46 protein-coding genes and 1 riboswitch (2 of these 47 only partly in view) are annotated in these 57671 nt (G+C 42.0%); of the genes, 8 read left to right on the top strand and 38 right to left on the bottom strand.

Annotation, left to right across the window (positions count from 1 at the left end; all coding sequences use genetic code 11):
- From anmK to CXM95_RS06465, 3 genes are all read left to right on the top strand, one after another.
- Window positions 1–590: the 3' portion of an anhydro-N-acetylmuramic acid kinase AnmK gene (anmK, locus tag CXM95_RS06475; protein ID WP_086299588.1), read on the top strand. It extends 571 nt beyond the left edge of the window; only the last 590 of its 1161 coding nucleotides appear in the window; the start codon falls outside the window, past its left edge; the stop codon is at window positions 588–590.
- A gap of 21 nt (window positions 591–611) precedes the next feature.
- Entirely contained in the window at window positions 612–1907 is a 1296-nt protein-coding gene (locus CXM95_RS06470; protein ID WP_008379718.1) for a PTS sugar transporter subunit IIC, read from the top strand.
- Between the two features lie 118 nt (window positions 1908–2025).
- Entirely contained in the window at window positions 2026–3117 is a 1092-nt protein-coding gene (locus CXM95_RS06465) for a DUF871 domain-containing protein (protein WP_086299589.1), read from the top strand.
- A gap of 53 nt (window positions 3118–3170) precedes the next feature.
- Here CXM95_RS06465 and CXM95_RS06460 read toward each other — a convergent pair whose 3' ends face one another.
- Window positions 3171–3806 carry a lysophospholipid acyltransferase family protein gene (locus tag CXM95_RS06460; RefSeq protein WP_005229679.1) on the bottom strand — a complete coding sequence of 212 codons (636 nt, stop codon included), beginning with the start codon at window positions 3804–3806 and terminating at the stop codon, window positions 3171–3173.
- Between the two features lie 137 nt (window positions 3807–3943).
- Between CXM95_RS06460 and CXM95_RS06455 the strand changes: the two genes are divergently transcribed.
- Both CXM95_RS06455 and CXM95_RS06450 read left to right on the top strand, forming a co-directional pair.
- Window positions 3944–4678 carry a tRNA1(Val) (adenine(37)-N6)-methyltransferase gene (locus CXM95_RS06455; RefSeq protein ID WP_005236774.1) on the top strand — a complete coding sequence of 245 codons (735 nt, stop codon included), beginning with the start codon at window positions 3944–3946 and terminating at the stop codon, window positions 4676–4678.
- Complete coding sequence (locus tag CXM95_RS06450) at window positions 4668–4946, top strand: GIY-YIG nuclease family protein (protein WP_005236776.1); 279 nt, start codon at window positions 4668–4670, stop codon at window positions 4944–4946. Before CXM95_RS06455 ends, CXM95_RS06450 begins: the two co-directional genes overlap by 11 nt.
- Window positions 4947–5029: 83 nt before the next feature.
- Here CXM95_RS06450 and CXM95_RS06445 read toward each other — a convergent pair whose 3' ends face one another.
- Window positions 5030–5722, bottom strand: coding sequence for a hypothetical protein (locus CXM95_RS06445; protein WP_101698924.1), 693 nt, complete (start codon window positions 5720–5722; stop codon window positions 5030–5032).
- 231 nt (window positions 5723–5953) lie between these two features.
- A riboswitch (Fluoride riboswitch) is annotated at window positions 5954–6026 on the top strand.
- A 94-nt stretch (window positions 6027–6120) separates the two neighbouring features.
- Between CXM95_RS06445 and CXM95_RS06440 the strand changes: the two genes are divergently transcribed.
- Window positions 6121–7332 (top strand): chloride channel protein, encoded by a 1212-nt coding sequence (locus CXM95_RS06440; RefSeq protein ID WP_086299712.1) that lies wholly within the window; start codon window positions 6121–6123, stop codon window positions 7330–7332.
- A gap of 62 nt (window positions 7333–7394) precedes the next feature.
- Here CXM95_RS06440 and efp read toward each other — a convergent pair whose 3' ends face one another.
- From efp to parE, 19 genes are all read right to left on the bottom strand, one after another.
- The gene (efp, locus tag CXM95_RS06435) at window positions 7395–7955 is read right to left on the bottom strand and encodes an elongation factor P (protein ID WP_005229668.1); all 561 of its coding nucleotides are present in this window, start codon (window positions 7953–7955) and stop codon (window positions 7395–7397) included.
- Between the two features lie 74 nt (window positions 7956–8029).
- Entirely contained in the window at window positions 8030–8968 is a 939-nt protein-coding gene (locus CXM95_RS06430; RefSeq protein WP_101699587.1) for a cation diffusion facilitator family transporter, read from the bottom strand.
- A gap of 104 nt (window positions 8969–9072) precedes the next feature.
- Complete coding sequence (locus CXM95_RS06425) at window positions 9073–9642, bottom strand: DUF2179 domain-containing protein (RefSeq protein ID WP_005236782.1); 570 nt, start codon at window positions 9640–9642, stop codon at window positions 9073–9075.
- Between the two features lie 362 nt (window positions 9643–10004).
- Window positions 10005–11204 (bottom strand): WxL domain-containing protein, encoded by a 1200-nt coding sequence (locus CXM95_RS19185; protein ID WP_233499099.1) that lies wholly within the window; start codon window positions 11202–11204, stop codon window positions 10005–10007.
- A complete protein-coding gene (locus tag CXM95_RS19180; protein ID WP_233499098.1) occupies window positions 11158–13011 on the bottom strand; it encodes a pectate lyase-like adhesive domain-containing protein in 1854 nt (617 codons plus the stop codon). The genes CXM95_RS19185 and CXM95_RS19180 overlap by 47 nt, the downstream gene beginning before the upstream one ends.
- A 409-nt stretch (window positions 13012–13420) precedes the next feature.
- Complete coding sequence (locus CXM95_RS06415; protein WP_016613236.1) at window positions 13421–14182, bottom strand: hypothetical protein; 762 nt, start codon at window positions 14180–14182, stop codon at window positions 13421–13423.
- An 81-nt stretch (window positions 14183–14263) separates the two neighbouring features.
- Entirely contained in the window at window positions 14264–16717 is a 2454-nt protein-coding gene (locus CXM95_RS06410; protein ID WP_016613235.1) for a glycogen/starch/alpha-glucan phosphorylase, read from the bottom strand.
- A gap of 117 nt (window positions 16718–16834) precedes the next feature.
- Window positions 16835–18268 (bottom strand): glycogen synthase GlgA, encoded by a 1434-nt coding sequence (gene glgA, locus CXM95_RS06405; RefSeq protein WP_086299592.1) that lies wholly within the window; start codon window positions 18266–18268, stop codon window positions 16835–16837.
- Window positions 18265–19416, bottom strand: a complete 1152-nt coding sequence (gene glgD, locus CXM95_RS06400; protein ID WP_016613233.1) for a glucose-1-phosphate adenylyltransferase subunit GlgD — start codon at window positions 19414–19416, stop codon at window positions 18265–18267. Before glgD ends, glgA begins: the two co-directional genes overlap by 4 nt.
- Window positions 19406–20548, bottom strand: a complete 1143-nt coding sequence (locus tag CXM95_RS06395; RefSeq protein WP_016613232.1) for a glucose-1-phosphate adenylyltransferase — start codon at window positions 20546–20548, stop codon at window positions 19406–19408. The genes glgD and CXM95_RS06395 overlap by 11 nt, the downstream gene beginning before the upstream one ends.
- A gap of 42 nt (window positions 20549–20590) precedes the next feature.
- The gene (gene glgB, locus CXM95_RS06390) at window positions 20591–22525 is read right to left on the bottom strand and encodes a 1,4-alpha-glucan branching protein GlgB (RefSeq protein ID WP_016613231.1); all 1935 of its coding nucleotides are present in this window, start codon (window positions 22523–22525) and stop codon (window positions 20591–20593) included.
- A gap of 174 nt (window positions 22526–22699) precedes the next feature.
- A complete protein-coding gene (locus tag CXM95_RS06385; protein WP_008379690.1) occupies window positions 22700–23107 on the bottom strand; it encodes a hypothetical protein in 408 nt (135 codons plus the stop codon).
- A 94-nt stretch (window positions 23108–23201) separates the two neighbouring features.
- Window positions 23202–23648, bottom strand: a complete 447-nt coding sequence (locus tag CXM95_RS06380) for a hypothetical protein (RefSeq protein WP_005236794.1) — start codon at window positions 23646–23648, stop codon at window positions 23202–23204.
- Between the two features lie 197 nt (window positions 23649–23845).
- The gene (locus CXM95_RS06375; RefSeq protein WP_034872210.1) at window positions 23846–24655 is read right to left on the bottom strand and encodes a DUF1803 domain-containing protein; all 810 of its coding nucleotides are present in this window, start codon (window positions 24653–24655) and stop codon (window positions 23846–23848) included.
- Window positions 24656–24743: 88 nt separating this feature from the next.
- Window positions 24744–25673 carry a manganese-dependent inorganic pyrophosphatase gene (locus CXM95_RS06370; protein WP_008379685.1) on the bottom strand — a complete coding sequence of 310 codons (930 nt, stop codon included), beginning with the start codon at window positions 25671–25673 and terminating at the stop codon, window positions 24744–24746.
- A 94-nt stretch (window positions 25674–25767) separates the two neighbouring features.
- Window positions 25768–26523, bottom strand: coding sequence for a pyruvate formate-lyase-activating protein (gene pflA, locus CXM95_RS06365; RefSeq protein WP_008379682.1), 756 nt, complete (start codon window positions 26521–26523; stop codon window positions 25768–25770).
- Window positions 26524–26627: 104 nt separating this feature from the next.
- Window positions 26628–28856, bottom strand: a complete 2229-nt coding sequence (gene pflB / locus CXM95_RS06360) for a formate C-acetyltransferase (protein WP_008379680.1) — start codon at window positions 28854–28856, stop codon at window positions 26628–26630.
- Window positions 28857–29126: 270 nt separating this feature from the next.
- Window positions 29127–31589 carry a DNA topoisomerase IV subunit A gene (parC, locus tag CXM95_RS06355; RefSeq protein WP_005236805.1) on the bottom strand — a complete coding sequence of 821 codons (2463 nt, stop codon included), beginning with the start codon at window positions 31587–31589 and terminating at the stop codon, window positions 29127–29129.
- 11 nt (window positions 31590–31600) lie between these two features.
- Window positions 31601–33628: a DNA topoisomerase IV subunit B gene (gene parE / locus CXM95_RS06350; RefSeq protein WP_034872209.1), complete on the bottom strand. Its 2028-nt coding sequence runs from the start codon at window positions 33626–33628 to the stop codon at window positions 31601–31603.
- A gap of 284 nt (window positions 33629–33912) precedes the next feature.
- On the opposite strand from parE, the gene plsY reads away from it, so the two are divergent.
- Window positions 33913–34551 carry a glycerol-3-phosphate 1-O-acyltransferase PlsY gene (gene plsY, locus CXM95_RS06345; protein WP_008379676.1) on the top strand — a complete coding sequence of 213 codons (639 nt, stop codon included), beginning with the start codon at window positions 33913–33915 and terminating at the stop codon, window positions 34549–34551.
- 52 nt (window positions 34552–34603) lie between these two features.
- On the opposite strand, the gene CXM95_RS06340 is transcribed toward plsY, so the two are convergent.
- The 15 genes from CXM95_RS06340 to CXM95_RS06265 form a co-directional block, all read right to left on the bottom strand.
- Complete coding sequence (locus CXM95_RS06340; RefSeq protein WP_005236816.1) at window positions 34604–35479, bottom strand: aldose 1-epimerase family protein; 876 nt, start codon at window positions 35477–35479, stop codon at window positions 34604–34606.
- Window positions 35480–35490: 11 nt separating this feature from the next.
- On the bottom strand, window positions 35491–36282 hold the full coding sequence (gene codY / locus CXM95_RS06335) for a GTP-sensing pleiotropic transcriptional regulator CodY (RefSeq protein WP_005236817.1): 792 nt from the start codon (window positions 36280–36282) through the stop codon (window positions 35491–35493).
- A 13-nt stretch (window positions 36283–36295) separates the two neighbouring features.
- Window positions 36296–37693 carry an ATP-dependent protease ATPase subunit HslU gene (gene hslU, locus CXM95_RS06330; RefSeq protein WP_005236820.1) on the bottom strand — a complete coding sequence of 466 codons (1398 nt, stop codon included), beginning with the start codon at window positions 37691–37693 and terminating at the stop codon, window positions 36296–36298.
- 14 nt (window positions 37694–37707) lie between these two features.
- Entirely contained in the window at window positions 37708–38250 is a 543-nt protein-coding gene (gene hslV, locus CXM95_RS06325) for an ATP-dependent protease subunit HslV (protein WP_005229630.1), read from the bottom strand.
- Between the two features lie 22 nt (window positions 38251–38272).
- Window positions 38273–39211 carry a tyrosine recombinase XerC gene (xerC, locus tag CXM95_RS06320; RefSeq protein WP_086299594.1) on the bottom strand — a complete coding sequence of 313 codons (939 nt, stop codon included), beginning with the start codon at window positions 39209–39211 and terminating at the stop codon, window positions 38273–38275.
- A 196-nt stretch (window positions 39212–39407) separates the two neighbouring features.
- The gene (locus tag CXM95_RS06315; protein ID WP_005236824.1) at window positions 39408–40844 is read right to left on the bottom strand and encodes a flotillin family protein; all 1437 of its coding nucleotides are present in this window, start codon (window positions 40842–40844) and stop codon (window positions 39408–39410) included.
- Between the two features lie 13 nt (window positions 40845–40857).
- Window positions 40858–41283 carry a hypothetical protein gene (locus tag CXM95_RS06310; RefSeq protein ID WP_008379668.1) on the bottom strand — a complete coding sequence of 142 codons (426 nt, stop codon included), beginning with the start codon at window positions 41281–41283 and terminating at the stop codon, window positions 40858–40860.
- 119 nt (window positions 41284–41402) lie between these two features.
- Window positions 41403–42704, bottom strand: coding sequence for an FADH(2)-oxidizing methylenetetrahydrofolate--tRNA-(uracil(54)-C(5))-methyltransferase TrmFO (gene trmFO / locus CXM95_RS06305; protein WP_086372726.1), 1302 nt, complete (start codon window positions 42702–42704; stop codon window positions 41403–41405).
- Window positions 42705–42856: 152 nt separating this feature from the next.
- Window positions 42857–44935 carry a type I DNA topoisomerase gene (topA, locus tag CXM95_RS06300; protein WP_101698923.1) on the bottom strand — a complete coding sequence of 693 codons (2079 nt, stop codon included), beginning with the start codon at window positions 44933–44935 and terminating at the stop codon, window positions 42857–42859.
- Between the two features lie 142 nt (window positions 44936–45077).
- On the bottom strand, window positions 45078–45956 hold the full coding sequence (gene dprA, locus CXM95_RS06295) for a DNA-processing protein DprA (protein ID WP_008379662.1): 879 nt from the start codon (window positions 45954–45956) through the stop codon (window positions 45078–45080).
- 68 nt (window positions 45957–46024) lie between these two features.
- Window positions 46025–46789 (bottom strand): ribonuclease HII, encoded by a 765-nt coding sequence (locus CXM95_RS06290; protein WP_016621295.1) that lies wholly within the window; start codon window positions 46787–46789, stop codon window positions 46025–46027.
- Window positions 46773–47639 (bottom strand): ribosome biogenesis GTPase YlqF, encoded by an 867-nt coding sequence (gene ylqF / locus CXM95_RS06285; RefSeq protein ID WP_005229614.1) that lies wholly within the window; start codon window positions 47637–47639, stop codon window positions 46773–46775. The genes CXM95_RS06290 and ylqF overlap by 17 nt, the downstream gene beginning before the upstream one ends.
- A gap of 426 nt (window positions 47640–48065) precedes the next feature.
- Window positions 48066–48971 carry a class C sortase gene (locus CXM95_RS06275; protein WP_086299598.1) on the bottom strand — a complete coding sequence of 302 codons (906 nt, stop codon included), beginning with the start codon at window positions 48969–48971 and terminating at the stop codon, window positions 48066–48068.
- Window positions 48972–48993: 22 nt separating this feature from the next.
- The gene (locus CXM95_RS06270) at window positions 48994–50865 is read right to left on the bottom strand and encodes a SpaH/EbpB family LPXTG-anchored major pilin (protein WP_086299599.1); all 1872 of its coding nucleotides are present in this window, start codon (window positions 50863–50865) and stop codon (window positions 48994–48996) included.
- 54 nt (window positions 50866–50919) lie between these two features.
- The gene (locus CXM95_RS06265; RefSeq protein ID WP_086372725.1) at window positions 50920–54495 is read right to left on the bottom strand and encodes a SpaA isopeptide-forming pilin-related protein; all 3576 of its coding nucleotides are present in this window, start codon (window positions 54493–54495) and stop codon (window positions 50920–50922) included.
- Between the two features lie 343 nt (window positions 54496–54838).
- Between CXM95_RS06265 and CXM95_RS06260 the strand changes: the two genes are divergently transcribed.
- Window positions 54839–56332: a helix-turn-helix domain-containing protein gene (locus CXM95_RS06260; RefSeq protein ID WP_086372724.1), complete on the top strand. Its 1494-nt coding sequence runs from the start codon at window positions 54839–54841 to the stop codon at window positions 56330–56332.
- A gap of 133 nt (window positions 56333–56465) precedes the next feature.
- On the opposite strand, the gene lepB is transcribed toward CXM95_RS06260, so the two are convergent.
- Entirely contained in the window at window positions 56466–57014 is a 549-nt protein-coding gene (gene lepB, locus CXM95_RS06255; RefSeq protein ID WP_086299602.1) for a signal peptidase I, read from the bottom strand.
- A 32-nt stretch (window positions 57015–57046) separates the two neighbouring features.
- A protein-coding gene (locus CXM95_RS06250; protein WP_086299603.1) for a S41 family peptidase crosses the window boundary here: on the bottom strand, window positions 57047–57671 show its 3' portion. Its footprint extends 806 nt past the window's final position; the window shows 625 of its 1431 coding nt (coding positions 807–1431); the start codon falls outside the window, past its right edge; the stop codon is at window positions 57047–57049.

Here is a 57671-nt window from a genome sequence, read left to right as displayed (position 1 = left end):
CTTTTGATACAGGTCCAGGAAACATGGTCATCGATGAACTAATGGTTCAGCTATTCGGTCAGCCTTATGATGCGTTTGGCGAAACAGCCCGAGCGGGAGCAATTATACCCACCTTGCAAAAGGAATTAAGAACTCATTTTTATTTGTCCCAGCAACCGCCGAAAAGCACTGGACGTGAACAATTTGGCAAACATTTTGTGCAGCAGCTAATGACCGAATATCCCCAAGTAGCATCGGAAGACTTGGTGAGGACTTTAACCGATTTCACCGCATTTTCCATTGCTGACAGTTACCAAAGGTTCATTTTCCCTCAGTTGGGAACAAATGATATTGAAGTGATTCTTTCAGGTGGTGGCGCCCATAACCATCTGCTGATTGAGATGATCAAAGGCTATTTACCCGAAACAGTAGCCGTTGTAACACAAGATGACATTGGCGGTTCGAACGATGCCAAAGAAGCGGTGGCTTTCGCCATCTTAGGAAATGAAACCCTTCACAGCCGTGTCAACAATGCCCCTGCAGCAACCGGGGCAGCCCAAGGCGTGATTTTAGGAAAAATCATTTCGAATCCATGGGAAACAAAAATGTAAAACATCTTAGGAGGATAAACCATGTTAGATAAATTCACTCAGTTCATCGAACGCCATCTGGCAGGACCGATGGAAAAACTTGGCAGCCAGCGTCATTTGCGAGCGGTTCGTGACGGGATCGTTTCAACATTGCCATTGATTATCGTCAGTTCGTTCTTTATGATTTTAGCCTTTCCACCGCTGCCTCAAAGTTGGGGCATCTATCAATTCTTGTCTAGCAATGCCACAACCATCTTATTGCCTTATCGAATGACGATGTACATTATGAGCTTGTATGCTGCATTCGGGATCGGATACAGTCTTTCTCGCTCTTATAAGCTTGATGGTCTTTCGGGCGGGATCTTAGCAACGACCGCCTTCTTACTGACCTTCACCCCGGTCAATATCCCAGCAGAAGCGTTGGATGCAGCTGGAACGGTCGGTTTTGTCTTGCCAATGGCCAATTTAGGGAGTGCTGGTATGTTCGTGGCGATCATCACCTCGATTCTTGCCGTTGAAATCTATCGGTTAACGGACAAATCGAAATTTAAAATCACGATGCCAGAACAAGTCCCACCTGCAGTCGCTCGCTCTTTTGAAGCCTTGACTCCCACTTTAGTGATCATTTTAGGAATGGGCGCGATCACTTACTATATCGGTTTTGACTGGCACACGATCGTGGCAAAAGTGGTCGATCCTTTAGTCAGTGCCGCAGATACCTTGCCAAGTGTGCTTTTGATCACCTTCTTGACGACCTTCTTCTGGTCATTCGGGATCCATGGTGCTTCTATCGTTGGTTCACTGGCTCGTCCATTATGGTTACAGTTGTTAGAAGGAAATACAACAGCGCTTGCATCGGGAGATATGATTCCCAATATTGCAGCCGAACCATTTTATCAATGGTTCATCTGGATTGGTGGGGCTGGTTCAACGATTGGTTTGGCTATTTTGTTAGCTTTTCGCACAAAATCGGAATTCGGTTCCAAACTAGGAAAAACAGCCTTAATTCCAGCTATTTTCAACATCAACGAACCACTGATTTTCGGTACACCGATCGTCTTGAATCCAATCTTGATCCCACCATTCATCATTGCGCCTTTAATCAATGGTGTCATTGCATGGGTCGCCACCTCAGCAGGTTTAGTCAATGCCGTCACGGTCAATGCCCCTTGGACATTGCCTGGACCAATTGGTGCTTTCTTAGCGACTGGCGGCGATTGGCGTGCGATCGTGCTGAATGTTCTTTTGATTCTTTTATCGATTCTGATCTATTACCCATTCGTAAAAATCTATGACAAAAACGAATTGGAAAAAGAAAATCAACCAGTCACACAATAATTTGTTGATAAAGGTCGGACGAAGCACCCATCAAGACAATCGGAAGAAGCGCTCCACAGCAGCATTTTTCGATACTAAGAGGTGCTTCGTACGATTTTTTTAGAAAGAGGGAAAACCATTGAAACGAGAAATTGGCCTTTCGATTTACCCCGACCATAGCGATCCTTTACTGGATCAAGACTATTTAAAAAAAGCTGCTGCCCTTGGTTACTCTCGCTTATTTATGAGTATGCTAGAAGTCAGTGAAGGCAAAGAGATCGTCAGAAAAAAATTCTCTTCGATTATCGGGTTTGCCAAGAACCTTGGGTTTGAAACGATTTTAGATATTTCCCCAGCTGTTTTTAGTGATCTGGCGATCTCTTATGACGATCTAAGCTTCTTTGCAGAATTAGGTGCGGACGGTATCCGCTTGGATCAAGGGTTTGATGGCAGCAAAGAAGCCCAACTGACCTTCAATCCATTCGGCTTGGCGATTGAATTAAACATGAGTAATGATGTGAACTATTTAGAAAATATCCTTTCTTATCAAGCCAATGAACCTTTTTTATATGGCTGCCACAATTTTTACCCCCAACGAGGCACAGGCTTAACGGAGGCTTTTTTCCGCAACTGCAGTCAACGTTTTAAAAAATATGGGTTGAAAACAGCCGCCTTCATCACTAGTCAATCAGCCAAAATTGGCCCTTGGGAAGTCAATGATGGCCTGCCAACCTTAGAATCTTGTCGCGATTTACCTTTGGCGTTGCAAGGAAAGCTGCTTTTTGCTTCTGGGTTGATCGATACGGTGATTATTGGCAATGCCTATGCGTCGGATGCAGAACTGAAAGCTCTGGCGGCGATCGATCGCTACAAACTGACCTTTGGCGTTTCCGTAGAAGCAGAAGCCAGCGAAATCGAACGGAGGATATTAGCTGAAACCAATCATTTTCGTCGCGGTGACAGTAATGCGTTAGTCGCTCGTTCCACACAATCACGGGTGAAATACCGTCCCATCGAAAACCTCCCTCATACAAACCAAGAACCGTTTGCTTATGGGGACATCGTTATCGGCAATGATACCTTTGGTCAGTACAAAAACGAATTGCAGATCGTTTTGACCCCTCACCAAGACGCCCGAAAAAACAAAGTCGGTGCTATCCCAAAAGAGGAGTTGCCTTTGTTGGAATATTTGAAACCATGGACCAAATTTGCTTTCGAATTGTTGGATTAAATCATTAGAAAAAAGCCGCTGATCACAAAAGGATCAACGGCTTTTATTAGGTATTAATCTTCTCTTTTGGACTCATCGATTTGATAAACAAATGACGGATCGATCGCTTGATCCAGTGTGTCAAATGCACCTTGGATGCGCCGTTCCACTTCCGCCAAGCCCTCTTTGTCCATCTTTTTGATGTCACTGATATCGATTGGCTCCCCAAAACGGACAGTCACTCGCTTGCGTTTAAATAAATCCTTTAATGTCAGCGGTCCTTGATAAACAGAGGGAACGATCTTGACTTTGGCCATTTTCGCGATCAACGCCATGCCACCTTTTAAGGCCGTTGCATGTCTCGTACCACTTGGGAACATGATCAAGCTAAGATCGGTTTCCTTCAAGATTTTGACTGGCGTCTTTACCGCGCTCGGTCCTGGCTTGTCCCGTTTGACTGGAAAAGCATTGGCATGAATCAAAATGAACCGTAAAATCGGGTTTTTGAACAGCTCTTCTTTCGCCATAAAACTGAATTTCTTTGGCCGAGCAGCCACTGCTAGGTACAATGGATCCCACCAGGTTCGGTGAGGAGCCACTAAAATATAGTTTTCATTTTTAGGTAAAACCTCTTTGTTTTGATAACGAGCATTGCCGTTGATCAAAAATAATACTACGCGAACCACACCGCGCATAAAGCGAAAAAACATACTCATTTTCCTTTCTATTTCTCTCCTATTCAAGTATGCAAAAAAACGGTTTAAATGACAAGCCTTTTTTAGCGTTTCCCATTATTCTTAATCGTAGTATAATACATTGAAATGAATTTAGAACAGGAGTATGCTTCATGTTGCAACCGAACGAACGCATTGACCAATTGTATGCCGATGACATCAAGATTATTCAGAGTTCCGAAGTTTTTTCTTTTTCATTAGATGCTGTCTTATTAGCCAATTACGCTAGAGTACCAAAAAGAGGTGTGATCGTTGACCTTTGTGCAGGGAATGGCGCAGTCGGTTTATTTATCAGCAGAAAAACGACTGCTCATATTTATCAGGTCGAATTGCAGGAACGCTTAGCGGATATGGCGCAGCGCAGTATCGAATTAAATGACTTGCAAGAACAGCTGACGGTCTATCCTATGGATTTGAAGAATCTCTTTCAAAAAATCAAACCTGATTCCGTCGATCTTTTGGTCTGCAATCCGCCTTACTTTAAAAATATACCGACGGCGATCAAAAACCCGAATCCCTATTTAGCGATCGCCCGGCACGAGATCACCACAAATTTAGATGAAGTGATCCAAACCGCCAGTAAAGCGTTAAAAATGAATGGAAGGTTTGCGATGGTTCATCGCCCGGATCGCTTTCTCGATATTTTGGACCATATGCGCACCCATCGAATCGCGCCAAAACGAGTCCGCTTCGTCTATCCGAAAGTAGGCAAAGAGGCCAATATTTTATTGATTGAAGGAATCAAGGATGGTAAGGCGGAAGGGTTTAAAATTGATTCTCCTCTCATTACCTATGATGAAACGGGCTCTTATAGTCCAGAAGTGAAGGCGATGCTCTATGGCTGCTGACAACCATTACTTTTATGTCTTACGTTGCAACGACCAATCCTTTTACGGCGGCTATACTACCGATTTGAGTCGCCGCTTATTAGAGCATAACAAAGGCATCGGGGCAAAATATACCCGTCCCGCTAGTCGCAGACCCTTGCAAATGATCCATGCGGAAAGCTTTTCCACTCGTAGTAAAGCCACTCAAGCAGAAGCCGCCTTCAAAAAATTGCCTCGCAAAAAGAAAGAGGACTACCTGATCAGTCATAGGAAAAGCAATGTTCTCTGACCAAGCATGCAAAAAACTACCTGCGCACGGAAGTTTCCTTCTTGAGGGAGCTTTCTTTCGTGACTTAGGTAGTTTTTTTATCGTTATTCATTCCTATTCGGTAACGCCCATTGGGTTTGACTTTTCCCAAATTCTTTCGGGATCACAGAATCAACGGATTGATATTCGAGGGTTTCTTGGGACTTTGGAATCGTGATTGCCGTTAAATAGTTGTTGGTTTCGGAATAGAAACCAATTATTTCAAAGGAAGGATCAGTCAAATGATATTGAACCCCCTGCAGTTTAGCAGTTGTTTCCTCATCCACAAAAGTCGGTTGATAGCGAGCATAGTAAACCTGGGCGCCCATTTTAAAATATACGGAGTTATGAGCAGAACCAAGAAATTCAATCTCCCGTTCCACCGGTATTGCTTGATAGATTCCTAAAGTTTCAATCGCTTCATTGCTTTGGATGCGCTGATAAATTGCTGTAGTATCAGATTCGTAATATTTATAGCCTAGAAACATCTTTTCGCGATCTCGGATATTCGGTGTGATCAGCGCATTATACGTTTTGAATTCACCATACACTTGATCCCCAATAAAAAAACCTAATAGACACGTAACGACTATGCCGCCAAGCAATAGCGTCACTTTTGGGTTGCGGTTTTCTCGATAAAGCAGAACCATCAGGAACCCTAATAACGCAATCAGACCAACTACCATGAGAATTGGTAGGATCACATAATAAAAACGCTCACTTTGCAGCCATTTTTCGCTCGTCATAAATGCAACCATTTTTTATTCCTCTTCGATTCCTCACTACTCACTGTCTTACCTTTGGTCAAACAGTAGAAGGATCGTCCTTTCATCCCTTTTCATGCCAATTATCCTCAAGGCGCTCAATTCCCATATAAGTTCTTATGAGATTAATTTTACCATAACTATGTAGAAAAGATAAGTGTTAGATGAATTGCTTTTCACAACAAACATCCATTGACAAAAGGAGGGTTTTATCAGATAATATTAATGCTAATCGGGAATGAATGTCTCCCTCAGTTCTTACTGAAACCGCAATTTTGCTAATGACTTCTACCACTTTTTTTAGTGTGTAGCAGTCATTTTTTTATTTTCACTAGGTCGTCGTATTTGCAGGAGCATTGTTCCTATATTCTTTTTAAAGGATCGTGATAGAAATGATGAAACAAAAAACAACTAATTGGGAACTGACTGCTTTAGGTGTGGTCAGTCTGGTTATTGGCGTATTCGCTGGAGCCGTCGACACCTTCTTTGGGAAGATCCTACTTTCCTTAAGCGCCTTTCGTGATAGTCATTTTTTGCCCTTGATTCTCTTTTTACCCATTATCGGCATTTGTTTTACTTACCTGTTCCAAAAGTACGGTGACCGAAGTCCTCAGGGAATGAATTTAGTGTTTTTAGTCGGACATGAAGAAGAAAAAGACATTCCGTTGCGCTTGATTCCTTTTGTAATGGTGGGAACCTGGCTGACGCATTTATTTGGAGGAAGCGCTGGCAGAGAAGGGGTTGCGGTTCAGTTAGGTGCCACCATCGCCAATCGCTTAGGAAAATGGCTGCGACTAGAAAAGTACGCCAGCACCCTGATCATGATTGGGATGGCTGCGGGATTTGCTGGTTTATTTGAAACCCCGATCGCTGCGACGTTCTTCGCACTGGAGGTACTTGTCATCGGTAAATTCAGTCATCATGCACTCTTACCAACTTTGCTGGCTGCTTTCACCGCTAGTACGACTTCTCAATTGTTAGGATTAGAAAAATTTAGTTTTGCTTTGTCACCGTCCCCCGATTTGACTTTGGCTGTTTTTCTGAAATTACTTTTGATTGGCTTAATATTTGGTATTGTTGGTGGCAGCTTTGCGGGATTATTAGAAACGATGAAACGGATCATGAAACGACGCTTTCCTCATCCTCTCTGGCGCATTGGCATCGGTTCACTCGTGCTAGTCTTACTTTTTGTCCTTTTGTATCATGGTCGTTATTCAGGTTTAGGAACGAATTTGATCAGCGCTAGTTTCACGAATCAACCAATCTATTCTTATGACTGGCTGCTTAAGATGGTGTTAACTGTACTGACTATCAGTATTGGTTTTTTGGGCGGAGAAGTCACCCCTTTGTTTGCGATCGGCGCCTCTTTGGGCGTCGTGCTGGCACCGCTCTTCGGACTGCCTATCGAACTGGTGGCAGCCCTAGGCTATGCCAGTGTCTTTGGCAGTGCTACTAGCACTTTATTTGCACCGATCTTTATCGGTGGGGAAGTCTTTGGCTTTGAAAATCTGCCCTTGTTTGTGATCGTCTGCTCCGTCGCCTACTTTATCAGTAAACCCTATAGTATTTATCCCTTACAAAAATCATTGGCAGACGGGAAATGATTCACTTTTGATCCCTCCTCCAGAGCAAAAGAAAAAACCGCGAACAAGTCGCGGTTTTTTTCTTATTTCGCACGTTTTAAGTAGGTACCTTCAGCTGTATTGATTTCTAGCATTTCGCCTTCTTCAACAAAGTCAGGAACATTGACAACTAAGCCAGTTTCCATCGTTGCTGGCTTGCCTGAACCAGTCACAGTCGCCCCTTTGATCGACGGCTGTGTTTCAACAACCTTTAAGATTACGCTTGATGGTAGTTGAACGCCGATTACTTCGCTGCCGAAGAATTGGATTTTTACTTCCATGTTTTCAAGAATAAATTTCATTTCTTCTTCTACCACTTCAACTGGAATTTCATATTGTTCATACGTTTCCAGATCCATGAAGAATGCTGTATCATCCATTGTGTATAGATATTGTACAGCTTTCGTATCAATATGCGCTTTTTCAAATTTTTCTTCTGGACGGAAGGTTGTATCATAAGTCGAACCAGTCCGAACGTCCCGTAATTTCATACGCATAACCGTATTTCCCTTACCTGGTTTGTGATGGCTAGCATCTAATACTTTGATAAGTTTGCCGTCTTGAACGAATGTCATTCCAGCTCTTAAGTCACTTGCATTGATCATAATTTTGAAATCTCCTTCACTATGTGATAATCCTTGTCTATTGTATCAAAAAAAGCTGCTTTATTCTAGCTAAATCAGTGGGAAGGTCGCACAAGTTTACGGCGTTTCTCCATATAGTGAGGGTCATACTCATCTGTCTCAATATAAATATAGACTTTTTTATCTGCCATCTGGTGTCGAATCTCGGCTTCAATCTCATTAATGATCTCATAGCCGACCTCTTCTTGTTTCGAGGCAATATCAACTTTTGCCGCAATCAAAATTTCTGATGGTCCTAAATGCACCGTTTTAACATCAATCAAGCGATCAACATCTGGCCGTTCAAATGCTCTTTTGATCACTGCTAGATCCCGTTTTGTGACACTTTCGCCAATCAGTAGACTGTAAAATTCGCGGGCTAAGAAAATGGCTGCTACCATCAATAAAAGACCAATCAATAAACCACTGAAGGCATCAAAAAATGCGTTACCCGTAATCATGGTTAAAATCGTACCAAATAGTGCGATCATTAGGCCGATCATTGCACAAAAGTCTTCTGTGAAAATGATCAGAATCTCAATATGCCGACTTTCTTTCAAAAAACGATAGATTGGTTGACGTTCCACATTCAGTTCGCGGATCTCCTTGATCGCGATCCACAACGAACTTCCTTCAACGATCATCCCGAAAATCAAAATAGCGATCACCAACCAAGCGTTACCAACTTCATGGGCAGGATGCAGCAGCTTTTCTACCGCTTCCATCACACCGAGTGCGCCCCCACCAAAGAAGAGCATCATCGCAACGATCGTGCTAAAAAAATATTTCGCCCGACCTTCTCCAAACTGATGCAGTTCACTTTGGCCCTTTGTTGCCCGTTTATCCCCGATCAATAAAAAGATTTGATTGCTACAATCCACGACACTATGAATGCTTTCATTCAACATGGCTGCACTGCCACTTAGTGCATAACCGACAAACTTACTAATAGCCACCAAAATATTTGAGATCAGGGCAGCGATGACCGCCATCATACCATTTGCTTTCTTTTCCACACCTTACGCTTCCTCTCATCAATAAATTCCCTGTCTTTTACTCTGCTATTCTTCTCAAATGAATCACGGCTGACTGAGTTTCTTCAATCAACAGGTGCTTGTTTTTTCAACTTTGCTTCTCGGCGACTGATTTTTTTGGTCCAAAATCCACCTGAGATATACTTGGGTTCATAGCTGATGATAAACGCTCGTTCTTCCACCGCTTTGATGGTTTGATAGAGCTTTTTCTCACTTTTTCTTTGGGAAAGAATCTCTAAAATCAGTCGTGGCCCTTCTAAGCCTTCTCCATAACTTTGTGTAACTCCGTAGCCTTCTTGTCGTAAGATCTTAGGCAAACTTTTTTCCTCATCCGTATTACTAGGTAGGATCACTGTGACCATTGTATAGCCCAGAGCCAGCTTATCTTCGATTTTGATACCAATACTGACTCCTGCAGCATAACCTAATGCATAGAATAAGAGATTCAGCGGGTTATCCAAACGATCCAATACCATAGATAAGCCTAAAATATAGATCGTGATTTCGATCATACTCACTAATGGGGCAATCACGCGATACCCTTTCATTGTCAATAAAAATCGCAGTGTGTTCAATGTAACATAGGCGAGATTGATAAAGAAAATCATCGCCAGCATTTGTAGATCAACTTCCATCTTTGATTCCCCCTTGTTCTTAGCATATCAAAAGGCAAGAGAAAATTAAAATATTTGAGCAGGATTTAATTACTAAAATAGCTAAATAAAATTTATACTGGGGAAGATATAGTGCTTAAGTGATTTCATTGATCACTACCATGTCATGATTTTGCTCATTGGTCCATTGCCTGTGGTTTCACTCTCTTCTATTGATCGAAAAGCATATCCACCAAAGTGGGAAAAGCAGTTTAAACCACCGCTCGTCTGTTTCAGACAAAAAAGAAGTCCAATGGCAACTGGACTTCTTTTTGTCTGAGCAACTTTTACAGTGTTCGATCATATTCACGATTGCAGAACATGCTTACTTGTTTTCCAAGGGGTTATTCGTCAGCACCAGGTACGAAACTCAGCTCCCAATGGATGGTTCCTTGATAACTTGTTGCTTGTGGCCTCGCGCCAATAGGGATTTCCAGCTCGACACTTTTTTGCATGGTATCCTCGTTTCCATAGCGTTGAATCCAAGTTCCCGCCCCTTGCTTTTCATTGGCACGTGCAATCACTTGGTTCTGCGGTCCCAGCTCGATTGCATCAACGTAGTCTGGTGCTTCAGAGGGATTTTCTCTAGAGGTAACCATTTCAATATTCGTCAAATGCACACTCGCTCCTTTTAAGTGGTGCTTAAACGCTTCCGTGCTAACGAACCCTTCCTCTGATAATCGGGCACTCAAGGTCCAGCCATTTGGGAGAAATCGACGATCGGAAACCTGAATGTAGTTTGGTCGTTCGGTTGATTCATGATCATCCACTAAAGAAATTCGTTGCGGACGCGCCGGATAGCGGCTTGTCGACGAGCGAATCGGTACTGTACCAAAATCGAATTGTGAAACAAAGTCTATACTGATAAACCCGCGATTTTCTGGTATCAAGGGTGGATTTTCAGGTAGAATCGGTTGATCAGGATCAAGGGGATCTTTTGGGTCTACGTCACCAATGGGTTCCACAGTGGTTGATGCTTCTGCCCATTTGCCATCAAGAAATGCCTGAGCGGTGACCACCTCACCTTGAGTAAAATACTGGAAAGGTTCTAAATCAGATAGATCAAGTAAATAATGCCCGTTTTCATCCGCTTGGGTGTGAAAATACGTGCTATTGCCAGCACTATCGACTGGCGTTTCAAGCGTCGGTTCTGGCATCAGTCCCTCTCTTTGGAATCGAAGGTAGCTACCAGGATTGGCGGTTCCCGAAATCGTATAGGCATTAGGTAAGGTTCTATCTTCTGTCAAAGGATCGATGGTCACCGTGATGTCTGGGATTCTCTCAAATAATAGACGTTGTGAACGAGAAGCAAACTGCGAGGCAAACCCTCGACTTGTTTCCTCATTTAGCGAAGATACATTGGTCACATTGGTATTGGTTCCTGAAATCGCCGCAGTCATGGACAGAATCGGTTGCCACTGAAAATCAACTGTCTCTCCTGTATTTCCATGCCGCCACTGGCGAATCGCCTGATTCTTTGCAGTGATTCCTCCCCCTTCAATTAGACCATTTGTGGTGGTCGTTATGGCGCGGGTTCTTTGCAAATTGACACGCTTGGCATCGTCGATCGTCAATCTTGCGGGATTGTTGGCACCGGTAAAGAAAAGTAGCCGTTGGACAGCTTGTGGGCTGTCCGAACGAATATCTAAGGTAGCATCTTTGCCTACGTTGAGATTGCCAGTCGTGCCAGAGAAGTGGAAGATTTGCGGTTGTATTTTGATTTGTTGCTTCAACCTCTAAGGTGCTGCTGTCTTCTAAGGTGATATGCGTATTGGCACTTAACCAGAAAATATGACTGTACAACGTTCGGTTTGCAGCAGCAACCGACAAGCGACTTTTTTCCATTAATCGAATATCATGGGGCGTGCCTGATGTGATGACTGCTGGGCTGTTGTTTTGTGTATTTAGTGTCAATTCCGCGCCTTTTCCTAACTCAATGCGTCCATTGCCAGCGACAAAGCGAATATTAGCACCGCCTGCTTCACCAGCTGAACCGTTGGCATTTAATGATAGTCGGGCATTATCCCCTAATACGAGACGCGCATTTGTATTATAAAAATCAAGATTTCCTGAGCTGATCGTCGACATTTCGACGTTTGCTCCCTCACGAAGCTCTATTTGGTTGATTTCAAAATTCGCCTGAGTATTTGTGTGAATCATCCAAGAAGCATTGAAGTCTGATGTATATCTAGGCGTTTGGTGTGAAACAGAATGTCCAGAAAAGCTGGCTCGAGAGTGCAACCCGTAAAACAACTGATTGCCCGTATGGTTGAGATTGTGGTACCGAATGATTGAACGCTGCTGATTTGACATATTCAAATCATGGTATTCAATTGCCCCCCAAAAGTTTCCATGGTAGAGTTCCAAATTTTGCAAAGTAATGTCCCATGGAGAATCTGGATTGACACTGGAATCGCGGAAACAGATCGCTACGGCTCTAAGATCCATCTGATATTTGTCGAGGCCATCGATGATTAACGTTCTTGAGACTTCCCTGGCATTGATATAAACATAGGCTAATCCGCCATTAGGATTGACGCTGCTGCTCCAGCCGTCAATTCCCGTAATGCCTAAACGAGGATTATCGTTCGTTTGAAAACTGGCTGTCAAATAAATATAATTGACCGTCGGATCGACCATTGCAGCCATAAATTCGATCCAATTAGCAACTCCTCTTTTTTTTACATCGTCGCCTAAAAGATAAAGATTGCCAGGATCAGATGCTGATGCCTCAGGAAGCTGGCTTTCTATTTCCTTCTCTTCTGCTAGTTGATCTTCTTGATCCTCTTGATCCAATTGATCCAATTGATCAGTGGAGTCACTCGAATCGGTTAGCGCATCCTCTTGTGTATACGTAGGGTTTGTCTCCCGTGCTTCCTTTATTTCAAGTATTATCATTGATTCTGCTACTTCAAATGGAAACGCCCCTGCTGTATCAACTACCAATGGAACCAAAAAATCACTTCTAGGGATATCAGTCGTTAGTTTCCAACCATTCTCTTCAGTGGTTGACGTAATTTTGACTCCCTTTGGCAACTCCTCTTCAACAAAAACCGCAGATTGCGGCAACCGGATCGCTATTTCACTAATGGGACGGCCCGTATGAAACGCAACTAGTAACATGTCTCCTACAGTCCCGGCTTTCGTTGATTCATCAAAATAAATGGCAACTTTTCCCTCAGCCTCTTTCTCTCGTATCGGTTCGAATGGGTCACTCGCAACCGTTTCTTCCTCCAGCTGTGCAGCAAAGAAAATGTTTGAAGAAAACACACTCATGGTTGAAAAAAAGTAGAGTCCTCCAAGTAAGCCAATAATGATGGTGAAATATACCATTCTCTTTTTTTTGTTCATTTGTTGATGCCCCACCTTTCAGCGTATCTTTCCCTTGAAATCGATCATGGATCAGTCCTTCCCAAAGAGCAGCTATAACCATCAGGACGCTTGCTTCCTTTTTTCAATTACGGCTGATCAGAAAACCACAATCCTGCCATCGATTTTAAATGACAAAAGAAATCGCCAATTAAAATAACAAACATTATAAATAACGATGGTTTTGATCGTTTCACTTTATTCTATAGCCCACGCTATTGCTTAGTAAAATCAGAATATTCCTCAGTCGGTGAAAAATGTAATTCGACTAAGTATTTTGTGAAATCGGCAGTTTCAGCACACAAAAAAAACAGCTAGATGTTCGCCATCTAGCTGAAATCATTCATCGTTATGCTCAAAGGACTACTTCTATTAAGAGTAACTGTCTCTACTATTTAGAACGAAAATAGCCATTTGAAGATTCTTCTTGTTGATCGTCTTCAATCATTCCTTTTAATGATCGATCTAAAACGGACCGTTTTTTCTCACCATTTTTTTTATTGTTGGCCCGAAACTCGCTGCGTGTCATCCCAACAGAGGGGTGGCGATTGAATTTTTTGACGGTTGGATCGCTTTCTTCTTTGACTTGATAAGCTGCTGGTTCAGTGTCAAATAACAAATAACTTTCTTGTTTTTTTGCCATTGCATCCATCAAATCGTTCGGCGTAATTTCAGGTTTTTGCTCATCAGGAATAATTGATGCAGGAATATATTTAGGCACGAAGTAAGAGCGTCCCGAATATTCTTTTTTTGAAGAAACAGGAACCTCAGCTTTTTCCTTCTTACTAGTCACTTGATAAGAAGAATGGTTCGCTTCTTTGCCAAAAAAATTGGTTTTTCCTGTCGGCATCTGCTCTTTCACCGGACGTTTTCCGTACTGAGGCAAGTTGGCACGGTGATTGGCAAGCTCTTCTTTTTGACGAACATTGTGCCCTCGATCGCGTTGGCTGGAATGCACTTTACGCTGCAAAGATTGATTTTCTTCCTTGTGAGAATGACTCACGGGATCTTTGATTTCGGTTAAAATCCAATCATCTGCTTTACTGAATGCGGGGCGATGCTCGGATTGAAGCTTCACACCGTCTGTATCATCATAAGCAGGAAAACGGAAGTGTTTTCGTTTCACATCTAAATAATTTGCCACTGTACTCATCCTCTTACATGCATTTTTTTCATCATACCACAAATAAAAGAGAATTTCACGAAAGACTGCGCCATTTCAACCGAAGTCGCTTCAATTGTCTCCCCTTGGAGGCACTGACTCCGTCAAGCTTGCCGCATTTGGTTCTTTGATATGGGCAAATAATGGATCGATCTGCCAAATATCTGCTGCATAATTTCGCACCGTTTCATCCGCCGAAAACTTCCCAGCATTCGCAATATTCATTAAACTGATTTTTTGCCAGCGATGAGTATCTTGATAAGCAATATCCACCCGATGCTGTGCATCACAATAGGCGTGGAAATCTCTTAATAAAAAGTACTCATCATTGTATTTCAAAAGTGAATCAAAAATCTCGCGGCCTTCTACTTGGATATTGGGGATTGTCCCGTCAATAAAGGCATTGACTACACGTTGTAGTAGTGGATCTGACTCATAATATGCATAGGCAGAATAATTACGCTGGGCGTAATACTGATACACTTCTTCTTCGGTTAGCCCAAAGATCGCGATGTTTTCATCACCGATTGCATCTCGAATCTCAATATTGGCACCATCTAAAGTGGCGATCGTTACTGCCCCATTTAGCATCAACTTCATATTACTTGTCCCTGAAGCTTCTTTGGAGGCCAATGATATTTGTTCACTGACATCCGCTGCTGGGATAATTTTTTCTGCTAAAGAAACGTTGTAATTTTCTAAAAAAACAACCTTGATTTTATCATTGATGGTTTCATCATGATTGATCAGATTCGCCACTTCATTGATGACTTTAATGATCGATTTTGCGTAGTGATAACTTGGTGCGGCTTTGGCACCAAAGAGAAAGACTCTTGGATGAAACGCAGCAGTTGGATCGTCTTTGACCTCAAAGTAGAGCTTTAGAATATGCATAAGATTTAGTAATTGTCGTTTGTATGCATGCAGACGCTTGATCTGCACATCAAATATTGCCGTCGGATCTACTGTGATGCCCGTTGCTTTTTGAATGTACTGTGCCAGTGCACGCTTGTTACTCATTTTTGCGTCGGCAATTTGTTGGAGAACAGTTTCGTCCTCATAATAGTTTTTGAGTAGTTGCAGGTCTAATGGATCATTGCGCCAGCTTGTACCGATGGACTGATCCAATACTTTGGCTAACGGTTGATTGGCTAGCTGAAGCCAACGCCGTTGCGCGATGCCGTTGGTCTTATTGTTGAAACGGGCAGGATAAATAAGATAAAAGTCATGGAGTACCACTGATTTTAGTAAATCAGAATGGAGCTTGGCTACGCCATTGACACTGTGGCTACCGATGATCGCGAGATGTGCCATATGGACTTGATCATCAATAATGATTCGCGTCCGTTCCAGTAAGGCTTGCGGATGGACCCCTTGCATCGTTTCCACAAAACGGCGATCAATTTCTTTGATGATCTGATCCATTCTCGGCAAAACTTCTTCAATCATGCGCACGGGCCATTTTTCTAAGGCTTCCGCCATGATCGTATGGTTCGTATAACTCATGACTTTCACGGTGATCGACCACGCTTGTTCCCAAGCAAGACCTTCTTCATCAACTAAAATGCGCATCAGTTCTGGGACGCAAAGGGCTGGGTGCGTATCATTGATGTGGATCGCTACTCGTTCACTCATCATGGCCAAAGGTAAATTCAATTTTTTATAATAACGGACGATACTTTGGATCCCTGCAGACACAAAAAAGTATTCTTGCATCAGCCGGGTCCGTTTGCCTGTCTCATTGGAATCATCGGGATACAAGACCGCTGTCAGATTTTCCAATGCTTGCCGCGATTCTAGTGTCGCGTAGTGCGCCTCATCTTCGGCAGGAACCTCAACACTCCATAAACGCAAGGTATTGAGATGGTGATTTTGGTAGCCAACCATTGCTGTATCATAAGGAACCGCCCGCCAGGTAAAGCCACCTTCATAAACTGGGGCTAATTTCCCGTCCTCTCCGGTAACGAGATAGACATGGCCCCCGAAACGAATAGGCACCGCCTTGCTTTCTTTGCGGACTTCCCAAACATTCCCCGAACGCAACCAGTCATCGGGCAACTCTACTTGATGACCGTCAATAAATTTTTGTTTAAATAATCCGTAGCGATAGCGGATCCCATTGCCATTTCCCGGCAAACCTAAAGAAGCCAATGAATCCATAAAACAAGACGCTAAGCGACCGAGTCCCCCGTTGCCTAAAGCCATGTCTTTTTCCGTCTCTGCAACATCGTCAAGTGAAACCCCTAACTCTTCAAAAACGGCTTCCGCTTGCTCCAACAGCTGCATATTTAACAGATTACTCTTTAACATTTTGCCGGGTAAAAATTCGATTGAAAAATAATACGCTTGTTTCTGATCCTCCAACAAGAGATTTTTTCTGGTCTGACGCCAGTCTTCTGAATACATTTGCTTCACGACATTGGCTAGCGCCTGAAACAATTCCTGCGGTGATGCTTCATCGATCTCTATCGCAAACAGTTCGTGCACGTTGGTTTCTAACAGATCACGCAATCGTTCTTTTGTCATAGGGTTACACTCCTTTATGCTAACCGTTTATAAAAAAGAAGAATTCTTGCCGCCAGAATGGCTAGTCATACAACTAGCCGTTCTGTTGCAGACAAGGATTCTTCTGTCTTAAAACAATCAAACTTTGATATTATTATACAACTCAACATAAAGATCTGAGCTTTGATTCCAGCTAAAATCTTTTTGCATTGCTTGCTTGACTAATGCCGTCCATGTTGTCGGATCCGATTCATATAATTCAATCCCCTGTTTTAAGGCATTCATCAAGTAAAAAGGTGAAAACTCTTGGAAGCCAAAGCCGGTTCCTTGTTTCGTGATCGGATTATAGGAATCCACCGTATCTTTCAAGCCACCGATTTCATGAACGATCGGTAATGTACCATAACGCATCGCGATCATCTGCGATAGTCCACATGGTTCAAAAGCCGAAGGCATCAAGAAGAGATCCGCTGCTGCGTATAACTTTTGCGCCAGTGCAATATCAAAAGAAATCGCGGCAGCACATTTGTCAGGATATTTCTGCGCAAAGTAGCGAAAGCCTTCTTCAAAATCATGTTCGCCAGTCCCTAGTAAGATGAACTGAACATCAAACTGCAAGAGGTTTTCCATTTCTTCAAGAACTAAATGGAACCCCTTTTGAGTGGTCAAACGACTAACAACGGAAATCAGCGGAACCTCTTTACGAGTTGGCAAGCCAAACTGTTCTTGTAGCGCTCGCTTGTTTTTAGCTTTTCCTGATAAATCATCGACACTGAAAGGATAGTCCAAATGAGGATCGGTTTCTGGATCATTCATTTCATAATCAATTCCATTCAAGATACCGCTTAGCTTGCCACTTTCCATGCGTAAAATGACTTCAAGACCACAACCAAACTCAGCTGTTTTGATTTCTTCACTATAGGAAGGACTGACGGTCGTGATGCGGTCCGCATACAAGATTCCTGCTTTCATAAAGTTCAAGCAATCGTTTAAACGCAAGGTTCCATCATCATATCTTTCCGTACCCATCCCAAAAAGATCCGGTAAAATATCGCGACTATACCACCCTTGAAACCCAATGTTATGGATCGTCAAAACGGTGCGTATGTTTTGATACGCTTGGATCCAATGATATTTTTCTTTGATCAAGAACGGAATCATCGCCGTATGGTAATCATTGACATGTACGATGTCTGGAATAAATTCAATGCGTTCCATCATTTCGATCACGGCTAATTGGAAGAAAGCAAAGCGTTCCCCATCATCATAAAAATCATAGAGCCGTTCGCGACCAAAATAGTAAAGATTGTCTATGAAATAATAAGTCACAGCGCCTAGAACTAATTTTTTGATTCCACAATATTGCTTGCGCCAGCCGACCGCCACTTCAAAGGAAAAACAATCTTCCATTTGGTCTTGGTATTCGGCAGGCATTTTCGTGAAATAAGGTAAGACGACAACTGTCTCGACGCCTTTTTTGACCAACTCTTTTGGCAATGCACCTGCAACATCCCCTAACCCGCCTGTTTTAAAAAACGGAGCGCACTCTGCTGCTGTAAACAAAACCTTCATGCGCTTGCTCCTCCGATTACATCTTCTGTCACATGAGAATTCTTCTTAATGACAATCGGGGTTTCTTTGGTTCCCTGCACTTTTACACCTTCTGCGATGGTTACATTTTTATCTAAGATCGCATAAGAGACTTCGGCACCTGCTTTGATTTCGTTATTTCCGAAAATGATCGCGCCTTTGACTTTTGCCTCAGGATGGATTTTCGTACGGCGAGCAACCAGTGACTGCTCGACAGAGCCTTCAACGATGCAACCAGAAGCAAAGTGGCTATTTTTCACCTCAGACGTTTCCGAATAATAGGTTGGTACTTCATTCTTCAATTTGGTATAGATTTTTTGATTCGAATAAAGCAATGAGGTGAATTTATGCACATCTAGCATGTCCATATTTGTTTGATAATAAGAAGAGATATCATAAATGTTACTTAAGTAACCAGTGTACTCATATAGGCCAGTGTTCTCCACAGAGATCATCTCTCGTAAAAATTGACCGAGATCTGCCGTTGCGCCAACTTTTTGCCCTTCTTTAAGAGCCGCGATCAGACGATCCGTTTGAATGATAAAAATATCCGTACACAAGTTGACTAGGGAGCCAACTTCCCCTTTTTTCGCTTGGATCGCTTCTTCTAAGTGTCCTTCACTGTCAACATTAAACAACAAGTCACTTTCAGAAACATTGTCACTGCCGATGCGTTTATACACCACAGTCATTTCATTGCCTTGTAGTTGATGAATTTTCAGCAAAGCACGCAAATCGATGTTGCATAAGATTTTGCTGCCCATAAATACAGTGTGATCTGATTTTGATTTTTCCAAATAGTCAATGACGTTATAGTAGTACTCTTGCCCTTCGGCTTGCTTTTTCAATGAGTCTTGGAATAAGTGGATAAAGAACCGGTTTTGAACACCGTCCAAGTTCCACTCTTTTCCACCACCGATATGATCAAAAACTGACTGGGTCTCTCCTTCATTGAAAATCATGTAGACTTGTTTGATGTTGGCATTTTCAATACTTGAAAGATTGAAATCCAGCAAGCGATATTTGCAGTCAAACAACAAGGTCGACAGCGGACGATTCTCCGTTAATGGCATCAAGTCTTGGTATCGCTGTAGGTTCCCTAAAATTGCACACATTTTATTAGTTCTCATCAATCGTCACCCCTAAAATTTCAGAATAGCCGACTACGGCAATTTCGTCTGTTCCATCGATCTCTGCGTCGTCACCAATCACTGCATTTTCCCCAACGATCACTCGATTTAATTTGACATTTCTGCCAATCACCGCTCCAGGCATGATCACGCTATCTTTGATAGTCGAGCCTTCTTTCACTTGCACGTTCTCTGATAAAATACTGTGCTCGATCTCCCCAGCAACATAGCAGCCGTCCATCACAAGCGAATTTTTAGCAGCACCGGTTTCAGTTACAAAGTGCGGTGGTGCGATTGGGTTTTTGGAGAACACTTGCCAGCTTTTATCCCGGATATTCAACTCCATAGCTGGATCAATAAATTCCATGTTGGCTTCCCACAATGAATCGATCGTTCCTACGTCTTTCCAATAGCCAGAGAAGCGATAGGCAAAAACGTTGTCGCCGCTTTCTAGATAAGAAGGAATCACATGTTTCCCAAAATCGACCATTTCGCCGTCTTTTGTGTAGTTACTCAATAGCATACTGCGTAGACGACTCCAATCAAATATATAGATCCCCATCGAAGCAAGATTGCTTTTTGGTTCGGCTGGTTTTTCATCAAATTCGATGATGCGGTCATTTTTATCAGTATTCATGATCCCGAAACGAGAAGCATCTTTCATCGGAACTTCGAGAACTGCAACCGTCAATGAAGCATCATTTTCTTTGTGTTTTTCCAGCATTTCTTCGTAATCCATTTTGTAGATATGGTCGCCGGACAAAATCAAGACATATTGCGGGTCCATCTCATCGATATAGGCGATGTTTTGATAGATGGCATGGGCAGTTCCCTCAAACCATTTTTCGCCTTCTGAATTTGAATATGGCTGTAAAATCGTCACACCGGTACTGATTCCATCCAATCCCCAACTGGCGCCATTGCCGATATGGTTGTTCAGTGCTAAAGGTTGGTACTGCGTGACTACACCCACATTTTTGATTCCAGAATTGACACAATTACTCAACGTGAAATCGATGATCCGATACCTGCCGCCAAACGGAACTGCTGGCTTGGCAATATTTTTTGTTAGTTTCCCTAAACGAGTCCCTTGTCCTCCTGCGAGGATCATTGCTAACATTTCTGTTTTCATTTTGTTTGGTGATCTACTCACCGTTCCCCCTCTACTCTTTTTTTATGCTTTCTTTACTGCTTTTTTACGAGTCATTTTGATTTTTTCTGGTTTGATAATCAAAGCCCCAAGTGCAGGCAAAATTGTTTTGATTTGATAGTCGTATTGTTTAAAAGGGGCATTACTGGTCTGGCAGTCTTGGTTATTAGCCACCCAAGTTCCACCAAATACATCCCGTTCAGTGTTTAAAATCTCTCGATACGTTCCTTCGTATGGCACGCCGATCGCAAAATCGTGACGCTCCACTGGTGTCAGATTGACAACAACGATCAAGAAATCTTTTTTCGTTTTTCCTTGTCGTAAGAAAGTCAATGTCGTTTCATCTAAGTTGTCTGCATCGATCACCATCAATGAATCTTCTTGATCATCCAATTCCCAAAGGGCTCGTTCTTCTTTGTATAGTTCATTCAAGGTCTGGGTGAAGAACTGCATTTTTGCATTTAATGTGTCGTTTAAATCGACCCATTCAAGCCCATGATCATATTTCCATTCTAAAAACTGTCCCCATTCACTACCCATGAATAACAATTTTTTCCCTGGATGCATCATCATGTACGTATAGAGATTTCGTAGTTGTGAAAACTGTTTGTAGCGGTCCCCCCACATTTTATGCATCAAACTTTTTTTACCATGAACGACTTCATCATGAGAAAGTGGCAAGATATAATTTTCTTGCATCCGATACATGAAAGAGAAAGAAAGCAGATTTAAATGATCTTTACGGAAAATCGGGTCCATTTCATAAAAACGCAGGACATCGTTCATCCAGCCCATATTCCATTTATAATCAAATCCTAACGCGCCTTCTTCGACCATTCCTGTTATTTTGGTTTCAGACGTACTTTCTTCTGCAATCATGACCACTGCTGGATGGGCTAACTTGATAACAGAATTAAGCTTCTGTAAAAAGTAATAGCCTTCAAAGTTGCGATTGCCCCCTTCGTGATTTGGTTCCCATGGACCTTCATCATAATCGCGATAGATCATGTTGGAAACGGCATCTACCCGAATACCATCAATGTGGTAAAATTCGATCCAGAACAAGGCACTTGAGATCAGAAAGCTTTGGACTTGTGGTTTGCCGAGATCAAAGTTGATCGCACCCCAGCGAACATTTTTGGCACGGTTTTCATCCATGTATTCAAATGTCGGCGTGCCGTCATAATAAGCTAAGCTGTCATCATTGACACAAAAATGTCCTGGTACCCAATCAACAAAGACACCAATATTTTCTAAATGGCATGCCTCTACAAAGTCTTGAAATTCTTCTGGTGTCCCATAATAGGAACTGAGCGCAAAATAACCTGTCAGCTGATAGCCCCACGAGGTACCTAATGGATGTTCCATCAAAGGCATAAATTCAATATGGGTATAACCCATTTTTTTCACATAAGGAATAAGTTCATCTTTTAATTCAGAGAAGCGATAAGGGGTGCCGTCTTCGTGGTGCTTCCACGAGCTGGCATGAACTTCATAAATATTTAGAGGTCGATTAAATGTTTTCTGTCTTTTTTTGCGGCCTTGCCATAGTCCGTCCCGCCATTTTTTTTGTGGGATCGAATGCAACACGGCAGCAGTTCCTGGTCGAGCTTCGAAATGGACAGCAAAAGGATCAATCTTCAATACTTCTCGTCCATTTGCTTGTTTGACTTTGTATTTGTAAAGCTGTCCTTCTTTTACTTGGTTGGTCTCAATCTCCCAGACCCCAGATTCTGCCCTTTTATTCATTGGCAAAGTGTCTGTCCATTGGTTGAAATCACCAACCAGCCAAACTTGTTGAGCGTTTGGTGCCCAAACACGAAACACATAGCCGTCATCCGCTTGATGGGCTCCTAAGAAATGTTGGACATAAAAATTTTCACCGCTCAGAAAGTCCTTTTCTGCAGTCAGTACCTGTTGTTTGGTAACCACTCTCTCATCAGTCCTCCTTCGACTCATCTTGATCGCTTATTCTTTAACGATCGATCATTGTCCCATTTTTTCATAGAGAAGCATTTGCAATCAAACGATCTCTACTGTTAGCATAGCATAAAATAAAATTCTAGTAACCTAATAACCCTATGATACGAACGAATTATTCAGGACAGAAAAAAACAGCTTGAACGTATCTGTTCAACCTGTTTCAGCTCTACTTTTTAGCTTTTGGAAAATGAAGTATGTGACTACACTTAACTGAAACAAACTTGCCAAAACCAGGATGAAAACAATCATCACCGGAAGTGTCTCAGTTAATTCAACATATGCCAGCAGTGTCCCAAATGCAGAAGAGGCGGAGCAAAAACACCAGAATCGAAACCCGTAAAAACTCGTCACTACGGTATAAAGACTAATAATCCCCAATAAGAAAAGCTGAGTAAATCGGTCAAATACCGTATCGGTATAATAAATTTCACCTAACATGACTTGGATCGTACCAAAACTAGTTGGTACTTTATAAAGCGTCAGCAATGCACCGATCAAACTGAATGCACCAATCAAAAGATGACTGCCAGCTAAGCTGATTCGAATGTTTAGTTTCACGCGTCCTTCACAACCTTCAATCTTCGATCCTTTTACGAAAATAACTGCTTCTACAGCCGTTTCCCTTCTTCGCTAGAGCCGAAATCACCTTCAATTATTTTGCTTGCCAAAGCTCTTTTACTTGCCCATCGGTGTAAACTTTATAGGCTTTATTTACTGCCAAGGACTTGTCTGCGTGACCAATTAAGTAATAATTGCCATCACAGTCAAACTCTCCCTCACTCAATAATTTATAACTCGTTAATGGACCATCTGCCATTTTTTTCGCCAAATAACGAAGGGCATTCGCGGGATTCACTAAATAGTTTTGATTCACTAGCCAATCAATAACCACTGAAACGATCGTATTTGCCCCAAATCGTTCCTTTTGCTTTAATGCGAGAATGAGATCTCCATCAGAAAAACGCGTTTCATCGATCCCCGCATTTGTAATTGCTTGCCGTGCCGCTTCTATCTCTGACATTGATACGAATGTAATCATTTCTGCTTTCGTTTTATTCCGTTCCAACTGTTCAAAATCAACCGTTTTATATCCTTCCATTTTTATATCCCCTTTCAACGTTCTAAAATCATCATATCATCAAGAAATCAAATCTCCAAACAAAACGATCGTTATATTTTAATTTTTATTCATCAAATTATCATTTTAGTGAACAAGAAAAAAAGCTATTAGAATAACATCTAACAGCTTTGTAATATTCAGAAAATTTAAAACAAATAACATAATTATTAGAAATCTCAATTATCATTGAAAAAAAACGTGTTGTATGAACCTGCTTTTTTCGCTAAGTGAGCGAGCACTGATCGTTGCAAGAAAATATCCTTTTCAGCAGATGGATAACGGCCGTTTTTTAGATTATCACAATTTATTTCTTCCAGCAAGAAATCTAGCTCGGAACTAACGATTTTCAACTGTTGAAGCGATTCTAGAAAAATACTCGGACGCACTTTTTTGTTTTTACGGATACGTTCAAAGATGACACTTACTTGATCTAAGTAATAGACCGGATCGACATCACCGATCAAATCCATTAGTTCGTCATAAACCGATAGATTTTGCAGCTGGCGATTTGCTTCAAAAAAAGCCGGCAGCGTTGGTGGCCATGGCGCTTCTGCGTATGAGATCATCTGAAAACTTTCATGGGCCAAGGAATAAACAATCCCCTGCTCCACCTCCTGCAAACAACCATAGAAGTATTTATTTTCATTACTTAATGTCGCAAAGTTTTTGAGAAAACCAGCGATTTCTTGTGTTGACCAATCAAGGGCATCTTGATAAAAACCGTCACTTTCTTGCAGCTGCTTTTGATCTTCTTCAGTATAAACAGGAAAACCTAAAAAATAGCGTCGATTTTGGCGGATGATCAAAGCTGATGCGATCAGACGGTCAAGGGTTTTATCAAATGACACCTCTGGAAACTTCGCTTTTAGCTCTCGTAGTGTCGGCGGTTCCTGACAGCTTAAAAGCACATGAACCAAATCATGGAATTCAGAAGATGCCAGGATCGGTTGCAACGAACGATAATGGGGACTATAAAAAAATTTCACTGTGTGTACTCCTTATTAAAAAAATCATGAAAAATGCTGGCTTGATCTACCAAAACAGATCTCACCAGCACTCTGACATTTATCCTAATTATCCTTCGAAAACCGCTGTTAATTGAGGAACGATTTGTTTTTTACGAGAAACAACGCCAGGTAAAAAGGCACGATGGTTCGTTAATGTCGTTTCAAACGCTGCTTCTACTGGGGCAATTGGTTCACCAACAACTAATAGCTCAGAATTACTGTCTAAGATATCAGTAGCAACAAGCAAGAACAAATCATAGCCATTTGCTGACATTGATTCTTTCATGGCAGCTTCCAATTCTGCTTGACGGTCAAAGACCTCTTTTAGGTCGACTGTATTGACTTGTCCGATACGGATGTTTTTCCCGCCCATTGGGAAGCTTTTTGCATCAAGATCCAGCAATTCTGCGGCTGATTTCGTTCCAAGATTTGTGCCGGCTTTCAACATATCCAATCCGTATGCTTCCAGTTCAACACCTGCTAAAACCGCTAATTCTTTTGCTGCCGCTACATCTTCATCGGTACATGTTGGCGATTTGAACAACAATGTATCGGAGATGATCGCTGAAAGCATGATTCCTGCGATCGCTTTTGGAATTTCCACTTGATTTTCTTTGTATAACTTCAATACGATCGTACTGGTACAACCAACAGGTTCTGCACGATAATACAACGGATTGGCTGTCTCAAAGTTAGCAATACGGTGATGATCAACCACTGCCAACACTGTAACATCCGCAATATCTGCCGCACTTTGCTGAAACTCATTGTGATCCACCAGCATTACTTCTTGTGTTTCCTTAGTTACTGAATCGATTACACGAGGAGCAGCCAGGCTAAAGGTGTCTAGTGCAAATTGTGTTTCTTCATTCGGTGTACCTAGCGCCACCGCTTCACAGTCTTTCCCAAGTTGATTTTGTAAGTTTGCAAAGGCAATCGCTGCACCAATAGCGTCGGTATCAGGATTTTGGTGACCGAATACTAATATTTTCGACATTTCTTCATCGCTCCTATTTCAATTGATATTCACTTTCTAATCATAGTAAAAAAACAGGAAAGAAGCAATAGCAATCTCTTCTTTCCTGTTTTGATCAACGGGTTAAGTAGCCTTTATAGTCATCTACATGGAGCAAACGTTTGGCATTTTTCACCCGATCTTCGGTTGGTGGTTCGATCCCTTCAAGGGGATATTTCAAGCCTAGCTCATCCCACTTGTATTTCCCCATCGTGTGATAAGGTAAGATCTCAACTTTATCGACATTCTTCAACGTCTTGATAAATTCATCCAAACGGATCAAGAAGTCATCATAATCGCTTCTAAAAGGAACCAGCACATGACGAATCCAGACGGGCTGATTGATCTCTGAAAGATAATTTGCCATATCCAAAATATTATCATTGGATTGGGTGGTCAGCTCTTTATGGGCTTTGTTATCGATATGTTTGATATCAAACAACAGCAAATCAGTCACAGTCATCAACTCTTGAAACTTACTGAAAAAAGGCTCTTCTCGTGTAAATGGTTTTCCGCAAGTGTCCAGTGTTGTGCTGACCCCTTCTGCTTTGGCTTTGCGAAACAGATCGATCAGAAAGTCCATTTGAAGTAACGGTTCCCCACCACTAACGGTGATCCCACCTTTTTGTCCCCAGAATTCGCGATATTTCAACGCCTCTTCTAAGACGTCATCGGTCGTTCGTTCGATACCCGTGCCAATCTTCCAAGTATCTGGATTATGACAAAACTGGCAACGCATGCGGCATCCTTGCATGAATACAATAAAACGGATACCTGGTCCATCTACTGATCCAAAACTTTCTGTTGAATGTACTTGTCCTGTTACTGCCATAATGCTCTTCCTTTCTTCGAAACGACGGATAACCATGCTCCGTCTGATACTCTCAAAACAAGAGGCGGCGGATTTTCCCGTCCGCCGCCTGAAGTTGTTGCTTATTACATTGCTTCGTGCATTGTACGAGCAATGACATCATCTTGTTGTTCTTTGGTTAATTTAATGAAATTAACCGCATAACCAGAAACCCGAATCGTTAATTGTGGGTATTTTTCTGGGTGAGCTTGCGCATCAAGTAATGTATCACGGTTAAATACGTTGATATTTAAGTGGTGACCACCTTTTGCTGCATAGCCATCTAGCATTGTTGCTAGGTTTTCTTGTTGTGTCTCATCGTCACGACCTAATGCTTTAGGTACGATTGAGAAGGTGTTTGAAATACCATCTAATGAGTAATCATATGGTAATTTCGCAACTGACGAAAGACTTGCTAATGCACCATGCGTATCGCGGCCATGCATTGGGTTTGCACCTGGAGCAAATGGTGCACCTGCACGACGTCCATCAGGCGTGTTCCCTGTTTTCTTCCCATAAACCACATTAGAAGTGATTGTAAGGATCGAAGTTGTATGTTTTGCATCACGATATGTTTTTGTGCGTTTTACTTTCTTCATGAAAGCTTTCAACAAGTTGACTGCGATATCATCTACACGGTCATCATTGTTTCCGTATTTAGGATAATCGCCTTCGATTTCGTAATCTTCAACAATGCCGTTTTCATCACGAATCGTACGAACTTTGGCATATTTAATCGCTGATAATGAATCAACTGCAACAGAGAAACCAGCGATACCAGTAGCCATCGTACGTAGAATATCTGTATCTTGGAGCGCCATTTCAATGCGTTCATAAGAATATTTGTCATGCATGTAATGAATGATGTTCAATGTGTTCACATACAGATCACAAATCCAGTCCATCATTGTGTCATATTTTTCCATTACTTCGTTGTAATCCAAGTATTCAGAAGTAATTGGTTGGAATTTTGGTCCAACTTGTGCTTTTGATTTTTCATCGACCCCACCGTTGATTGCATACAACAATGTTTTCGCTAAGTTGGCACGAGCACCAAAGAATTGCATTTGTTTCCCGATGCGCATTGCGGATACACAACAAGCGATTCCGTAATCATCGCCCCAATGTCCACGCATCACATCATCGTTTTCATATTGAATCGCTGATGTTTGGATCGACATTTTCGCACAGAATGTTTTGAAGTTATGAGGCAAACGTGTTGACCATAAAACAGTCAAGTTTGGTTCTGGTGCTGGACCTAAGTTTGCTAGCGTGTGTAAGAAACGGAAGCTGTTTTTTGTTACCATGTGGCGTCCATCTTCACCCATACCAGCGATTGACTCAGTTACCCAAGTTGGGTCACCAGAGAACAATGCGTTGTAATCAGGCGTCCGAGCAAATTTCACAAGACGTAGTTTCATGACAAAATGGTCAACGATTTCTTGTGCTTCTTCTTCAGTGATCACGCCATTTTTTAAATCGCGTTCAACATAAATATCAAGGAAAGTTGACGTACGTCCCAATGACATTGCCGCACCATTTTGCTCTTTGATGGCTGCTAAGTAACCAAGATATAACCATTGGAATGCTTCTTTCGCCGTTTGAGCTGGTTTAGAAATATCAAATCCGTAAATGTTTCCTAATTCTTTCAATTCGCTTAAAGCGCGAATTTGTTCACTTAATTCTTCACGTTGGCGGATAATGTCTTCAGACATGGTTCCGTTTCCGCAATACAATAGGTCTTGTTGTTTTTCTTTGATCAAGAAATCCACTCCGTATAATGCAACACGACGGTAGTCACCAATGATCCGGCCACGGCCGTATGCATCAGGAAGACCTGTGATTACACCAGAACGACGAGCTGCTCTGATTTCAGGTGTATAGGCATCAAATACCCCTTGGTTATGTGTTTTACGGTAGTCGCGGAAAATGTGAGAAACTTCCGCATCGATTTCATAGCCGTAAGATTCTGCTGCTTGTTCTGACATGCGGATGCCGCCAAATGGTTGCAAGCTGCGTTTAAATGGTTTTTCCGTTTGGAAACCAACAACTGTTTCTAAGTTTTTGTCTAAGTAGCCAGGTCCATGAGAAGTAATCGTTGAAACGACTTTTGTATCCATATCCAATACGCCGCCAGCTTCACGCTCTTGCTTGTTCAGTTCCATGACTTGATCCCATAGCTTCGTCGTTGCTTCAGTAGCATCTGCTAGGAATTCATCTGTTCCGTCATAAGGTGTGTAGTTTTCTTGGATGAAGTCGCGTACGTTTACTTCTTCTTTCCAAGTTTTTCCTTTAAATCCATTCCATTGTTCCATCTGATGGACCTCCTTAAATTTTCTGTTCACTAATGTAACAGCTTTACGTGAACAGTATAACACACACCCTAATGATTGCAAGTGTTTTCAAGAATTATTTTGAACAATTTAGTTTTTTTTAAGATTTTTATTATTAAAAACGTTGATTTATAAGCATTTATCAAATGTGAATCTTTTATTAAAGTGCGTTTTTTATTAATGTGAAAGATTAATTAAGAGGCAAAAAAGCAACCATTCTGTACTGGTACAGAATGGTTGCTTTGTTATAATTTATAGTACAGAATCCTCTGCGATTGCAGGACTGATTTGTGTTTTCACTTCGTAGATTTGCCCCCCTGTTTTCTCATCCATGATAAATGAGCCGTTGGAGGTCCGATCATTGATCGGGATTTGATTCGTGATGACTTCAAAGGCTTGTCCTTTTTGGTTGGTTACCAGTAGCTGCTGGTTCTCTCCATTCCCCATATAGACTACGCGATGAGGGTTTTTCTTCAATTCCCGTAAGACCATCAATCCACGCTTCGCCCGTCCTAATTGGGTGATCTCTTGGGCTAGCATGCGTTTTGCTGCGCCACGTTGGGTAATCAGAACGATCGGTGTATCCCCTTCTGAATAAACTAACAACCCATTGATAAGATAATCATCCGCTTTAAGGTTCATCGCTTTGACCCCAGCTGCTTTTGGTCCCACAACGGGCACTTCATTAAGCGAATACCGTAAGCCAAAGGCAAGATGACTGACTAAAAAGACATCCATTTCTTCTGTTTGATCAGTCAAAAAGACATTGACTAATTCATCTGATTCATCTTTCAGCTTCATGATCGTCATTGGCCGTGTCTTATAGGTGCGCCAAGGTTCAAATTCCGTCATTCGTGTTTGTTTAATCATGCCGTTTTTACTGATCAGCACAAAGTTTTTCAACGGATCGATCTCTTTGTAGGCAAAGACCCCAATGATCATTTCATCTTGAGCCAGTGTCATAACCGTTTGCGAAATATGTTCGCCTAGATCTTTCCATTTTAAATCAGGCAATTCATGAACCGGACGATAGATCGTGTTTCCTTTATTGGTTACCAATAACAGATGATCCAACGTATTCATTTGGTTGCTGTAAAGTAAAGAGTCGCCTTCTTTCATGCCGATCTCTTCTGGTTTTGAGGCACCGTAAGAACGCAAACTGCTGCGTTTGACATAACCGTCTCTTGTGACTGTCACGACGACTTCTTCTTGCGCGACTAAAACTTGTGTTTCGATCTTGATTTCTTGAATTTCGGCTTCGATCTCAGTCAATCGCGGTGTCGAATATTTTTTCTTGATCTCCCGCAATTCCTTTTTGATCACTTTCAGTAATTCACTTTCCTCATTTAAAATCGTTGTCAATTCAGCGATCGTTTCAGCAAGTTCTTTCGCCTCTGCTTGCAATTGTGTGATATCCGTATTGGTCAAGCGGTACAACTGTAAGTTCACAATGGCTTCTGCTTGCTCTTCCGTAAAACCGTGCTGAACAACCAGATTGTTTTTGGCATCTTTTTTGTCTTTACTGCCGCGAATGGTGGCGATCACTTCATCAAGAATCGATAAAGCTTTGATTAACCCATCGACGATATGCTGTCTCTTTTGGGCTTTTTGCAGTTCAAAACGACTGCGTTTTTCGATCACTTCACGCCGATGCTTGATGTAGCTTTCTAAAATCCGTTTCAAACCGACTTGTTGGGGGCGCATATTGTCGATAGCCACCATGTTGAAGTTGTAGTTGATCTGCAATTCGGTATTTTTAAATAAATAATTTAAAATTCCTTGTGCATTTGCTTCTTTTTTCAGCTCGACAACGATCTGCAAACCAGTACGGTCAGTTTCATCACGCACTTCAGCAATCCCGTCGATCCGTTTATTCAAACGAATCTCATCCATTTTTTTGACTAGATTGGCTTTATTGACCTCATAGGGAATCTCATTGATAACGATTTGCTGCTTGCCACCTTTGATGTCTTCGATCTTGGTTTTCGAACGCAGGATCACTTTGCCTTTGCCTGTTTCATAGGCTTTTTTGATTTCTTCTTTCCCTTGTAAAATCCCTCCTGTTGGAAAATCAGGGCCGGGAATATACTTCATCAGCTGATCCAAAGAAGCTTGCGGATGGTCGATCAAATAGACCGTTCCATCAATGATTTCCCCTAAATTATGGGTGGGAATTTCCGTTGCATACCCAGCTGAGATCCCAGTTGAGCCATTGACTAACAGATTTGGGTATTTTGCTGGTAAGACCGTTGGTTCTTTTTCGGTATCATCAAAATTCCACACCAATTCGACGGTGTTTTTTTCGATATCTTTTAACAGCTCACCGCTTAATTCTGAAAGTCGTGCTTCGGTATAACGCATGGCAGCTGGCGGATCACCATCCATACTCCCGTTGTTTCCGTGCATTTCAATCAAAATCTGACGCAATTTCCAGTCTTGGCTCATGCGGACCATTGCTTCATAAATACTCGAGTCACCATGGGGATGAAAGTTCCCCATGATATTCCCGACTGATTTCGCTGATTTGCGGAAGCCTTTGTCATACGTATTGCCGTCTTGGTTCATGGCAAACAAGATGCGCCGCTGAACCGGTTTTAACCCATCACGAATATCTGGCAATGCCCGTTCTTGAATAATGTATTTGGAATATCGACCGAAGCGATCTCCCATCACTTCTTCCAATGTCAATTCTTGTATATTGCTTCTGTGTTCCAAGAGACCACCTCCTATTCCTTAACTAAATGTTTGCTTTCTGCTTGTTCGGTATCCATTAACTTTTCATCAACTAATTCCGGTACCGTATCTTCTTTTTTATCCAAAATACTGCCATCTTCTTCTAAACTGAATTGAACATGGCTTTCGATCCACTTCCGACGAGGTTCTACCTTGTCCCCCATCAAAGTGGTGACGCGACGTTCTGCTTGAGCCGCATCATCGATTCTTACCCGAATCAGCGTCCGCGTTTCTGGGTCCATCGTCGTTTCCCACAATTGATCGGCATTCATTTCCCCCAACCCTTTGTAGCGCTGAAGCATATAGCCTTTACCGATTTTTTGGGTCAGTTTGCTTAGTTCATCATCCGTCCAAGCATATTCGACTACTGCCTTTTTCCCTAACCCTTTAGACACTTTATACAAAGGTGGCAAAGCAATGTATACTTTTCCCGCTTCGATCAAAGGTTTCATATACCGGTAGAAAAACGTTAAAAGCAGCACTTGGATGTGCGCCCCATCGGTATCCGCATCGGTCATGATAATGACTTTGTCATAATTGCAGTCTTCAATCGAAAACTCTGGGCCAACACCGGCACCGATAGTATAGATCATGGTATTGATCTCTTCATTTTTCAAAATATCCTGCATCTTGGCTTTTTCTGTATTGATAACTTTGCCTCGTAACGGTAAAATCGCTTGGAACTTGCGGTCACGGCCTTGCTTCGCTGACCCGCCGGCTGAGTCCCCCTCCACCAAATACAATTCATTTTTCTTAGGATTACGAGACTGAGCAGGCGTTAATTTTCCAGAAAGCAGTGACTCACCTTTTTTGCGTTTCTTTCCTGTGCGGCTTTCTTCTCTCGCCTTTCTGGCAGCTTCACGGGCCTCTCTTGCTTTGATCGCTTTACGAACCAGCATTTGACTCATTTCACTGTTTTCTTGCAGGTAATAGCCTAGTTGCTCGCCAATCACATTGTCTACAGCATTTCTTGCTAAGGGTGTTCCTAATTTCCCTTTGGTCTGTCCTTCAAATTGCAAAAGATTTTCTGGAACACGGATCGACAGCACGGCCGCTAAGCCTTCACGAAAATCACTACCTTCAAGGTTCTTATCTTTTTCCTTCAACAAATTGACCTTGCGGGCATATTCATTGAAAGCTTTCGTCATTGATGTTTTCATCCCAACTTCATGGGTACCACCATCTTTGGTACGTACATTGTTGACAAAGGACAAGACATTTTCCGAATAGCCATCATTGTATTGAAAGGCAAGTTCTACCTCGATTGCTTCTTTGGTACCGGAAAAATAAACCACCTGGGTCAAGGTATCTTTTTCTTCATTTAAATAATCAACGAATTCTTTGATGCCTTCTTCATATAAAAAAACTTCATGAATTGGTTCTTCCCCACGTTCATCCGTCAGGGAGATTTTGACCCCTTTTAGCAAGAAAGCCGATTCTCTTAAACGTTCTGCGAGAATTTCATAGGAGAATTTGGTTGTTGAAAAGATCGTGTCGTCAGGTTTAAAGGTGACTGTGGTTCCAGTTGGTTTACGAGTTTTGCCGATTTTTTTCAAAGTACCAGCTGGTTTCCCACCGTCTTTGAAGCTCTGTTTGTATTCGATGCCATCACGAACGATGACTACTTCCAGCCAGCTGGATAGAGCATTTACAACACTGGCACCAACCCCATGAAGGCCGCCAGAAGTTTTGTAGCCTCCTTGGCCAAACTTCCCGCCGGCATGTAGCACTGTGAAGATCACTTCAACAGTAGGGATTCCCGATGCATGTGTCCCGACCGGCATTCCTCGCCCATTGTCTCGAACACTGATACTATTGTCTTTGTGGATCGTAACATCGATTTCATTGCCGTATCCAGAGAGTGCCTCATCAACCGCATTATCGACGATTTCATACACTAAGTGATGTAAGCCGCGGCTATCGGTCGAGCCGATATACATTCCTGGCCGTTTTCTTACTGCTTCTAGGCCCTCTAAGACCTGAATGGAAGCATCATTATATTCTGTGGTTTTCTTTGCCAAACCCACCGCTCCTTTAATCTTGATCAGTCCTTTTTTACTGCTGAAAGGACTGCAAAAAAAATCTTAACACAAAATACGCTTTTTTCAAGCGAACATTTTTCTAAACTATCTTATCCTTTTTCCTTTGTTTGCACAAGCTAGAGTCACAAAATGGCTTGTTTGTGTTTCACAGCTCCGAGGAAAGCTGTTTTTCTTCTTTCCCTGACTAGCGAAAGATTTTCTTATTGTTGGAAAGGCGTTTTCATGCTAAAATTGCCCTAGCCTTGCAAAGAAAGTTGGTTATTATGAATACGATTCTTTTATTTATTGTTGCTTACCTTTTAGGTTCGATCCCCTCGGGTGTTTGGATTGGCCAATTGTTTTTCAAAAAAGATATTCGCCAATTCGGCAGCGGCAATACGGGAACGACCAATACATTTCGCGTTTTAGGAAAGAAAGCCGGGATCGTTGTTTTATTGATGGATATCTTAAAAGGAACTTTGGCAACCAGTTTGCCTGTCCTCTTTGGTCTCCATACCGTCAATCCGCTCTGGTTTGGGGTCTGCGCGATCTTAGGTCATACCTTTCCGATCTTTGCCAAGTTTAAAGGCGGCAAAGCGGTGGCGACAAGTGCTGGGATGCTCTTAGGATACAATCCGCTCTTTTTCATTTATTCTTCATTGATTTTTGTTATCTGTCTTTATGTGACAAGTATGGTAAGCCTGACCAGTATGATCGCGGCGTGTTTGATCACCTTATCGACGGTCGTTTTGCCTTTTATCGCCCCTGCGATATTGCCTGAGCAAAACTGGCTGCTGACCTTCATCGCGATCGGCGTAACGATTTTTATCTTTATTCGCCATCGCGAAAATATTTCACGTATTAAAGACGGGACTGAAAGTCGGGTACCGTTTGGTCTGAATAAGCGTCAAGCGAACAAATAAGCAGAAGCTGAGAAAAGTGCAATGACTTTTCTCAGCTTCTTTTTGCCTGCTTTTATTTGACTGTGATCGAGTACTTTGTTTCAAATAACTCCTCAGGCGAAAGTGCTTGAATACCCAATTTTTCTGAAAGCTCACCGGAAGCTTCCAGTGTATCTGCGATACCGCACCATGGTTCTATACATAGAAACGGCGATTTTACGGGATACGTGGACCAAAAACCGACATACGGCATATTATTGTAGCTTAACGTAACACTATGAGGCGATTTCTCACTGCGAATCGAGTAGGAATGTAATCCTTTCGTTTCATAAACCAGCGCATCATTTGCAAACATATCGTGGGTCAAGCGCAAATCCGTATTCGTTTGACCGAGTGTGCGTTGTTCATAATCAATATAATTGCCTTTTAATGGCAATTTCACTCGTGATTTCTTTGGAGAAAAAGAAAGGTAGTAGTCTTCAAATGTCAGCCCTTTTTCAAGTGGGACATTGAATGCAGGGTGTCCTCCAATGGAGAAGAATAGTTCTTTTTGACCGCTATTCTTTACTTGATATTTGACGACTAAGCCATCACCGCCTAATTCGTAACTGACATACAGCTGAAAATCAAACGGATACTTCGCTTTGGTTTCAGTTGAACTTTCTAATAGAAACAAGGCATAGTCTGTACGTTTTTCAACGACAGTAAACACCATGTCTCTGGCAAACCCATGACGGGGCAAATGATAACTTTTGCCCTCATGCTGATAGGTGTCCTCTTTTAAGGCGCCAACAATCGGAAATAAGATTGGCGCATGCTTTCCCCAGTGGTTTGGATCAGCTTGCCAAATATATTCAAGGTCATTGCTTGTATCAACTAAGCTTTGTAGCTCAGCCCCTTTTTCTGCAATTTTTGCTTGCAGATGACCCGCCGTGATGGTAACTGTCATGGTCTCATCTCCTAATATTGATGTTTCGTCAATTCCTCTTTAAAGCGGCTGTTAAGCACTTTTAAATAGGTGCCTTTCATCCCCAAAGAGCGGGATTCTATAATGCCGGCAGACTCTAGTTTACGCAAAGCATTTACGATCACCGACCGTGTAATTCCAATGCGATCAGCGATACTTGACGCGGTCAGACGACCTTCGTCGCCTTCTAATGCCTCAAAGATCGCTTGAACAGCTTTCAACTCACTATAAGAAAGTGTGTTGATTGCCATTTGAACAGCTGTGGTACTGCGAACATCTTCTTCGATACTGCGGGATTTTTGGTACAAGAATTGCATACCAACAACTGTCGCACTGTATTCCGCTAATACCAAATCGTCGTCATCAAAGGACTTATCGATTCTGGAAAGAATGATCGTACCTAAACGTTCCCCTGCACCGTAAATCGGTACGATGGTCGTTAGTCCGTTGGGATACAACTCACGGCCTTCTACAGGAAAAGCGGTCATATCATCACTGATTGGCACATTAGCTTCTGTGGAAGTCAGGTGATCGACTAAATCTGTATAATTTTTAGGAAACTGTTTTTCAACAAACATTTTTTTGATGCGTTCATTATTGACATCATGGTTCTCAACAAAACCTAACACGCTACCGTCAATGCTAATAATATACGCATTGCTGTCTAGGATGTTTCCTAAAATGACAGCCATCTTGTCGTAAGGCAAATCAGAAGCTAAATTAAAGGTGTTTTTTTGCTGCAATAATTCGTTGATTTGTCTTGTCTTTTCTAATAATGTTTTCATTAGTCCGCTCCCTTTATAATATATACCGGCTTAAGTCTTCATCTTTTGCGATGGACGCAAGTTTTTCTTCCACATAAGCTTCTGTGATGGTAATTTCACCCATTTGCATCTCAGATGCTTCAAACAATAAGTCTTCAAGTAGTTTCTCTAGAATCGTATGCAAACGACGAGCACCGATATTGTCGGTATCGCGATTCACTTGATAAGCAATTTCGGCAATTTTCTCGATAGCTTCCATCGTAAAGACTACTTTGACATTTTCGGTTCCTAACAAGGCAATGTATTGCTTGACTAAGGCATTGTTGGGCTCCGTTAAAATTTTAACAAAGTCTTCTTTTGTCAAATCATCTAGTTCCACACGAATCGGGAAACGCCCTTGCAATTCAGGGATCAGATCGCTTGGTTTCGACAGGTGGAATGCCCCAGAAGCAATAAAAAGGATATGGTCTGTTTGTAGGGTTCCGTATTTCGTATTGACTTGCGATCCTTCAACGATCGGCAAGATATCTCTTTGCACCCCTTCACGAGAAACTTCTCCTGACTGCTGTGATTTCGAAGATACTTTGTCGATTTCATCTAGAAAAATGATGCCACTAGATTCTGCTAAACGTAATGCTTCACTATGAATATCCGCGTCGTTGACCAGTTTTGAAGATTCTTCTTGAATCAGCAATTCTCGTGCTTCTTTTACGGTTACTGTGCGTTCAATTTTCTTTTGCGGTTTCAATGCTCCTAAGGTTTCATTCAAATCGATCCCCATTTGTTCTAAGCCATTGTTCATCATCGGTGCTTGATTTTTCGGCTCATCGACTTGGATCGTCACTTCCCGGTTGTCTAAAAGGCCCTTTTCTAATTGCTCAAAAATGGCTTGACGGTTGCTGCGAATCTCATCCGTCAATTCTTCTTTTGGCTCTTCTGGTTGTTGTGCGGCGTTGAACATATTCATCATTTGTTCATAAGGATTGGTATTCTTTTTCTGTTCCTTTTTAATACCAGGAACTAAGACTTTTACTAAACGACGGTTGGCTTTTTTCTCTGCTTGGATCCGCACGTTTTTATATTGTTCTTTTTTCACGATTTGGATCGCATTCTCAACGAGGTCACGTACCATCGATTCTACGTCTCGACCGACATAGCCGACTTCCGTGAATTTCGTCGCTTCTAACTTAACGAAAGGTGCATCAACGATCTTTGCTAAGCGTCGCGCAATTTCCGTTTTACCAACCCCTGTTGGTCCGATCATCAAAATATTTTTTGGTGTGACATCTTGTTGCATCTTTTCATCTAATTGCAGCCGGCGGTAGCGATTTCTCAAAGCAACAGCCACTGATTTTTTGGCGTTGGTTTGTCCAACGATGTATTCATCTAATTCTTTCACGATTTCTCGTGGTGATTTGTTTTGGTTTGTCATATCGTCATCCCTCTTTAAAACTCTTCTACAATGATATTGTGATTCGTAAAGACACAAATGTCTGCGGCAATATTCAAGGCACCTTCAGCAATTTCTTTGGCAGATAGTTCACCGCCATAACGTTTCATCGCGCGGGCTGCTGCCAAGGCATAGTTTCCACCTGAACCGATGGCTAAGATCCCTTCATCTGGCGAAATGACTTCGCCTGTCCCAGAGACCAAAAGCATCTCCTTATCATTCATGACGATCAGCATCGCCTCTAATTTTTGCATCGATTGCTGAGTCCGCCATTCTTGTGCCAATTCTACTGCAGCTCGCTGCAAATTTCCGTTGTATTCATTTAGTTTTCCTTCAAATTTTTCTTCCAAGGTAAAGGCATCTGCCACACTGCCGGCAAAACCAACGATCACTTCACCATTGTAAATTCGACGGACTTTCCGAGCGGTTCCTTTCATAACGACCTGTTCTCCCATCGTTACTTGTCCGTCACCGGCCATGGCAAATTTTCCATCTTTTTCAACCGCACAGATGGTGGTTGAATGAAATTCTGACTTCATTTATGTTCCTCCTGTACCAATTTTACGCGCGTGGATGAAATTGGCGATAATTTTTTTGTAAACTGTCTTTGGTGACATGCGCATAAATCTGTGTCGTCGATAGATTGGCATGCCCCAACAGTTCTTGAACGGTCCGCATATCGGCGCCGTTGTTTAATAAATGGGTTGCAAACGTATGCCGAAGCATATGAGGATGGATTTTACTGTCTAAACTGCTTTTTCGAATGATTTGATTCAAAACATATTCGATCCCAGTTGCAGTGATCCCGTCACCAAGATGATTCACGAAAAGGATCTCGTGTTCCTTGTTCTGCTTTTCCATCAGCTGTTTGCGTCCTGAGGAAAGATAGCGTTTGACTGCTGCTTGTGCGTAACTACCGAAAGGAACATAGCGATCCTTATTCCCCTTCCCATGGATCAGTAATACGCCGCTTTCCCAATCGATTGCCCCCAGTGTGAGACTGCTGCACTCACTGACCCGCAAACCTGAACCATAAAGGACTTCTAACAATGCTTGATTGCGCTGTTGTAGTGGCTCATCGCCAGCAACACTTTGAAAGAGAGCATCCATTTCCTTCTCATAAAAAAAACGCGGCAATTTGGCGTTTTTCTTTTTTAAATGAATGTAGGCGAAAGGATTCTCTTTGACGATCTCATGCTTGGTTAGAAACTGATAAAAAGATCGCAAACTAGCCATTTTACGACTGATGGAATTACGGCTGTACTCTCGTTCCGTCAAATAGCTTAAATAGACGCGAACATCGCGGTATTCCACTGCTAATGGGTCTTCATTGCCAGACTCTTTTAAGAAGTGAAAAAAATCGCCCATATCTTCTTTATACGCTTTTTTTGTCTTTTCCGAATACCCTCTTTCAACAATAAGATAACGAAAAAACTCTTCTTGAAACTGATCTGTTTGCAAATTAACCCCCCTTTTCATGATTCGAAATAACTTTAGCATAGACCACAAAAAAAAACAAATGAATTGTCAGAATTTAATCAATATTTCAAAGTTTAGACATAATTGTGAAAACTTTCTAAGAATCTACGTAAGATTCTTATCTTTGTTCAGAAAGATCCGTTAAATGCGCCAGAAAAACGTACCAGTCCCTCTCCTCAAAAGAAAGAGGGACTGATACGTTTCCACTTATTTGCTTTTATTCGATTGGATCAGTTGTTGGCTGATGCGAACCAGTGCTTTCAGATACAGCCTGAACTAGCTCTTTGTTTCCTTGTTTTGTGGACATCGTGTCATTGATTAACCCAACTAAGTCTAATCCGGTTGTCTCTTTGATCGTATCAAAGGTTCGCGCTAAACCAGCTTCCCCCATTGATTGAAGACCATCATTGCCGCCAAAGCTAACCACTTTATCAATATTGCTCAGTGGTGCATTGACCTCTTTCGCGATTTCAGGCAGCACTTTGATGAACTCCATCAAAATACCAGCTTCGTTCAGTTTGGTCAAAGCAATCGCCATCTTTTCACGGCTTTCCGCTTCGGCTTGACCGACTTTTGCGATCCGTTCCGCGTCGGCACTACCTAGTTTTTCAATTCGTTCGGCTTCTGCTTGGGCAGCTAATTTGACTTTTTCCGCTTCCGCTTGTGCTCGTGCGATTTCTCTTGCTTTGTCTGCTAAAGCGTTTTGTTCAACCACATATTTATCCGCTTCGGCTTTTTTACGGACAGTTGCATTCAATTCTTTTTCCGTCAATTCCGCTTGTTTTTCTTGAATCTCGATATTTTTTTCTTGTTCGATCAATTGAACTTTCATTTGTTCGCCGACCGCGATCTGTTCCGCTTTCGCATCCGCAACTTCGCGTTCTTGTTTGTATTGTGCTTGTTTCAATGCCATATCTTTTGTCGCTTCTGCGATTTCTGTTTGGCGACGGATCTCTTCATGCTGTGCCAATTGCTCATTCTCAGCTTGCTTGATTCGAGTTTCTCTTAAGGCATTGGATTCCGCTACTTCGGCATTTTTTTTCACTTCAGCAATCTGAGGGCGTCCTAACGCATCCAAGTAGCCATTGCTGTCGCTGACATCTTTGATCGTAAACGAAACGATCTCCAACCCCATTTTCTTCAAGTCCGTAGAGGCAACTTCTTGCACTTGTTCCGCAAAATCATCGCGGTTTTTATAGATGGCTTCTACCGTCATCGTTCCTAGAATCGCCCGTAAGTGACCTTCTAAGACTTCTTGGGCTTCATCTTCCAATTCACCTGTGGATTTGCCTAAGTATTGCTCAGCAGCTGTCTTGATCGACTCGGTACTGTTGCCGACCTTTACAAGCACCGTCGCACTGGCTTTGATCGGTACGCCTTGTTCCGTATAAACTTCTGGTGTCCCAATCTCTAACTTGTGGGTCAATAAACTTAATTTATGGGCTTTTTGAACAATAGGAATCACAAACGTCCCACTGTTTTTTAAGATTTTGATGCCTTCTTTTCCTAAAAACGACCCCGTAACAATCAATGCTTCATCGGGTTTCCCAATGCGATAGCGTATCATCAAAAAAGCGATCAATAAAACAACGAGGACAACACCCCATAAAATCGGATTACTTAAAAAATCTACTGCTGATCCTGTATCCACCATAACGTAACACTTCCTATTCTATAAAATTTTTACTTTCCACCACCAACGCGATCCCTTTTTTATCAAAATCGACAATGATGACTTTGGTTCCGACTGGCAATCGAACATTGTTTTCACGATCTTCTTCCCGAAAAAAACGTGCAGGATAAACAGAACGTGCACCTTGACTCCCTATCTCCATGACTTCGCCGATTGTATCTCCGACAATCTTTTCCGTCAGTTCACCGATCACAAAATCATTGCGACTAATGACATTGCTGCGGTTTTTGTCTGTGATGCGATTGTAAAGCCACATAATGGGACCTAACAGCAAACTAAATAAAACAAAGACAACGAAAATGACCCCGACCAAAAGGATCAGCCATCCTAAAAATTGAATTACTGTAGGAAAACGCTGTAAATAGTTTTGAATCAAATGAATCCATTCTCCAATCACCATCTTCACCACCTTCTGTCATTGTTACTGTCTATCATAAGTCACCTTGATTAAAGTTTCAAGACAAATTAAAAAAAAACCTTCTTACCATTTATTAGTAAGAAGGTGATGACTCATCGCTCTTATAGTTGTTCTTTGGCTTCTTCTAAGGCAGTTAATGCCCGGTTTGCCAATGCTTCATAACGAGATTTTTTATCTCTGATTCGTTCTGGAAGTTCTGGCAGCAAACCAAAGTTGGCATTCATCGGTTGGAAGTGTTTGCCTTCTGCATGAGTGATATAATACGCCATACTGCCAATTGTCGTCTCTTGTGGCATAATGATCGGCGCTTCCCCTTTTGCAAGTTTGGCAGCGTTGATCCCGGCCATCAATCCACTGGCTGCACTTTCAACATACCCTTCAACGCCTGTCATCTGACCAGCAAAAAAGAGGTCTTCACGTTTTTTCGATTGGTACGTTTGTTGTAACAACTCTGGTGAATTCATAAAACTATTCCGATGCATCACGCCGTAGCGCACAAATTCTGCCTCTTCCAAACCAGGGATCATACGGAAAACCCGTTTTTGCTCGCCCCATTTTAAATGTGTTTGAAAACCAACGATGTTGTAAAGAGAAGCAGCCGCATTGTCTTGACGCAACTGAATCACTGCGTAGGGACGTTTGCCGGTTTTCGGATCTTCCAATCCAACTGGTTTCATCGGACCAAACAACATGGTTTTCGGTCCACGGCCAGCCATAACTTCGATTGGCATACATCCTTCAAAAAATTTTTCTTTTTCGAATTCTTTCAAAGGGGCCACTTCCGCATTGACTAAAGCTTCACGAAACGCATAAAACTCCTCTTCGTTCATTGGACAGTTCAGATAGGCTGCTTCGCCTTTGTCGTAGCGTGATTTCAAATAAACTTTATCCATATTGATGGTGGATTTATCGATAATCGGTGCTGCTGCGTCATAGAAATAAAATCCTTCTGATCCGTTAAAAGCTTGGATCGCTTTTGATAAAGGTTCAGAAGTCAAAGGTCCAGTTGCAATCACGGTAATCCCTTCTGGAATTTCAGTGATCTCCTCTTCGATGACAGTGACTAAAGGATGTTCTTTGACACGTTTGGTGACTAACTCTGAAAAATCATCACGATCCACAGCTAAAGCACCACCTGCTGGAACAGCTGTTTTGTCTGCAGAGGTAATAATGACTGAATCTAAGCGGCGCATTTCTTCTTTCAAAACACCGACCGCATTCGTTAAGTTGTTGCCCCGAAGTGAATTCGTACAAACAAGTTCAGCAAAATTATTTGTATGATGGGCTTCTGTCGATTTCTTAGGACGCATTTCATAAAGCTTTACTGCGACACCTGCTTGCGCTGCTTGCCAAGCAGCTTCGCTTCCGGCTAAACCGGCACCAATAACATTGATTTCTTTCATAGTGCTCTCCTTTTATTTCAAAAGCTCGCCTCTTCTCATAAGAAACTGCTTGTATTAATCAAAAGGACCGGCACTTTCTTTTGTCAGCCAACATCGAGGCTGACCGTTCAAAAGAATGCGCCGATTCTTTTTTTAACAGGGAATCCTGTTAGTTATTTTTGCACATTTTCTTCATAGTCCCCATTGATACACACGACTTGCTTGCCGCCTTTGACTTTCTTCTCGACTAAGTAATTATCACATTTCGGACAATTACGGCCTACAGGTTTGTCCCAAGAAGTAAAGTCACAGTCCGGATAGCGGGTACATCCATAAAACAACCGATTTTTTTTCGATTTGCGTTCAACAACTTGGCCTTGGTGACAGACCGGGCACTCAACGCCGATTTCTTTGACGATTGGTTTCGTGTTGCGACAGTCAGGGAAATTGCTGCAGGCATAAAATTTTCCGTAGCGACCTAATTTGATCACCATTGGATGGCCACAAAGGTCACAGTCAAAGCCTGCAGGTTCGTCTTTGATTTGGATTTTTTCGATACTTTCTTCTGCGGTCGTCAATTCTTTTTCAAAGGGACGGTAGAATTGATCGACGACTTTGACCCATTCTTCTTTCCCAGCTTCAATGCTATCCAAGCTATTTTCCATTTCAGCAGTAAAATGCATATCAACGATTTGCGGGAAGAATTCCTCGATCAATGAATTGACGATCTCACCAAGTTCAGTTGGCTCAAAACGTTTTTGTGTCAATTTCACATAATAACGTCGTTGGATTGTTTCCAACGTTGGTGCATAAGTTGAAGGACGACCCACACCGTTCTCTTCAAGGGTTTTGATCAAGGTGGCCTCACTGTAGCGGGCAGGTGGTTGAGTGAAATGCTGTTTTGGTTCGATCGATACGGATTGGACCACATCTCCTTCAACTAACTCTGGCAAAATGTTCTCTTTGTCTTCTTTGCCATCATCGCGCCCTTCCACATAGACCTGCATAAACCCTTTAAATTTGATCTTTGAACCATTGGCAATAAAGATGACACCATTTTGATCCAAGGTAACTTTCATTGTATCCAAAATCGCCGGCGTCATTTGACTAGCCACAAAGCGAGACCAGATCAAGCGATACAGTTTCAGTTGGTCTTTGTCTAAGAATTTCTCCATGGCTTCTGGCGTACGCATCACACTTGTTGGTCTTACCGCTTCATGGGCATCTTGTGCCCCTTGTGCATTCGCGCGTTTTTTGCCACCGTGCGCCGAGAACTCTGAACCATAAGTACTTTCAATAAATTCGGCCGCTTCGCCTTTGGCTGTGTCTGCGATTCGGGTCGAATCGGTACGCATATAGGTGATCAAACCAACGGTTCCTTGTTTACCAAGAGCGATCCCTTCATAGAGCTGCTGTGCGACCATCATGGTTTTCCGCGTTCGAAAGTTCAGTTTACGGGCTGCTTCTTGTTGCAAGCTACTGGTGGTAAACGGTGCCGCCGGGTTGCGTTTGCGTTCTTTCTTTTCAACCTTCGTCACTTGAAACTCTTTACTAGAAAGACGATCGGTGATTTCTTTTATGCTTTCAGCATTCGGTAATTTTTTCTTTTTGCCATCTAGGCCCCAAAAATTGGCTTTGAATTTTTTCGTGGCTTTTTTAAAGTTCCCATCGATGCTCCAATATTCTTCAGGAACAAAATCACGGATCTCTTTTTCACGATCTATAACAATCTTAAGCGCCACCGATTGAACACGGCCAGCACTCAAGCCTTTTTTCACTTTACGCCAAAGGATCGGGCTCAATGAATACCCCACCAATCGATCTAAAATCCGGCGCGCTTGTTGAGCGTCAACGAGATCTACATCGATCGTTCTTGGTTCTTTGAAAGCTGCCTTGACCGCATCCTTAGTGATCTCATTAAAGACGACTCGGTTTTTATCTTTTAAATCTAACCCTAGTAGAAAAGCTAAATGCCACGCAATAGCTTCTCCTTCTCTATCCGGGTCACTTGCGAGGTAGACTTTTTCGGCTTTTTTCGCAGCTGAGCGGAGACTTTTGATCACATCGCCCTTGCCACGGATCGAAATGTAATGCGGTTCGTAGTCATTTTCGACATCAATTCCCATTTTACTTTTAGGAAGATCACGAATATGACCGACACTTGCGACGACTTTGTAATTTCGTCCAAGGTATTTTTCAATGGTTTTCGCCTTTGCCGGCGATTCCACGATTACTAAATATTTATATGCCATATAAAGAATGGCTCCTTCCTGAATTTTTCCTACTATTATATTCTATCAATCAGTGAACCTATCGTATGCAGATGAAACATACAAATCGTAGCTTATCATAGCTTTCAAGAAAAGGTTTGTCAAGGAAGGTTGATTGGAAAAATCAAAAAAAGGCTAACTCCTGTAAAATATCTGACACACTAATCGTACATTTTGCGCCATCTTGAATCAAGTGGTGACAACCTTTTGACTGATCGGAAATCATTTCACCAGGCACTGCAAAAACTTCTCGGCCATTTTCCATTGCTAATTGTGCCGTAATCAAAGAACCGCTTCTTTCTTTAGCTTCAATCACACAGATCGCTTTTGAAATACCGGCAATGATGCGATTGCGTAAGGGGAAGTGATGTCTTTGCGGTTTGGTGTCGTGAGAATATTCACTCAGTACTAGATGTTCTTGACGAATCTGCTGGAACAACGGATACGCAGAAGTAGGATAACAATGTTCCAAACCAGAAGCAATCACGGCAATGGTTTGTCCCCGATTTCTGATGGCTGATTCATGGGCAAAACTGTCGACGCCATTTGCTAATCCACTGACGATCGTATAGTTTTCTGTCACTAAAGGCGGGATCAGCTTTTCGCAAACTTTACGCGCGTAGCGAGAAGCTGTTCTTGCGCCGACAAATCCAATCATGGGCGTTTGCAACAATTGCAGATTTCCTTCGTAAAATAGTAATAATGGTGGGTCCGCAATTTGTCTTAAAAGCATCGGATACTCCGCTGAAAAGAAGGTGAGGTAGTTTTGTCCCCCCATCTTTTGTGTGATATGCTCTTCTGTCATTTGCTCCCACGATCGGCGAAAGACCGTCCTATGCTGTGGAAGGACGCCGATGGCAATCATCTCTTCCAACGAACAACGCATTTCTTTTGTTTCCAGCCAATGCCAAATAATCTTCCAGCAACCTTGCAGACCGATTCCCTGACAGTAGTACAGTTTTATCAACTGTTTTTCAAAATCTGTTGCTTGTTGATATTTCATAAACAAAGCCCTCTTTTCTTAGTGATCTTACTTATAAGATTCGCTAAAAAAAGAGGGATGGATGAAATTTATAGGTATTGTTTAACTGGGGCAAAGGTTTTTCGATGAATAGGGCAAATTCCATGGGCAGCTAACCCTTCTAAATGAACTTTGGTCCCATACCCAGCATTTTGATCAAACCCATAAAAAGGATACACATCATGAAAATCTTTCATTAAATTGTCACGATAGACTTTGGCAATGATACTTGCTGCGGCAATCGAAATGGAGCGGGCATCGCCTTTGATCAAGCTTTGTTGAGGGATGTCGGTCTCGATGGTCATCGCATCAATGAGCAAATGTTCCGGCTTGACCGCTAAGTCGATCAAAGCTTCTTTCATCGCCAGGCGGCTCGCTTGATAGATATTTATCCGATCGATTTCTTCAGGACTAACCACACCGATACCGACAGCAACGGCTTTATTTTGAATTTCGATAAACAGTTCTTCTCTTTTCTTCGCAGAAAGCTGTTTTGAATCATTTAACCCCAAAATCTGGCATTCTTTAGGCAGAATCACCGCAGCTGACACCACGGGTCCTGCTAAAGGTCCGCGCCCCACTTCATCTAAACCGGCGATAAAACGGGCGCCTTGTTGAAATGCTTCGTTTTCAAAACGCATCATTTCTTCGTATTTTTCCTGCAATAGCTGCTGTTTGACTAATTGTTTCTCATATCGTTGCAACAGCTTTTGGACCCCTGCGCGTTCATCTGCTAGCAATTCCTGCAAAAATGCCGGGTCATTAAAGGTTGGATCAAATAATCGCTCTTTGATTGTCTTAATCGGTTGTTTCATCTTGGCTTTCCATTTCCTCCACTCGATCTAGTGTATAACGGCCTAATTTTCCTTGCCGAATGTCAAAGACAACAAGCTCGCTTCCTCGATCATAGTTATCTTTATACCCACGTTTTTCAGTGATTTTCATCAACAGGTCCGGCGCTAACAACGCCTCTTCCTCCGCCTTTAGTTGGTAACGATTGGCGATTCTTTCAGGATAATAGCGGGCAAAAAAATCAAGTCCATACAATGCGATATCATCCAAATGGATCAGCTGATCTTTAATAGCCCCCGTCAATGCCAATTTTTTACCAATCTCAGGATCTTCAAATTTTGGCCATAAGATCCCAGGCGTATCTAGCAGCTCTAGATCAGTCCCAAAACGCAGCCATTGCTGTCCTTTGGTCACGCCGGGTTTATTACCCGTCTGAGCAATTTTCTTCCCTACTAAACGGTTCATCAAGGTTGATTTTCCGACATTCGGAATGCCAATCACCATCGCTCGAATCGCACGGGGCTTCAATCCTCTGGCTTTGTCACGAGCGATTTTTTCCTTCAAGACTTGCTTAGCCGTCGGGACAATGGCTTTGACGCCTTGATTGTCTTGGGCGTTGATCGCCAAGGCTAAATAGCCTTGTGCTTGGAAATAATGCTCCCATTTTTTGGTTTGAACGGGATCTGCTAAATCCGCTTTATTGATCAAGATCAATCGTGGTTTTTGCTGTAATAATTGGTCCAGCATGGGGTTGCGGGATGAGATCGGCAAGCGTGCGTCCACGAGTTCAAAAACGATATCCACGAATTTTAATTTCTCACTTACTTCACGTCTGGCTTTCGCCATATGGCCTGGAAACCATTGAATGGTCATTTGAACGTTTTCCTCCTTGGTACTTCTTCGAATTGGTAAAAAAAGACAGTAGTGTCTAAATCCATGCAGTATATACCTAACAAGAACGAGGACTATTTGCTCTAAAACCATCAGAGAAACTAGTCACACTGGGCATTTTGCAAAAATTGCTTTAGGACAATGTTCTTGTTCCAACCTCGTGCATAGGTAAAGCTTTCAGCGCGATTCTCATGCGTCATACGCGCTTTCTCGCTTTTTAATTTTGGGGAAGTGGTTGAAAAAAAGCTTGTCTACCCACTCATTCTTCCTTTTTTCTGACACCTTTACCATTAGACCGACTGTTTTTTACTACCTTTTATCTTCGTTATTGTACCATATTTCACACGACATGTTTCGTTCTGAGTAAGGTTAACAAGTCATTTTCTAGTGGATCTAGAGGAAAACCTGCTATCTTTGCTTCTTATCACTGAGAGTGATCAAATCATGCTGTTTTTTTCTTTTGATTCTGCTAATCACCAGCAGGAGTAGTAATAGTGTGGTGCTTACAACTAGCAGCACCCACAAATCCTGCTGGTTTGCTTTTTTTGCGGCATTTGTTTCATTTTCTTCATTGTAAGGAACCCTTTTGCCGCGAACCAATAAACGATGGCTATTGACCATATAGGGTGTGCAGGTTAGTAAGGTGACATAATCACTGCCTTTGACAATTTTTAGTGCTTCGGTATCATCAGGGGCGACCGTTTTAATCTGATCTATTTGATACGCCAACGTATCATCAAACGTTTCGATATAAAACTCATCGCCGATCTGCAGCTTAGGCAGATCCGTAAAGAGGGTTGCACTCGTTAACCCACGGTGTCCGCACAGAACTGCATGGGTATCTTCACCACCTATTGGATACGAAGCGCCCTCCAATAATGTTGCTCCTCTTTTTAACAACGTATCGGTGGTTTGATCAAAAATCGGGAGAGCGACACCAATCACGGGGATCTTTAAAACGCCGATCGTATGTCGTTCATAGTAATCAGGTGTATCGCCTGATTCTGAGTCCCTTGTTTCTGATAAATCTTGCGTTTCTTTGATTCCAGGATTGCTGGGATGCTGTGCCAGCTCTTGATTTACTCGTTCCAACTGGTTCCTTTTTTGTTGTTTTTCTATTTCACTCATTTTTTTAGCTTGGCTTTGGTAGTAGCTGATCAACTGTTGATCCAAAAAGGTGTTGAGCTGATTACTTACAAAAGGATAACTGATGATCAGAACACCTAGCAGCAGCAGAATACCCATTAGAACATCCAACAAAGTCACTTTTTGAGTAGGTACTTTCGTGCCATTTCTTTTCCTTTTGATTGTCATCGTGCATTTTCATCTCATTTACTTACCCTTTTTTCCGTTTAACAAAATAACACCCAGCTAAACCAACGATCACCACTCCGATGGCGCCCATTAAATACGTGCCGGCACCACCAGTTGCCGGTAAGGTTCCTTTGCGGCGGTTAGGGACTTTTTCTGGATCTCCCAATTGCTCTTTCGTTCCATAAGACGTTTCATGTACTTCAAAAGCGATGCGATTTGTTAGCAGTACATAATTTTTTGGTGCTTTTACTTCTTCCAAATAGTAGGTGCCAAATTTTAACCCGATGATATCAACTAATCCATCTGTCCCTGTGGTAAATTTCGTCGCTTCATCCGCTGTTTGCACCCAAGATACCTGTTTGGTTCCTTCTTCGATTTTCAGGTAGTTGGCATCATCACGGTCTTGATCCCGTACAACAAAAACTGCATCTGCCAATGCTTCGGTAGCGGTCACAGCCCCATCGACTTTTAAGAACCGTTTGCCCCCTGTCAAAACTTCCACGCTTGGAGGCGTTTGATCCGTCATGAAATCCGTTTCTACATTTGCTTCATTCGTAAAGCCATTGATAGGCATAGCCTGTTCATTTAAATACATATAATACACAAAGCGCAATTGATTTCCCGGCGTTAATTGCGGCACGAATTCTGGATTGATAGTTACCGTAAAGCCATGCTCTTTTTCCGTTACTTGGTAATTCGTCGCATCGATTTTCTGCTCTCCATCATACAACGCATAGCCCGTTTCTCCTTCAGCTGTATTTTCAAAAGTTAATGCTGGATCATGGGCATCGATCAATTGAAAATGTTTGTATTTGTTTTCTGATCCTACTTTATCTTGAATACCTGATGGGATATTGACTGTTAGGTGATATTGGATTCTTTCGCCGATCTCTACGTCTTTGCCGTCTAATTGTGGTGTTGTTTTTGTAACATTTGTTGTGTCATTCTTGATTGTTAGCTCAACAGTAACGTTACTTCCTGAATCAATCGAGAAATCCTTGATTCTTTCTTCCTCGATTAAGGCGGCTTGACTTGGGGCTTTCGTTTCCTCTAATTGATAGGCGCCTGTTTCTAGTTGCGCAATCTTTAGCTGTCCTTTTTGGTTCTCACTCACATCGATACCAGCGTCTCCAGCAGCATATTGTTTGCCTGTCAAAAAACGGTACGCTGCCTGTTTGTCAGTTGTCCATGTATAAAGTCCATCGGCTGCACTTAAAATGTATTTCTTGGTATTTTCGCGTCCTTCTTGCTTTGAAACAACAAATTCCGCATCATTCAGTGGTTCGTTTTCCCCCGTTCCTCGCTTATTCACAAGGAGCATTCCTTCATTTGTGACGATATTTTTCGGATAAAGATGGATCGTGTCTAGCTCTTCTTCTCCATAAACATATGAGCCATCAGCTTGTTGGATCATTTCATATACGGGAAAGGCGATCACCATATTCTCAGCAGTGGTAACGCCGTCTTTAGGGGCTTCTACAATGGTGTAAACTGCATCCCGATCGGCTTGTTTTTTCGGCAATTCAAAAACCAAATCACCGGCTGCATCTGTTTTCCCGCTAGCTATAGGGGAACCAGACGTCAAGGTTTGAACTTGACGCTTGGCTTCTTCAACGGATGCCCCTGCAGATCGTTTTTCATAAAATGCTGCTGTCACATCATAGACAGAAAAAGTGACATCGGCTAAGCCTTGGTATTGATCAAACTCTTCCATCTCAGTCCCACTATTTTGAATCAATGAACCTGGCAGATTGACCATTTTCTTTTTATGGAGATGGATCTGTGCCAAATTGCTCTCTGCAGACACTTGCTGATTTTTTGTTCCAAAAAAGACAAATGGCAAAAGTAAAAATAGGAGACAAACCATTTTCGTATGATTAAAAATCTTTTTCATTGTTCTTTCCTCTCTTCTAAATTTTTTTTCGTTTTTCATTCGCTAATGGAAAAATTACTTTAATGAAGACTTATCTTTGCGCTTAACGTGCAAATAGCTACCAGCTAAAAGGACTAGCAGACTTGCTGAAAGAATGACCATCCATCCATGCCAATTCCCTCCGGTTTCAGGAAGAGACACTTTCACTTGATTGGTTACGATCAATTCTATTTGATTGTTCTTTTCTCCAGAAACAAGAAGATTCGGTAGTCGTTCTTCATCGATAAAGACCTGACCATCCTCTTCAATCTTGATTTGGACAGGTGCTGTTAAACCTGCATAGCCTGCGGGTGTACCAGTTTCTTCCAAGGTATAGCTGCCGGGTGTGAGATCTTGGAAGTGAAATACCGCTAGTGCTTCTCCGTTTTCAGGCAGTTCGACAGTCCGTCCGTTTCCACTTAGCCGGAATTTTGCCCCCTCAAGTGCTTGTCCCAGTTCATCCTGTTTATTGACCACCAAATCAAAAGGTTTTAACTGATTGCCATGGGTAAGGGTCCAACAGTTGGCATCCCCGTCGACATTTTCCCCTTGATACTGGATTTTTCCGTCTGTACCAACGACAAATTCATAGTCACCGGCAACCGTATCATATCCGAGCGGACCGGCTGTTTCTGAGATACGATAAGCGCCAGGCTCAAGGATCGTAAATTCAGCCATCCCAACATCATCCGACGTTTCTGAGGCGATTTCTTGATAATCCCCTCCTGCTGTTTTTTGTTGAAGAGAAAAGACAGCGCCTGCTAACAATACTTGCTGCTCATTTTGCAACGTATATTTTCGAATAGCGACTGGAATTTCTGTAAACGGATTGGTAATCTCCAGGATAATCGTATGCTCGACCAGTGTGACAGGTTGTCCATCAATCGTCGCATGCCCTTGCTCATCAATATGGATCAGCCACTCTGTTTGCTTAGCCAAATGATGTCCCGCCGGTGCAGTGACTTCCTTTAAACGATACGTCTGACTTTTTTGCAACGTAGTATCTGCTGGCAGCCCGTACGTTCCATCCCCTTGATCCACAAGGGTTACTGTCTTTCCAGCGCCCGTCAATTCAAAAACAGCACCTGTCAGCTTCACCTCTCCTACAGCGGATTTTTTGATCAGATTTAATGCGAGGGGCACAAACGTCTTTGTGTTTTTCCATGTAGAAACGTCCACTCTTGTCGACTCGTAGCCTGATACTGCCAGTTCATTTGTGACTTGATAATTAAACGTTTCTCCTTGATTGTTATAAAGCGGCAGTAGACGGGTTTCTTCGTAATCCGTTCCATCCTTTTCAGAAACCGCGGAAACCTTGCTTCGTTCCCAACTTGTCTGATCTTGTGCATCGGTCTCAGTAAGTTTGAGATATCCTGTTTGCCAGCTCTCCTTGCTAGTAACTGGGCTTCTGCTTATTTCAAAATAGACAGATTCTGGGCGACTTGACGTATCGCCATCGTATTCCTCCCAGACTTTTTTGATCGTCAACTCCTTCCCAGCTGCTTTGGCAGATGGCACACCAAACAATGCCTTTTGATCGGACTGATGATTCGGATAAAACACCGTTTCTCCATTCATTTGATACCAAGTATCTGGTTTAAAATCCGCTGCTTCCGTTTGAATCCGCACTTGATAATGAATTTGCAGTTCCTGTCCTTCGCCTAAATAAAGACCAGAAGCATTGAGTGTATTGTCAGATATCGTGACCTCAGGCTGCACCGTTAGAACAGCAGACCCGACACTTTTGATGGACAAGCTATTTTCTTCGTATAAAAATGGCTGCGAAATGGGGTCAGTAATCTCTCCATCAGTGACTGTCGCCGAAATATGAAGGGCTTTTTTCTCGAGATAGTCGGCAATATCCGCTGCTTCATTGGCTGACTCATAATAAAGATGCCCCTCTTCATCAGCAGAAACCATCTGTCTCATTTTGTTCTCAACATCGTCCTTTGTATACCCAGCTGTTTGATCCCCTTGCAGTTGAATCCCCAATCCGTGAATCTCAATCCCGCGCTCTTTTAACGCCATCGCCTCACCGATCGTGGCGACAAACGTATTGTTGATCCATTTAGAGTTACCGTACTGATCAGATGCAAAATACCCGTTGTAGAGATGTGAAGTATTCATCGGCTGGTCTTGAGAAAGAGAAAAGGCGGTTCCATAATAACTACCATCTGCTTGTGTATGCACTTTGGACACATGATAACTGTAGGTCGGCACGCCATCTGTTAGCAAAACGATGACTTTCTTATGTCCATTTTGCGTTGATAGCATATCCCCAGCTTGGCGTAGCCCTCTTTGGGTAAAGGTCCCCCCAGCTGCTGTTTCTGGCGTCATCGTTCGGATCGTCTCTTTGACTTCAGAAAATTTTCCTAACTGGCAGGTTTTGTTTTGGTAATTGTTACCATCACTGGAATAACCGACATAGCCCATGTAGACACTGTCTTGAATGCCGCTTCCTTCAATTTGATTCAAAAAGCGATCCACACCTTTTTTTACTTCAGTGATGCGTCCCATCTCATTCATACTCCCTGACCAATCCACTACCAACACAACATCGATCGGATCAATTTGGCGTTGAACATTCCCTCGTACATTTAGGTAGACATCAAACAGTCCTGGAGTATTCGTCTCTTTTGCAAATTTCCGTAAAGCAAAATCCGCTTCATCTCCCACACCACCATACTCAATATACGAGTTGGTCAAATTTTCTGGATCACCATTCCATGTAGCTACGCCATCCCAGGTTTCGCCTGCATCTTTGTTCCCCTGATGATTTAAGACATTGCTCTTTTCATCGATTTTCCAACTAGCTGTGGGATAGGTTCCATTCTGGTCTGTCGTATAATCTGGTTCAATCGAAGCAAAAGCCTGTGAAACGGTCGTTTTTTGATAAAGACGTTCTTGTTTAAACGGTTCAATGAGTGTTTCGTCTTCAGAAGAACTTGTCGTTGTTCCTGTTTCCTTTGTCTCTTCCTGCGTTTCTTCATTCGAAACACCTTTTGAGTCTTCATTCGACACTTGTTCCGAAGTTGACTCCGTGCCGGTTTCTGCAGCTTGTGAATCAGTTGAGCTGACTTCCACCCTATCTGAGGAAGCAGATTCTGTCGCAAGCGGAATGTCAACTATCAATTCATCCAAAGACGCCAATTTGTGCGATTCTTGATTTTCGTGATCATATTCTTCAATCTGAATCGCCAACTTCAGTTTTTTTGTTTCACTAGGTAGTTGAAACGTTACTTCTTGTTCACAGGGTGTTTGCAAGAAGTCTTGTGTTGTTAGCCAAGACTGCGCGGATTCATCCTCAATAAAAACCACCTCTTTGTTGTTCGTTTTCGTTAGCGGTTGTTCTTTTGTTTCATCAAGTGCATATAATTGCAGCCAGATGCGTTGCTGTTTGTTTTTTTGTGATAGCTGATATCGTAAAGTAAATTGATTGCCCTCCCGTTGACCTGTCAGCTTGATCTGCTCCGTTTCGGTAATAGCGATCGTATTTTCTTCTTGTGCACTTGCTGTCCCATTTGTTTGCAAACTCGAATAAATGAAAAATAATATCCCCCCTAACATACAGAAAATGAAAGAGAACCAGTGGTGTCTCTTTGTCAAAAACATAAAAAGACCTCCTTTCAAAGAATCAAAAATTACAAGCTGATGATACAAGAAAGAAGCGAAAGACACCTCTTTTTTTTATTTTCTGAAAAACAGGAAAAATTTACGCATCTGTAGTTATTCATAAATAAAAAAAGTTTTTTATTTCAAAGCGGAACCAATTAACCAACGTTATTTAATAACTAAAAAAAACTAGCGTTTTTCACATGCGATTTCTATTTTTGTTCTTTATGAGACAGCTCTGGCAAAAATTTGTCTCAGTTTTTCTAAAAAAAAGCAAAAGTTTTGAGACGTGTCTTTACACAGTAATATAAATAAGTTATTAATAAAATAAGAAGGTGATCATTTGATTGAAAAAATACTCTTAGATACCCGAGCATTAGACAAAATCGGACTCTACGGAAAACTACTATCAATTGCTCCGGGTGAATACAACATAGAGTTCGTGAAAAATCTGACCCATTTAAGTGCAACGAGATTGAAAAGTTTACTTTCCTCGATCCAAGAGGACCTGCAAAACCTCTCCCCAGTAAATCTTTCATTACATAAAAACACCCTTAGTCTCCCTAAAAATTTGATTGAATACAATCAATATCAGCAGTTTTTAGCCCAAGAAAGTATTTCTTATAAAATGTTGTTAAGTATCTTGACCAATCAAGATGAAAGTTTGCTGGCATTTTGCCAAAGAAACTATATCAGTCGTTCGACTTGTTTCCGACAAACTAAAAAGCTTCAGGATCATTTAAAGGAATTCAACGTAACCTTAAATCAATCCGCCATGACGCTTATCGGTTCAGAGATGGTGATTCGCATCTTATTGTTTAATTTTATCTGGCACATTTCTTTAGGGGATAGTTTGGTGAAGGCCTTTGACCAAGAGATCGAAGAGCTTTTTGTTACCTATGAAGGAACGAAATACAAAAGCAAGTATGAAATTGGCAAAAAAGAAGCCTTACTTCATTGCAAGATTTGTCTGTTTCGTTTAAAGGATGGTCACAAGACAAATCTTTATCAGTTAACGAACCGATCATTTATCCCCAGTGGTGAAAAGCTTGATTTCTTCTCTGCTTTCTTTATGATCATTGATTCAGCAATAGACATTCTTGAGATCAATTCTTTGTTCTTTCTTTTTTATTACTGGCCGATGCTGACTTCTGCCAAAGATGTGCGTCTTCCGATTGTAACGGATTGTTACAATCACGAAAAGCTAGAATTAAAAGAGCTGATGACTGAGTTTGAAGAACATTGCCAAAAATTTCTCTGTGATTTTGACTTCGACCATCAGTCGTTCCTTTATATGAATACATATCTTACGTTGTTGAAGTTCTGTATATTTAAGCAAAAAGTCCCCCTTTCGAATTTTTTCGAAGCAAATGTCATTAAGGATAAATACCCATTACATACGATTTTGACAAATACCATTCAAAGTTTTTGGCGTAAAATAGCAAATCGTAAAGGTTATGAGTGGTTAAAAACCTGTTATACCGATCTTGCTTTTTATCAAGCCTGTTTGCTTTATCCCATTTACATTGAAAAGGAACAAAAATATAAACTTAAAGTTGCTTTTGTCTATGTATCTAACTACTTGGTTTCCATGGAAGTTTTTAATATATGTGAACGGTTGCCCTACGTTGAAATTGAACGGATCACGCTGCCAACTGAAGAACCTTTTGACTTTTATATTTTGAGCTCACCACAGCTTTTACCCCCTTTTACAACCGAAGAAAACTCGGCAATCATTGATTTTTGTCGCTATCGTGATTTTGAAACGAATTTATGTCAGAAACTATCGAATGCTTTTAATGAAAAAATAAAAAAATTAACAGCAATTAGTGACTAAACAAACGCTTCTTTCGATGCTAACCATTTCCCTTTGGAAAAAGAATAAAAAGCTAGACAAAATCCCCCCTTGGAATCAACGGATAATTCCAAGGGGGGATTCATTATTTAATTATTTATTGATTTTACACAGACTAAATCAATCGAATATGAGTCAATGGATAATAAACAAAACGAGCATTGCCTAAAATGGCCTCTCCTGATATTGGTCCAAAGGAACGGCTATCTTTGGAGGCACGTCGATTGTCTCCAATGACAAAGTAACTATCTTTCCCTAATTTCTCAACACCTAATAAAGATTCCAAATCAAAGTCATTGGTGTAAGAGACAGACTCGTGATCATTGCTGCGGTTCTTCACTAGAAAATCTTCATCTACCGGTTCATCATCAATGTAAAGCTGATCATTGACATATTTCACTGACTCACCCGGTAAGCCAATCACCCGCTTGATATAGGTCGAACCATCCGGCAACTGGAAAACAACGACATCAAAACGTTGGATTGGCGAAATCTTCTCAATGACCACCATGTCTCCTTGTTTTAAGGTTCCTTCCATCGAATTTCCTTCAACAGGAACTGGGATCAACAAGAATGCCCGAATCAAGAATGCTGTTGCAAAAGCAATTAACGCATATTTCACTACTAGCCAAAAACGATCAACCCAGAATTTTTTCGCCTCCACACGTCTGCCTCCTCTCCAATTTTTCACTTAGTTTATTCTTCAGAAAGCAAGGACAGTGCTTTTAAATATGCTGGGTCCTCTGCTTTGAGTTTCTCCGTTACTTCTTTTTCGATCGCTTGGGCAGTGTCTGCATCGACTTCCCCAGTCACTTTTAAATCATGAGCCTCTTGAAAAGTCTTCACTGCTGCTGTCGTCTCATCATTGAAGGTATCACCACTAGTGGCATACCCTAACGCTTTAAGAAATTGATTTAGGTTATTGACTGCCGTTGATGATTGTCCAGCTTTTAAGGCATTGTCCCGTGGTAATGGCGGGAAATACGCATACTCTGGATAGTCCTCTTCATAATCCGGCATCACACCTTGATCATTGACCCAATTTTCATCCGGTGTCAGCCATTTCATGACCGTCATTTTTAATTCACTATTATCCCCCAGATCCTTCACGTTCTGAACGGTTCCCTTGCCGAAGGTTTCTGTACCAACAACTGGGATATCCGCTGATTCTTGCAAGGCTGCGGCAAAAATTTCCGATGCAGAGGCACTGCCGCCGTCGACTAAAACAACGACCGGTTCTGTGACTTTGAATCCTTCATCCAATGCTTCGCTCGCTTTGGTCTCACTGACCACCCCTTGATTGTTGGCAAACTTCACGATC

Source organism: Enterococcus sp. CR-Ec1 (assembly GCF_002850555.1).
GTDB classification, from domain to species: domain Bacteria; phylum Bacillota; class Bacilli; order Lactobacillales; family Enterococcaceae; genus Enterococcus_D; species Enterococcus_D entomosocium.
Note: the sequence above shows the minus strand (reverse complement) of the source record. Positions and strands in the feature narration are given on the sequence as shown.

What these genes read in the sequence shown, in the direction of transcription:
- CXM95_RS06470 (WP_008379718.1), top strand. Translation starts at nt 612, where the DNA reads ATGTTAGATAAATTCACTCAGTTCATCGAACGCCATCTGGCAGGACCG.
- CXM95_RS06460 (WP_005229679.1), bottom strand. Translation starts at nt 3,806, where the DNA reads ATGTTTTTTCGCTTTATGCGCGGTGTGGTTCGCGTAGTATTATTTTTG.
- CXM95_RS06455 (WP_005236774.1), top strand. Translation starts at nt 3,944, where the DNA reads ATGTTGCAACCGAACGAACGCATTGACCAATTGTATGCCGATGACATC.
- CXM95_RS06450 (WP_005236776.1), top strand. Translation starts at nt 4,668, where the DNA reads ATGGCTGCTGACAACCATTACTTTTATGTCTTACGTTGCAACGACCAA.
- CXM95_RS06445 (WP_101698924.1), bottom strand. Translation starts at nt 5,722, where the DNA reads ATGGTTGCATTTATGACGAGCGAAAAATGGCTGCAAAGTGAGCGTTTT.
- CXM95_RS06440 (WP_086299712.1), top strand. Translation starts at nt 6,121, where the DNA reads ATGATGAAACAAAAAACAACTAATTGGGAACTGACTGCTTTAGGTGTG.
- efp (WP_005229668.1), bottom strand. Translation starts at nt 7,955, where the DNA reads ATGATCAATGCAAGTGACTTAAGAGCTGGAATGACATTCGTTCAAGAC.
- CXM95_RS06430 (WP_101699587.1), bottom strand. Translation starts at nt 8,968, where the DNA reads ATGATGGCGGTCATCGCTGCCCTGATCTCAAATATTTTGGTGGCTATT.
- CXM95_RS06425 (WP_005236782.1), bottom strand. Translation starts at nt 9,642, where the DNA reads ATGGAAGTTGATCTACAAATGCTGGCGATGATTTTCTTTATCAATCTC.
- CXM95_RS19180 (WP_233499098.1), bottom strand. Translation starts at nt 13,011, where the DNA reads ATGAACAAAAAAAAGAGAATGGTATATTTCACCATCATTATTGGCTTA.
- CXM95_RS06415 (WP_016613236.1), bottom strand. Translation starts at nt 14,182, where the DNA reads ATGAGTACAGTGGCAAATTATTTAGATGTGAAACGAAAACACTTCCGT.
- CXM95_RS06410 (WP_016613235.1), bottom strand. Translation starts at nt 16,717, where the DNA reads ATGACAAAAGAACGATTGCGTGATCTGTTAGAAACCAACGTGCACGAA.
- glgA (WP_086299592.1), bottom strand. Translation starts at nt 18,268, where the DNA reads ATGAAGGTTTTGTTTACAGCAGCAGAGTGCGCTCCGTTTTTTAAAACA.
- glgD (WP_016613233.1), bottom strand. Translation starts at nt 19,416, where the DNA reads ATGAGAACTAATAAAATGTGTGCAATTTTAGGGAACCTACAGCGATAC.
- CXM95_RS06395 (WP_016613232.1), bottom strand. Translation starts at nt 20,548, where the DNA reads ATGAAAACAGAAATGTTAGCAATGATCCTCGCAGGAGGACAAGGGACT.
- glgB (WP_016613231.1), bottom strand. Translation starts at nt 22,525, where the DNA reads ATGAGTCGAAGGAGGACTGATGAGAGAGTGGTTACCAAACAACAGGTA.
- CXM95_RS06380 (WP_005236794.1), bottom strand. Translation starts at nt 23,648, where the DNA reads ATGGAAGGATATAAAACGGTTGATTTTGAACAGTTGGAACGGAATAAA.
- CXM95_RS06370 (WP_008379685.1), bottom strand. Translation starts at nt 25,673, where the DNA reads ATGTCGAAAATATTAGTATTCGGTCACCAAAATCCTGATACCGACGCT.
- pflA (WP_008379682.1), bottom strand. Translation starts at nt 26,523, where the DNA reads ATGGCAGTAACAGGACAAGTACATTCAACAGAAAGTTTTGGATCAGTA.
- pflB (WP_008379680.1), bottom strand. Translation starts at nt 28,856, where the DNA reads ATGGAACAATGGAATGGATTTAAAGGAAAAACTTGGAAAGAAGAAGTA.
- plsY (WP_008379676.1), top strand. Translation starts at nt 33,913, where the DNA reads ATGAATACGATTCTTTTATTTATTGTTGCTTACCTTTTAGGTTCGATC.
- CXM95_RS06340 (WP_005236816.1), bottom strand. Translation starts at nt 35,479, where the DNA reads ATGACAGTTACCATCACGGCGGGTCATCTGCAAGCAAAAATTGCAGAA.
- codY (WP_005236817.1), bottom strand. Translation starts at nt 36,282, where the DNA reads ATGAAAACATTATTAGAAAAGACAAGACAAATCAACGAATTATTGCAG.
- hslU (WP_005236820.1), bottom strand. Translation starts at nt 37,693, where the DNA reads ATGACAAACCAAAACAAATCACCACGAGAAATCGTGAAAGAATTAGAT.
- hslV (WP_005229630.1), bottom strand. Translation starts at nt 38,250, where the DNA reads ATGAAGTCAGAATTTCATTCAACCACCATCTGTGCGGTTGAAAAAGAT.
- xerC (WP_086299594.1), bottom strand. Translation starts at nt 39,211, where the DNA reads ATGCTAAAGTTATTTCGAATCATGAAAAGGGGGGTTAATTTGCAAACA.
- CXM95_RS06315 (WP_005236824.1), bottom strand. Translation starts at nt 40,844, where the DNA reads ATGGTGGATACAGGATCAGCAGTAGATTTTTTAAGTAATCCGATTTTA.
- CXM95_RS06310 (WP_008379668.1), bottom strand. Translation starts at nt 41,283, where the DNA reads ATGGTGATTGGAGAATGGATTCATTTGATTCAAAACTATTTACAGCGT.
- trmFO (WP_086372726.1), bottom strand. Translation starts at nt 42,704, where the DNA reads ATGAAAGAAATCAATGTTATTGGTGCCGGTTTAGCCGGAAGCGAAGCT.
- topA (WP_101698923.1), bottom strand. Translation starts at nt 44,935, where the DNA reads ATGGCATATAAATATTTAGTAATCGTGGAATCGCCGGCAAAGGCGAAA.
- dprA (WP_008379662.1), bottom strand. Translation starts at nt 45,956, where the DNA reads ATGAAATATCAACAAGCAACAGATTTTGAAAAACAGTTGATAAAACTG.
- CXM95_RS06290 (WP_016621295.1), bottom strand. Translation starts at nt 46,789, where the DNA reads ATGAAACAACCGATTAAGACAATCAAAGAGCGATTATTTGATCCAACC.
- ylqF (WP_005229614.1), bottom strand. Translation starts at nt 47,639, where the DNA reads ATGACCATTCAATGGTTTCCAGGCCATATGGCGAAAGCCAGACGTGAA.
- CXM95_RS06275 (WP_086299598.1), bottom strand. Translation starts at nt 48,971, where the DNA reads ATGACAATCAAAAGGAAAAGAAATGGCACGAAAGTACCTACTCAAAAA.
- CXM95_RS06270 (WP_086299599.1), bottom strand. Translation starts at nt 50,865, where the DNA reads ATGAAAAAGATTTTTAATCATACGAAAATGGTTTGTCTCCTATTTTTA.
- CXM95_RS06265 (WP_086372725.1), bottom strand. Translation starts at nt 54,495, where the DNA reads ATGTTTTTGACAAAGAGACACCACTGGTTCTCTTTCATTTTCTGTATG.